52 protein-coding genes and 1 pseudogene (1 of these 53 running past the window's edge) are annotated in these 57,671 nt (G+C 60.8%); 11 read left to right on the top strand and 42 right to left on the bottom strand.

The window, feature by feature from the left end:
* The 3 genes from CAPSK01_RS09655 to CAPSK01_RS09645 all read left to right on the top strand — a co-directional run.
* The coding region annotated (locus tag CAPSK01_RS09655) for a vWA domain-containing protein (protein ID WP_273703426.1) crosses the window boundary (this coding region is incomplete at its 5' end): on the top strand, nt 1-780 show 780 of its 1,124 nt. The annotated region extends 344 nt beyond the left edge of the window.
* Entirely contained in the window at nt 777-1,463 is a 687-nt protein-coding gene (locus CAPSK01_RS22530) for a hypothetical protein (protein WP_273703425.1), read from the top strand. The genes CAPSK01_RS09655 and CAPSK01_RS22530, both read left to right, overlap by 4 nt.
* Before the next feature lie 39 nt (nt 1,464-1,502).
* Nucleotides 1,503-2,699: a toxic anion resistance protein gene (locus CAPSK01_RS09645; RefSeq protein ID WP_273703424.1), complete on the top strand. Its 1,197-nt coding sequence runs from the start codon at nt 1,503-1,505 to the stop codon at nt 2,697-2,699.
* Between the two features lie 101 nt (nt 2,700-2,800).
* Here the strand turns inward: CAPSK01_RS09645 and CAPSK01_RS09640 are convergent, their stop codons facing one another.
* On the bottom strand, nt 2,801-3,274 hold the full coding sequence (locus tag CAPSK01_RS09640) for an Lrp/AsnC family transcriptional regulator (protein WP_034925766.1): 474 nt from the start codon (nt 3,272-3,274) through the stop codon (nt 2,801-2,803).
* A 165-nt stretch (nt 3,275-3,439) separates the two neighbouring features.
* On the opposite strand from CAPSK01_RS09640, the gene leuA reads away from it, so the two are divergent.
* Entirely contained in the window at nt 3,440-5,131 is a 1,692-nt protein-coding gene (gene leuA, locus CAPSK01_RS09635; protein ID WP_273703423.1) for a 2-isopropylmalate synthase, read from the top strand.
* A gap of 143 nt (nt 5,132-5,274) precedes the next feature.
* Here leuA and CAPSK01_RS09630 read toward each other — a convergent pair whose 3' ends face one another.
* The 15 genes from CAPSK01_RS09630 to CAPSK01_RS09560 form a co-directional block, all read right to left on the bottom strand.
* A complete protein-coding gene (locus CAPSK01_RS09630; RefSeq protein ID WP_034925763.1) occupies nt 5,275-7,506 on the bottom strand; it encodes an EAL domain-containing protein in 2,232 nt (743 codons plus the stop codon).
* Between the two features lie 18 nt (nt 7,507-7,524).
* Nucleotides 7,525-8,487, bottom strand: coding sequence for a histidine phosphatase family protein (locus CAPSK01_RS22525; protein WP_273703422.1), 963 nt, complete (start codon nt 8,485-8,487; stop codon nt 7,525-7,527).
* A gap of 245 nt (nt 8,488-8,732) precedes the next feature.
* Nucleotides 8,733-9,827 carry a PQQ-dependent sugar dehydrogenase gene (locus tag CAPSK01_RS09620; protein ID WP_034925760.1) on the bottom strand — a complete coding sequence of 365 codons (1,095 nt, stop codon included), beginning with the start codon at nt 9,825-9,827 and terminating at the stop codon, nt 8,733-8,735.
* A 119-nt stretch (nt 9,828-9,946) separates the two neighbouring features.
* Nucleotides 9,947-11,530: a hypothetical protein gene (locus CAPSK01_RS09615; RefSeq protein ID WP_034925759.1), complete on the bottom strand. Its 1,584-nt coding sequence runs from the start codon at nt 11,528-11,530 to the stop codon at nt 9,947-9,949.
* A 329-nt stretch (nt 11,531-11,859) separates the two neighbouring features.
* Nucleotides 11,860-12,054, bottom strand: a complete 195-nt coding sequence (gene iscX / locus CAPSK01_RS09610) for a Fe-S cluster assembly protein IscX (protein ID WP_034925758.1) — start codon at nt 12,052-12,054, stop codon at nt 11,860-11,862.
* A complete protein-coding gene (fdx, locus tag CAPSK01_RS09605; protein WP_034925757.1) occupies nt 12,051-12,392 on the bottom strand; it encodes an ISC system 2Fe-2S type ferredoxin in 342 nt (113 codons plus the stop codon). Before fdx ends, iscX begins: the two co-directional genes overlap by 4 nt.
* Nucleotides 12,389-14,290 (bottom strand): Fe-S protein assembly chaperone HscA, encoded by a 1,902-nt coding sequence (hscA, locus tag CAPSK01_RS09600; protein WP_034925756.1) that lies wholly within the window; start codon nt 14,288-14,290, stop codon nt 12,389-12,391. The genes fdx and hscA overlap by 4 nt, the downstream gene beginning before the upstream one ends.
* Nucleotides 14,291-14,338: 48 nt before the next feature.
* Nucleotides 14,339-14,866: a Fe-S protein assembly co-chaperone HscB gene (hscB, locus tag CAPSK01_RS09595; RefSeq protein WP_034925755.1), complete on the bottom strand. Its 528-nt coding sequence runs from the start codon at nt 14,864-14,866 to the stop codon at nt 14,339-14,341.
* A 99-nt stretch (nt 14,867-14,965) separates the two neighbouring features.
* A complete protein-coding gene (gene iscA, locus CAPSK01_RS09590) occupies nt 14,966-15,289 on the bottom strand; it encodes an iron-sulfur cluster assembly protein IscA (RefSeq protein WP_034925754.1) in 324 nt (107 codons plus the stop codon).
* Nucleotides 15,290-15,316: 27 nt separating this feature from the next.
* A complete protein-coding gene (iscU, locus tag CAPSK01_RS09585; RefSeq protein ID WP_034925753.1) occupies nt 15,317-15,712 on the bottom strand; it encodes a Fe-S cluster assembly scaffold IscU in 396 nt (131 codons plus the stop codon).
* A 28-nt stretch (nt 15,713-15,740) separates the two neighbouring features.
* Nucleotides 15,741-16,952: an IscS subfamily cysteine desulfurase gene (locus CAPSK01_RS09580; protein ID WP_034925752.1), complete on the bottom strand. Its 1,212-nt coding sequence runs from the start codon at nt 16,950-16,952 to the stop codon at nt 15,741-15,743.
* Nucleotides 16,953-17,010: 58 nt separating this feature from the next.
* Nucleotides 17,011-18,168, bottom strand: coding sequence for a cysteine desulfurase family protein (locus CAPSK01_RS09575; protein WP_034925751.1), 1,158 nt, complete (start codon nt 18,166-18,168; stop codon nt 17,011-17,013).
* 12 nt (nt 18,169-18,180) lie between these two features.
* A complete protein-coding gene (iscR, locus tag CAPSK01_RS09570; protein ID WP_034925750.1) occupies nt 18,181-18,672 on the bottom strand; it encodes a Fe-S cluster assembly transcriptional regulator IscR in 492 nt (163 codons plus the stop codon).
* Nucleotides 18,673-18,732: 60 nt separating this feature from the next.
* Complete coding sequence (gene cysE, locus CAPSK01_RS09565) at nt 18,733-19,485, bottom strand: serine O-acetyltransferase (protein ID WP_034925748.1); 753 nt, start codon at nt 19,483-19,485, stop codon at nt 18,733-18,735.
* Between the two features lie 58 nt (nt 19,486-19,543).
* On the bottom strand, nt 19,544-20,365 hold the full coding sequence (locus CAPSK01_RS09560; protein WP_034925746.1) for an RNA methyltransferase: 822 nt from the start codon (nt 20,363-20,365) through the stop codon (nt 19,544-19,546).
* A 70-nt stretch (nt 20,366-20,435) separates the two neighbouring features.
* Here CAPSK01_RS09560 and CAPSK01_RS09555 point away from each other — a divergent pair, with 70 nt between their 5' ends.
* A complete protein-coding gene (locus tag CAPSK01_RS09555; protein WP_034925744.1) occupies nt 20,436-21,245 on the top strand; it encodes an inositol monophosphatase family protein in 810 nt (269 codons plus the stop codon).
* A gap of 46 nt (nt 21,246-21,291) precedes the next feature.
* On the opposite strand, the gene CAPSK01_RS09550 is transcribed toward CAPSK01_RS09555, so the two are convergent.
* From CAPSK01_RS09550 to CAPSK01_RS22520, 3 genes are read right to left on the bottom strand one after another with little or no spacing between them, the layout of a single operon-like run.
* Nucleotides 21,292-22,104: an endonuclease/exonuclease/phosphatase family protein gene (locus CAPSK01_RS09550; protein WP_034925740.1), complete on the bottom strand. Its 813-nt coding sequence runs from the start codon at nt 22,102-22,104 to the stop codon at nt 21,292-21,294.
* A gap of 31 nt (nt 22,105-22,135) precedes the next feature.
* A complete protein-coding gene (locus CAPSK01_RS09545) occupies nt 22,136-23,590 on the bottom strand; it encodes a hypothetical protein (RefSeq protein WP_273703421.1) in 1,455 nt (484 codons plus the stop codon).
* The gene (locus tag CAPSK01_RS22520) at nt 23,587-24,285 is read right to left on the bottom strand and encodes an SRPBCC family protein (protein ID WP_273703420.1); all 699 of its coding nucleotides are present in this window, start codon (nt 24,283-24,285) and stop codon (nt 23,587-23,589) included. Before CAPSK01_RS22520 ends, CAPSK01_RS09545 begins: the two co-directional genes overlap by 4 nt.
* A gap of 19 nt (nt 24,286-24,304) precedes the next feature.
* On the opposite strand from CAPSK01_RS22520, the gene CAPSK01_RS09535 reads away from it, so the two are divergent.
* Nucleotides 24,305-24,937 (top strand): MBL fold metallo-hydrolase, encoded by a 633-nt coding sequence (locus tag CAPSK01_RS09535; protein ID WP_034925738.1) that lies wholly within the window; start codon nt 24,305-24,307, stop codon nt 24,935-24,937.
* A 42-nt stretch (nt 24,938-24,979) separates the two neighbouring features.
* Here the strand turns inward: CAPSK01_RS09535 and lpdA are convergent, their stop codons facing one another.
* The 10 genes from lpdA to CAPSK01_RS09485 form a co-directional block, all read right to left on the bottom strand.
* Nucleotides 24,980-26,416 carry a dihydrolipoyl dehydrogenase gene (gene lpdA / locus CAPSK01_RS09530; RefSeq protein WP_034925735.1) on the bottom strand — a complete coding sequence of 479 codons (1,437 nt, stop codon included), beginning with the start codon at nt 26,414-26,416 and terminating at the stop codon, nt 24,980-24,982.
* 85 nt (nt 26,417-26,501) lie between these two features.
* Nucleotides 26,502-27,755 (bottom strand): 2-oxoglutarate dehydrogenase complex dihydrolipoyllysine-residue succinyltransferase, encoded by a 1,254-nt coding sequence (gene odhB, locus CAPSK01_RS09525; protein WP_034925733.1) that lies wholly within the window; start codon nt 27,753-27,755, stop codon nt 26,502-26,504.
* Nucleotides 27,756-27,767: 12 nt separating this feature from the next.
* On the bottom strand, nt 27,768-30,608 hold the full coding sequence (locus tag CAPSK01_RS09520; RefSeq protein WP_034925730.1) for a 2-oxoglutarate dehydrogenase E1 component: 2,841 nt from the start codon (nt 30,606-30,608) through the stop codon (nt 27,768-27,770).
* Nucleotides 30,609-30,718: 110 nt separating this feature from the next.
* Nucleotides 30,719-32,014: a citrate synthase gene (gene gltA, locus CAPSK01_RS09515; RefSeq protein WP_034925728.1), complete on the bottom strand. Its 1,296-nt coding sequence runs from the start codon at nt 32,012-32,014 to the stop codon at nt 30,719-30,721.
* A 71-nt stretch (nt 32,015-32,085) separates the two neighbouring features.
* Nucleotides 32,086-32,340, bottom strand: a complete 255-nt coding sequence (locus tag CAPSK01_RS09510; RefSeq protein WP_034925726.1) for a succinate dehydrogenase assembly factor 2 — start codon at nt 32,338-32,340, stop codon at nt 32,086-32,088.
* Nucleotides 32,340-33,053 carry a succinate dehydrogenase iron-sulfur subunit gene (locus tag CAPSK01_RS09505; RefSeq protein WP_034925723.1) on the bottom strand — a complete coding sequence of 238 codons (714 nt, stop codon included), beginning with the start codon at nt 33,051-33,053 and terminating at the stop codon, nt 32,340-32,342. Before CAPSK01_RS09505 ends, CAPSK01_RS09510 begins: the two co-directional genes overlap by 1 nt.
* A gap of 23 nt (nt 33,054-33,076) precedes the next feature.
* Entirely contained in the window at nt 33,077-34,861 is a 1,785-nt protein-coding gene (gene sdhA, locus CAPSK01_RS09500) for a succinate dehydrogenase flavoprotein subunit (protein ID WP_034925721.1), read from the bottom strand.
* Entirely contained in the window at nt 34,862-35,209 is a 348-nt protein-coding gene (gene sdhD / locus CAPSK01_RS09495) for a succinate dehydrogenase, hydrophobic membrane anchor protein (protein ID WP_034925718.1), read from the bottom strand.
* Nucleotides 35,203-35,595 carry a succinate dehydrogenase, cytochrome b556 subunit gene (sdhC, locus tag CAPSK01_RS09490; protein ID WP_034926011.1) on the bottom strand — a complete coding sequence of 131 codons (393 nt, stop codon included), beginning with the start codon at nt 35,593-35,595 and terminating at the stop codon, nt 35,203-35,205. The genes sdhD and sdhC overlap by 7 nt, the downstream gene beginning before the upstream one ends.
* Nucleotides 35,596-35,716: 121 nt before the next feature.
* Entirely contained in the window at nt 35,717-36,454 is a 738-nt protein-coding gene (locus CAPSK01_RS09485; protein ID WP_034925716.1) for a GntR family transcriptional regulator, read from the bottom strand.
* A 217-nt stretch (nt 36,455-36,671) separates the two neighbouring features.
* On the opposite strand from CAPSK01_RS09485, the gene CAPSK01_RS09480 reads away from it, so the two are divergent.
* From CAPSK01_RS09480 to CAPSK01_RS09470, 3 genes are all read left to right on the top strand, one after another.
* Entirely contained in the window at nt 36,672-37,658 is a 987-nt protein-coding gene (locus CAPSK01_RS09480) for a malate dehydrogenase (RefSeq protein WP_034925713.1), read from the top strand.
* A gap of 363 nt (nt 37,659-38,021) precedes the next feature.
* Nucleotides 38,022-38,390 carry a nucleotide pyrophosphohydrolase gene (locus tag CAPSK01_RS09475; RefSeq protein WP_034925710.1) on the top strand — a complete coding sequence of 123 codons (369 nt, stop codon included), beginning with the start codon at nt 38,022-38,024 and terminating at the stop codon, nt 38,388-38,390.
* Between the two features lie 152 nt (nt 38,391-38,542).
* Nucleotides 38,543-39,340 carry a DUF2189 domain-containing protein gene (locus tag CAPSK01_RS09470; RefSeq protein ID WP_034925708.1) on the top strand — a complete coding sequence of 266 codons (798 nt, stop codon included), beginning with the start codon at nt 38,543-38,545 and terminating at the stop codon, nt 39,338-39,340.
* Between the two features lie 20 nt (nt 39,341-39,360).
* Here CAPSK01_RS09470 and CAPSK01_RS09465 read toward each other — a convergent pair whose 3' ends face one another.
* On the bottom strand, nt 39,361-40,221 hold the full coding sequence (locus CAPSK01_RS09465) for an amino acid ABC transporter substrate-binding protein (protein WP_034925705.1): 861 nt from the start codon (nt 40,219-40,221) through the stop codon (nt 39,361-39,363).
* Between the two features lie 180 nt (nt 40,222-40,401).
* Here CAPSK01_RS09465 and CAPSK01_RS09460 point away from each other — a divergent pair, with 180 nt between their 5' ends.
* Nucleotides 40,402-41,394 (top strand): DUF3616 domain-containing protein, encoded by a 993-nt coding sequence (locus tag CAPSK01_RS09460; RefSeq protein WP_273703419.1) that lies wholly within the window; start codon nt 40,402-40,404, stop codon nt 41,392-41,394.
* Between the two features lie 45 nt (nt 41,395-41,439).
* Here the strand turns inward: CAPSK01_RS09460 and CAPSK01_RS09455 are convergent, their stop codons facing one another.
* From CAPSK01_RS09455 to gyrA, 12 genes are all read right to left on the bottom strand, one after another.
* A complete protein-coding gene (locus tag CAPSK01_RS09455) occupies nt 41,440-42,225 on the bottom strand; it encodes a 3'-5' exonuclease (protein ID WP_034925703.1) in 786 nt (261 codons plus the stop codon).
* 4 nt (nt 42,226-42,229) lie between these two features.
* Nucleotides 42,230-43,129 carry a cysteine synthase CysM gene (cysM, locus tag CAPSK01_RS09450; protein WP_034925700.1) on the bottom strand — a complete coding sequence of 300 codons (900 nt, stop codon included), beginning with the start codon at nt 43,127-43,129 and terminating at the stop codon, nt 42,230-42,232.
* Complete coding sequence (gene rfaD, locus CAPSK01_RS09445; protein WP_034925698.1) at nt 43,122-44,126, bottom strand: ADP-glyceromanno-heptose 6-epimerase; 1,005 nt, start codon at nt 44,124-44,126, stop codon at nt 43,122-43,124. Before rfaD ends, cysM begins: the two co-directional genes overlap by 8 nt.
* Before the next feature lie 9 nt (nt 44,127-44,135).
* The gene (gene rfaE1, locus CAPSK01_RS09440) at nt 44,136-45,068 is read right to left on the bottom strand and encodes a D-glycero-beta-D-manno-heptose-7-phosphate kinase (protein ID WP_034926008.1); all 933 of its coding nucleotides are present in this window, start codon (nt 45,066-45,068) and stop codon (nt 44,136-44,138) included.
* An 82-nt stretch (nt 45,069-45,150) separates the two neighbouring features.
* Nucleotides 45,151-46,320 carry a lipopolysaccharide assembly protein LapB gene (lapB, locus tag CAPSK01_RS09435; RefSeq protein ID WP_273703418.1) on the bottom strand — a complete coding sequence of 390 codons (1,170 nt, stop codon included), beginning with the start codon at nt 46,318-46,320 and terminating at the stop codon, nt 45,151-45,153.
* Between the two features lie 131 nt (nt 46,321-46,451).
* The gene (locus CAPSK01_RS09430) at nt 46,452-46,754 is read right to left on the bottom strand and encodes an integration host factor subunit beta (RefSeq protein WP_034925696.1); all 303 of its coding nucleotides are present in this window, start codon (nt 46,752-46,754) and stop codon (nt 46,452-46,454) included.
* A 10-nt stretch (nt 46,755-46,764) separates the two neighbouring features.
* A complete protein-coding gene (gene rpsA / locus CAPSK01_RS09425) occupies nt 46,765-48,462 on the bottom strand; it encodes a 30S ribosomal protein S1 (protein ID WP_034925693.1) in 1,698 nt (565 codons plus the stop codon).
* A 186-nt stretch (nt 48,463-48,648) separates the two neighbouring features.
* A complete protein-coding gene (locus CAPSK01_RS09420; protein WP_034926005.1) occupies nt 48,649-50,595 on the bottom strand; it encodes a bifunctional 3-phosphoshikimate 1-carboxyvinyltransferase/cytidylate kinase in 1,947 nt (648 codons plus the stop codon).
* Nucleotides 50,596-50,597: 2 nt separating this feature from the next.
* Nucleotides 50,598-51,485, bottom strand: a complete 888-nt coding sequence (locus CAPSK01_RS09415) for a prephenate dehydrogenase/arogenate dehydrogenase family protein (protein ID WP_034925691.1) — start codon at nt 51,483-51,485, stop codon at nt 50,598-50,600.
* Nucleotides 51,486-51,510: 25 nt separating this feature from the next.
* Nucleotides 51,511-52,599 (bottom strand): histidinol-phosphate transaminase, encoded by a 1,089-nt coding sequence (hisC, locus tag CAPSK01_RS09410; protein WP_034925688.1) that lies wholly within the window; start codon nt 52,597-52,599, stop codon nt 51,511-51,513.
* Between the two features lie 31 nt (nt 52,600-52,630).
* Nucleotides 52,631-53,722: a prephenate dehydratase gene (pheA, locus tag CAPSK01_RS09405; protein WP_273703417.1), complete on the bottom strand. Its 1,092-nt coding sequence runs from the start codon at nt 53,720-53,722 to the stop codon at nt 52,631-52,633.
* A 69-nt stretch (nt 53,723-53,791) separates the two neighbouring features.
* Nucleotides 53,792-56,413, bottom strand: a complete 2,622-nt coding sequence (gene gyrA / locus CAPSK01_RS09400; RefSeq protein ID WP_034925686.1) for a DNA gyrase subunit A — start codon at nt 56,411-56,413, stop codon at nt 53,792-53,794.
* A 488-nt stretch (nt 56,414-56,901) separates the two neighbouring features.
* On the opposite strand from gyrA, the pseudogene CAPSK01_RS09395 reads away from it, so the two are divergent.
* Nucleotides 56,902-57,671 (top strand): annotated as a pseudogene (locus CAPSK01_RS09395) (hypothetical protein); the annotation flags it as partial.

Genomic DNA, 57,671 nt, shown 5'->3' with positions numbered 1-57,671 from the left:
CAGACCCTGCGCCGGCCGGTCAACAGCGAAGTGGCGGCGTCATTGGCGGGCCGCTTTACCAGCTCCGGCCTGCTCGTGGAACTGCCCTTCTCACCCAACCGGCAATTGGCCGACGGGCTGATCTCGGCCTATCTGAACGAGTTTCGCAAGCCGGTGGCGTCGACCTTCGTGCTCGACGTGAGCGGCAGCATGGGCAAGGAAAAGCGGCTGGAGCGCCTGATCGAGGTGATTCACTATGTGGCGGGCGATGACGCCTCGCTGACCGGGCGCGTCGCCCGCCTGAACGAGCGCGAAAAGGTCTGGCTGCTGCCGTTCTCGACCACGCCAGGCCAGCCCAGGCTGTTCGAAATTCCAGCCGGCAAACGTGCCGGCACGGGTCTTGCCGCCAGCCCCGAGTCAGCCGCCAAGGTCAAGGTCATGACCGCCGTGCGCGACTATGCCGACACCTTGCGGGCCGCTGGCGGCACCGCGCTGTACGACAGCGTGTTGCAAGCCATCCAGATGATGGCCGAACAGAAGAAGCTGCATCCTGATTACCAGTACTCGGTGATCGGTTTCACCGATGGCGAGAACTCCCATGGCCGCAGCTTCCAGGCTTTCCAACAGGATTATGCCCAATTGCCCGAGGATGCCCGGGCAATTCCGGTGTTCATGATCCTTTTCGGTGACGCCAAGGAATCCGAGTTGAAAGCCCTGGTCAAGATCACTGGCGGGCTCGTTTTTGATGCCCGCCATACGCCGCTCTACAGCGTCTTCAAGGACATTCGGGCCTACCAGTGAGTAGCCGATGGCGCGCCTGGACCGACCGCGCCCTGCGTGGTCTGAGCAGTGTGCCCAACGGGTGCGGGCTTGTCCTGGCCGCGCTACCGCTGTTGTTGAAGGGCGCTGGCCTGCTCGGCCCCGAGACCTACCTGCTCGCGCTGGGCGGCTATCTGGCAGGTTTTACCGCAGGCGGACTGCTGTTCGGCTTTCCTGTGCTGGGCAAAAGGCCCTGGGAGGACGAACTGAGCTTTGACGATAGTGGCGATGCTCGGCAGGTGATCGACACGGCTTTGAGCGGCATTCGCAGCCTGGTGAGGCATAATCCCGATCAGCGTCTCTCGAATATCCTGCAGCAGCGAGTGCTGGGCCTCTGTGATCGACTGGAGGGTCTGCTGAGCCAATGGGAAGGCAGCAAGGGGACGCTGTCGCTGGAAGAAGAGTTTCATGCGCGCCATCTGGCCAGCGCCTATTTGCCGCAGGCCTTGAAAACCTATCTGTCGATCCCGAAGGACTTCGCCAGCGAGCGCCTGCTCGAGAATGGCCGCACCGCCCACGACACCCTGGTGTTGGCGCTGGATGACTTGTCCACCAAGGTCGGGCAGTTGGCCGATGATCTGGCCGGCCAGGACGCGCAGGCCTTTCTGGCGCATTCGCGCTTTCTGGATGAAAAGTTTGGTACGCGTAAACAGGCGCTGCGTTAAAGCGCCGGGATTTTCTGCAACCTACAGGAGGATTTGGCCATGCGTATTGACCGACAATCCGGGACTGCCGCTGAACCTGCGTTTCGACTGACCCCGCCCGAGGTGATGGCGGCGGTGCATCAGGACCAGGCGGTGGAATTGGTCACCGTCAAGCCCGAACGCTTGCGCGAAATCGAACACCAGGTGGAGAGCTTTCTTGCTGTGCTGATGTCGGCAGACCTGCATTCGCAGGACTTCAAGGACAAGCTTGATCAAACGTTTGCGCTGGGTCGACAGGAAGTATCGGTATCGGCCGCGCTGCTGCAAGGCCGCCTGCTCGAAAAGAATTTCGTCAGCGCCAAGGATACGCCGGCCTTTCAGGCCATCTCCGAGTTGCGCGGCGAACTCGACAAGCTCAACCCCGGCAACCAGGGCAATCTGCTGGAGCCGAAGCGGCTCCTGGGCCTGATTCCCTGGGGCAATAAACTGCAGTCCTATTTCCGCCGCTACCAGACGGCAGCGACGCAGATCAAGGTCATCATGGGCCAGCTCTATGCTGCGCGCGACGAAGTGCAGAAAGACCTGGTTGCTCTGGAGTCACAGCGCGGCAGGATCTGGGACGGCATGCAGAAAATGGCCGAGGCAATCCGCTTCGCCGAAATGCTGGACACCCGCCTGGCACAGCAAGTCGAGGTGCTCAGGGCCACCGATCCGCTGCGCGCCAAGGCGCTCGAGCAGGAAGTGCAGTTCTACGCCCGCCAGAATCTGCAAGACATGTTGACCCAGCAGGCTGTCAACATCAATGGCTATCTGGCGCTGGACGTGATCAAAAAAACCGGCCGCGAACTGATGAACGGCTGCACCCGTGTGGCCACCACCGGCATGAGCGCCCTGGCAGTGGCGCAAACGGTGGCACGCGCCACGGGCAATCAGGTCGAGGTGATGGACATGCTGCAAGGCGTCAGCGGCACCATCGGTCGCCTGATTCAGCAAACTGGCGAGCAACTCAATGCGCATGTGTCAGAGACCACCCGGTTCGCCGAAAACCCGCTGTTGGGCATTGAAGAGATCAAGCAGATGTTTGCCCAGACCTATCAGGCGATGGACGCGATCGACGACTTCCGCAGCCAGGCGATCACGGTGATGGGCCGCAACAACGAGATCCTGCAAAGCGAACTCGCGCGCAGCAACGAATACCTCGACCGCGTGCGGCGGGAACGCGCCGGGCAGGCGATCAGGGGCGCGGCGGCGAGCTGAGCAGTGCAGGAAAAGAGGGGGGGGGTTCGTCGATGATCGTGTCGATCGTCGCCAGGCGGGTGGCCCGCAACCGGCAGGCGCCTCCCAGGCAATGGTGGACCTCACGGTTTGCCGCCAACCGGCAAGGCGGTCTTGTCCACCACCCGGCGCAACACGAAGCTCGAATGCACGCCGGTCACTCCCGGTATGCCGGTAATGCGATTGAGCAACAGGTCCTGATAGGCATCCATGTCCTTGACCACCACCTTGAGCTGGTAATCGGCGGCCTGGCCGGTAATCAGCAGGCATTCCATGACCTCGGGAATTTCCCGGATGGCCGCTTCGAGGTGACTGAAACGCTCGGGTGTGTGTTGGTCCATCGAAATGTGGATCAGCGCCATCAGTGACAGCCCGAGTGCCCTGGCATCGAGCAGCGCCCGGTAGCCGGTGATCAGACCCGCTTCTTCGAGGGCACGAACGCGACGCAGACAGGGGGATGGCGAAAGGCCGATACGGTCGGCGAGTTCCTGATTGCTGATGCGTCCCTCCTGCTGCAGGACCTGCAGAATCTGTCGGTCAAAGCGATCAAGGACCATGAAATCTCCCGTGAAGAGGATTAACCGCAGAACCTGCTTTTATAACCATATTTTAAGCAACTATCTGCTATATTTGTAGTGTAATGCGCACAAAAACGCAAACACCTGCCGGGCAATCCTGGGTAGCATTCTGTCCTGTCAGCAAACACTCAGGAGCCCACGATCATGTTGAACAACCCTTCACTCAAGTACAGCCCTTTCCCGGCGGTCAAACTCACTGATCGTCAATGGCCGGGTCGAACCCTCAGCGCGGCACCAATCTGGATGAGCACCGATCTGCGTGACGGTAACCAGGCACTTTTCGAGCCGATGAACGCGGAACGCAAGATGCGCCTGTTCCGCACCCTCTGCAAGATCGGCTTCAAGGAAATCGAGGTGGCCTTCCCTTCTGCCTCACAAACCGATTTCGACTTCGTTCGCGAGTTGATCGAAGGCGGCCATGTTCCCGACGATGTCAGCATCGAGGTGCTCACGCAGGCTCGCGAGCACCTGATCCGTCGCAGCATCGAATCGCTCAAAGGAGCGCGGCGGGCAATCGTGCATGTCTATAATGCCACCTCGAAGCCGTTCCGGGAGAATGTCTTTGCGCTGAGCAAGACTGAGGTCGTGGACATGGCGGTCGCCGCCGTACGCCTGATCAGGGAACTCACCGACGCACAACCGCAGACCGAATGGGTGCTCGAATACAGCCCGGAAACCTTCACTGCCACCGAACTCGATTTTGCCCTCGAAATCTGTGACGCGGTGACTGCCGCCTGGGGAGCGACTCCGGAGGACAAGGTGATCCTCAATCTCCCGACAACGGTCGAGGTGACGACACCGAACGTCTACGCGGATCAGATCGAGTGGATGCACCGCCACCTCGCGCGCCGTGACAGCATCATCCTCAGCGTGCATCCGCACAACGACCGCGGCACGGCGGTGGCTGCTGCCGAGTTGGCGATGATGGCCGGCGCCGAGCGCGTCGAGGGTTGCCTTTTCGGCAATGGCGAACGTACCGGCAACGTCGACCTCGTCACCCTGGCGCTCAATCTGTACACACAAGGCGTGCCGCCGGGTCTCGATTTCTCGGACATCAACGCCGTCGCACGTACCGTCGAGCACTGCAACCGCCTGCCGATCCATCCGCGCCACCCCTACGTCGGCGACCTGGTGTTCACGGCTTTTTCCGGATCGCACCAGGATGCGATCCGGAAAGGTTTTGCCGTGCAGCAGCCCGATGCCGCGTGGAGCATTCCCTATCTGCCGATCGACCCGGCCGACGTCGGCCGCAGCTACGATTCGGTGATCCGGGTCAATAGCCAGTCCGGAAAAGGCGGCATTGCCTACCTGCTCGAAGCCGAATACGGCGTCGTGCTGCCGCGTCGCCTGCAGGTCGAGTTTTCGCGGGTGGTACAGGCGCATACCGACAGCCATGGTGGGGAAATGAGCGCCGCCGACATCTGGCAATTGTTCTCCGAAAGCTATCTCGGCGTCGATCATCCGGTGCGCTACATCGAACACCACCTTTTCGAGCATGGTAGCGCCCAGGGCATCCGCCTCAGCGTCGAGATCGACGGCCGGGTGCACCTGCTGGCCGGCGAAGGCAATGGTCCCATCGACGCAGCGGTACAGGCACTGCGCGGCGCCGGTCTGGTCGTGCAGGTGCGCAGCTATGAAGAACGCTCGATGAGCAGCAGCGGCAGCGATGCCAGCGCCTGTGCGTTCATGGAACTGACGCGCGCCGGTAGCGCTGGCGAATGTTACGGCGTGGGCATCGATGCGAACATCGTGACCGCGTCAATCCGGGCCCTGGTGAATGGCGTCAATCGACTGGCCGCGAGCGCTTGCGTCGGCAGCAAAACACGGGCCGCATGAATGGTTCCGGGCGGGGGGCACGCAAGCGGCAACCGGCACGGCCAGTGCGACGCGTGGCAGGCTGATGGTAAAGGTGGTACCGGCATCGGCCACGCTGTCGACCTGGGTGCTGCCCCCGAGCAATTGGTCGAGACAGGAGCATTTCAAGCCTGGTTTCCTTTGTACCGGGCATGCCAGGCAATGAATTCGCTTTCCTGCATGGGGTGGCCGTAGTGGTAGCCCTGGGTCTCGTTGCAACCCAGAGCCATGACCAGCTCCTCCAGTTTCTGGTTTTCGACGCCCTCGGCGATGACCTGTAAACCCAGTTCCCGACCGAGGACGACGATCATGCGGGCGATGCGAGTACCGTTGTCGTCGCGTTCAAGGGCGCAGACGAAGCTGCGGTCGAGCTTGAGACGGTCGGCCGGCAGCTTGTCGAGATACGCCAGGGACGAGTAACCGGTACTGAAGTCATCGATGGCCACCGTCACTCCCAGAGCACGCAGGCGCTTGAGCAGGGCAATGACTGGTTCGAGGCCGCCGAAGGCGACCGATTCGGTGATTTCCAGTTCGAGATCGATGGGTCTGCTCCGGGTCAAGAACAGAGACTCGTTGACCGACTCGACGAAACCCGGTTGGCGAAGCTGTACCGGCGAAATGTTCACCGCCATCCGCAGGTCCGTACAACCGGCGACGCGAAAACGCTGCAGGGCCTGGAGGGCCGTCTGCAGCAGCCAGTGACCCATATCGACAATCAGCCCCGATTGCTCGGCAATGGGAATGAAGCTTTCCGGCGGCACCAGAGTACCGTCCTCGCGGCGCCAGCGCATCAGGGCTTCGACGCCGATGATGCGGCCGGAACTCAGTTCGATCTGAGGCTGATAGGTGAGGAACAATTGCTTCTGCTCGAAAGACAGGCGAAGGTCGTGCAGCAGATGTGCGCGCTCCCGAACTGCGCTGCCCAGTTCCTGAGAGAAGAGCACCGTCTGTCCCAGGCCAGCCGTTTTCGCCTGTTTCAGCGCCAGGTAGCTGTCTCTGATGTACTCGATCCCGGAACGTGGTCCGCTCTCCAATAGCGTGATGCCGACACAGGCGGATACTGGCTGGTGCACTCCCTCGATCACGAAAGGAGTCTGAAAACAGGCCTGGATGGTTTCCCCGTTGACCGCGATTTTCGGACCCATGACCGCGAAGGTATCGCCACCGAGGCGGGCGATGAAGACGTTGGCTGGCAGGTGCTCACCCAAGCGCTGGGCGGTCGCCTTGAGCATGGCATCGCCGTAGTCGTGACCGAGCAAATCATTGGCCAAAGCGAACTGGTCGATGTCGATGATGGCCAGGGCGCAACCGCTCCCCTGTTTCGCCATCATGCGCTGGTCGAGTTCGCAAACCAGGGCCGTGCGGTTGGGCAGACCCAACTGCCGGTCGAAGAAGGCATCACGGCGCAGTTTCATCACCAGTTCGATGTTCTTCGCACAGAGCGCGATGTTCGTGCAAAAGACCTTGAGCAGTTCCTGATCCACGTCACAGATGGACCTAGCCGAATCGATAAAGGCGGCGAAACCCTCTGCAGAGGTCTTGGCGAAGTAGAGCGTGATGTTATCGGGCTCAATGAGGCTGCGGCGCTCGTTCAGCGCTATCATCAGTTGACCGAGAATGCGTGGGTCGTCGATCTCGCACAGGCGCCGCTGGATGAGAGAGCGGAAATGGCCGGCCGCGGCGATGATGCGAAACTCGCGGCGATCATTGACCAAGGGACTGTCCTGGGAGGCAGCACAGCAGACCAGACCCTCCGGCTCGACACCAAGCAAGCCGGCAATCTGGGTAATGACGCCGTCGGCAAAGCTTTGCAATCCCTGCTCGGCGATGAACTGGTTACTGGCGGCGACGATCTTTTCCAGACCCCGGCGGGTGGCATCCAGGCGCAGCAATTGGTCGTAGGAACGAATCGCCGTGGTCAGGGTGATGAACAGCCTGTTCTGGGTCAGTTCGCTCTTGGTCTTGTAGTCGTTGATGTCGTAGCGGGAGATCGTCTCGGCTTCCGGCGCCTGGCCCGGCTGGCCGGTGCGCAAAATGATGCGACAGTTGGCCAGTTTGAGCTCGTTGCGAATGGTATCGACCATACGCAGGCCGGCATCGTCGCTTTCCATGACCACGTCGAGGAGAACCACCGCGATTTTTTCCGTGACCCGCAGAAGAGCCACTGCCTCGGCTGCCGAACTGGCATGAAACAGCCCGAGAGGACGATCGAGAATGATCATGTTGGCAAGAGCGAAGCGGGTCGCCTCATGCACGCCGGGATCGTCGTCCACCACCAGGATTCGCCACGGACAGGCCGCCCCGTCGTTAGCGAGCCCAGGCCCGTCCTCTTCGACGAAGATCAGGTCATCATCCAAAGTATGGTTACCTTCGTTTCAGCGTTTGCCGACCCGTTTGGCCAGTTTGTCGATCAGCTTGCGCAAGGCCCGCTCGTCGACCATGCCCCTGGCTTGCCCGGCCTTCAGCCAGCGCCGTTCGCGGTGGCTCTCTTCCCACTCGTCTTCGGGAACGCTTTCGCTGACTTCCATCGGAAACACCGCCACGTGGCAAACGCCGCCCCATTTCTTGTAATCGTAATGGCCAATCGGTTCGTCGTCGAGGCGACCGCGCACGCCTGCCTCCTCCAGTGCTTCCTTGCCGGCTGAATCACGCAAGGACAATTCCGGTTCCTTGACGCCCTTGGGGATCACCCAGCGAGTACCCTTGCGCGAGGCAATGACCATGATCTCCAGTTGGTCATCGATCCGACGATAGGGAAGCACTGCAGACTGGGTAAAGAAGTAGTCGGGAACGGGGCCCTGCGGCTCATTCTCTATGGCCAGATCGTCCGGCACCTGTCCGGGTCGGGTGACCGAGACCAGAGTAGCGCAGCCTGGCTCAAGCTTCGTCCAGTCTTCGATCATTCCCAGTTGGGCAAGCGCCGAAGTCGGCAGCACCTTGCCATCGTCCGGAACGTCGATCTGGCCTTCGTTCAGATAATCGATCAGTTCTTCAAGCCCCGGATTGTGTCCGACCACCATGACCCGGTGGGCGCTCTTCGGGCAATCGGCCAGCGCCGCCAGCAGATCTTCGACTGGCGCCGCATAGAGACGCTCGTCCCAGCGCACTTTGCTCAACGGGACCCCCATCGCCTTGCAGGCCGCCGCCGTCGTGGCGCGCGCGCGCTCGGCCGTGGAACTGAGGACCGCGTCCGGAACCAGTTTCTGGTGCTTGATCCAGGCCCCCATTTTCTGGCTGCCGAGACGACCTCGTTCGACCAGTGGGCGGTGAAAATCCTCTTGACCGGTGCTCCAGTCCGACTTACCGTGCCGCAATATCAGCAATGTCTTTCTCTTCATGGCGAAACTCTCCCCTCAGTGTTGGTCAACGAGGACCATCCCGGAATCCCGGTGTAGCCGCTCCTCACTGCGTATGATAAACGATTGTTCACGCCGGCGCGGAATCGGCATCCCGTCTTTTTGGCCTCCAATAGGTGGGACGGGTATTTGCGCTGGCGTCTTGCTGGCCAGCGCAGCCGGCTGATTTGCCCCGCCACCAGACCGGTGCCTGGCCTCGGCAACGGGCTTACCGAGGGCTGCCGCTTTCATGGTTTGCGCCAGGTGATGCGGTAGATGGCGCCGGCGTGATCGTCAGCGACCAGCAACGATCCGTCGGGCAGGGTTTGCACGTCGGCCGGGCGGCCCCAGGCAGACTGATTCTGCAGCCAGCCACTGGCGAAGGTCTCGTAGGCGACGGCGCGGCCCTTCTGTACGCGCACCAGACTGATGCGGTAGCCGATCTTGCTCGAACGGTTCCATGATCCGTGTTCGGCAATGAAGATCTGGTTGCTGTACTCGGCGGGAAACATGTTGCCGGTGTAGAAACGGATGCCGAGGCTGGCGACATGAGGACCAAGTTTTTGCGCCGGCGGTTCGAATTCGCTGCATCTGCGTTGCGCGCCAAATTCCGGATCGGCCAGCTCGCCGCCGTGGCAGTAGGGAAAACCAAAATGCATGGCCGGGCGCGGGGCACGATTGAGTTCATCAGGCGGCCTGTCGTCGCCCAGCCAATCGCGGCCGTTGTCGGTGAACCACAGGACGCCGTCCTCCGGACTCCAGTCGAAACCGACACTGTTGCGCACGCCACGTGCAAAGACCTCGCGGCCCGATCCGTCGGCATTCATGCGCAGGATGACGGCATAGGGGTCGCCGGGGGCGCAGATGTTGCACGGCGCACCGACGGGAACGTAGAGCTTTCCGTCCGGCCCGAAAGCGATGAACTTCCAGCCGTGATGGGTATCCTTCGGCAGGGAATCGGTGACGATGACCGGCGCCGGCGGCTGCTCCAGCCGGCGGTCGATATCGTCGTAGCGCAGGATGCGATTCACCGCTGCGACGTACAACGCGCCGTTCTTCCAGGCCAGGCCGGTCGGTAATAGCAGGCCGTCGGCGATACGCAGCACGGTGCGAGCATGATAGGCCGCATCGAAGCGCACCGCATGCACCTTGCCGGCGCGCATCGAGCCGACATAGAGGATGCCGCCGTTGGCATCAACGCCACCGAGCGCCATCTGGCGGGCATTGTCGACACGCGCCCAGAGTTCGATGGCAAAGCCCGGTGGCAGCTTGATGGTTTCCAGCGGCAGAGCCTCGGCCACACTGGCCCATGTCAGCAGGAGGAAGATGAGGAATGGTCTCATGGCAGAAGCAAGTTCTTCAGGACAAGGGTCGGCACGGTCGCCTTGCCTGCCGGAAAATCCACCATGTGGACCGGCAGGTGACTTCCGGGGATTCTCGGTCAACCAGCCGTACCAACCCTTCAGCGCCTCAGATACGACAGCATCTTCGGCAGCACCACGTTATTGCCGAAGCCATCCTCGCCGTAGCCAACCCTGGCCAGGGCGTCCACATCGGCCAGGACGCGCTTGTCGCCAATAAAGGTGACGGTCAGATCGGTGCGGATGTCGAGTTGTCCCGTGGCCTGCAGGCGTGCAACCTCGGCGACGGTGTTTTCGAGGACGCCGCCTGCACGGCGACCGATCTCTTCGGAGATCTCGAGCGGCTGGCGGTAGAGAATCACCTTGCCTTCGCCGGACAGCCGATGCACGATGGCCAGCACGGCGGCAGCGATTGCCGAGGGTTCCAGTGTGCCCTCCTGGTCGGGATGGACGCGAGCGATTTCCGTTGCCAGCCAGCGCCGCTTGCGCGCATTGATGGTTTCGTTGGCGCGGAAGAGGTCGAGCGGCGAGCCGGCGTCGAAGAGCTTGCCGTCCAGATCCATCTGCACCTCGCTGCCGTAATGCGCAACGATGCGCGCCACCAGATTCGATGGCCGCACGTGGAAGCCCCGGTAGCTGGGCACTGGAACCTCCAGCCGCCCCGGCTCGGCATAGCGGCGCAGGATGTTCTGGCTGAGACGCTGGCCGCCGTCGAGAAAATCGCTCGAGAAGGCCATGGCGTAGGCGAACAGGGTGGCCATGATGACGTCGCTATCGACCACCGGCCGTTCGCACAGCAGACCGTCGCCAGTCTGCGGGCTGACGTGCCGCTCGTAGTAATGGGCTAGGTCAGTAGCGATCTTGAGCAGATGATAAATGACGCTGGCGTGACCGCGCAGGATCGACAGATCCGGGTCCAAGGTCTCGATCCAGGTTCTGGAAACGTGGGTATCGTAGAGTGACTGAAGGTTGTGGAAACGGAAGCTGAGCTGGCGCAGACGTTCCTCACTGACCGGATCCGGGAAACAGAGCGCATAGTCCTGCGGTGGCACGCGGGCCGAGGTGCGCAACAGCTCGCTTTCCGCCGCCAGATTGAGGAACTCCGTTGCCAGATAGGTGACGGTGGTGCTCGCGTCGGTGGTGATGCGGTCGTCGCAGTTGCGGGCCAGGCGACCAGACGGCAACTGTTCGGTAAAATTCTCTGGCATCGGGACAATGTCGGCGATCTCGACGCCGAGCAACCGTGCTTCCTCCAGCAGACTGGCAGCGACCGTGGTGACGACGCCGCTCACGAGGCACAAGCGTTCGCCAGTCGCAGCGTGAAAATCGGCGTCCACCGCCAGCAAGCTGTAGGTCGGCAGGCGACGCTGCACGTGGGCGAGTGCCCGACCGATGCGCGCGAAGTTGCGCAGCGCCGCGACGAGGGCCCGCAAACGGCTCCAACGGCGGTTCTGGGAAGCCCCATACTCGTCGAGCAGCTCTTCCATCTGGCCCGATTCGAGCAGCAGCCGACCACTCAGCAGTCGCGTCAGGGCGAGCTCGCCGACGCCTCTGTCAGTCAGGCCGCGGGCGAGTTCGAGCAGTGGCCGGCCACGGGCTCGGATCAGCTCACGAAACTGCTGGTCGTCGATCAGCTGCTCTCCCGTCTTTGCGGCGGAGAAGTCGCGACCGATTGAATCGTTCATGATGTGCTTTTCCTCTGCTGACGCGGGAGTACACGCGAATGGTCGGCATTTTCCGGATTTCGCGCCAATCGGCAAGTCTAATGCTGAGGGCGCCAGATTTCCTCCCTCAGCCCGGAGGAAGCGTAAGCGAGGGAACGGCTACGCCCGGACTTCGTCCACCCTTGACATCTCCGCCCCCTCAAACCGGCAAGGCCACCGCCCGTTTCCACACGAAACGACATAGCGCCTGTTGCAGCAGCCGTCCCGAAAAAATCCGTTTATCGGTTTCTCGCTGCTGGCTCCCGGTGGTCCGCCGAGAACGTTGCCCTGGCCGCCCATGTCGTCGGGTTTCATGTCAACTCGTCGATCCAGGCTTGCTGGATCGCCTCGAGGATTTTCTCGCCACAGTGTCTGGAATCTTCCTCAAAACCTGGCAGGGCGAGCACCCAGTTCATCAGGTCGACGAAGTTGATCTTCAGCGGGTCGACCTCGGGATGCATTTCCACGAGTTCGACGGCGATTTCGTTGATGTCGGTCCATTTCATCGATGGCCCTCCTTGGTCATGTTGATCGAGTAACGCGGGATCTCGATCACCAGCGACGCTGCATTGACGATCACCTGACACGACAGACGTGAATTCGGTTCGAGACCCCAAGCCTTGTCGAGCAGGTCGTCCTCGACTTCATCGGAAGGTTCGAGGTCGGCGAAGCCTTCACGCACGATGACATGGCAGGTGGTGCAGGCACAGGACATTTCGCAGGCATGCTCGATGGCAATGCCGTTTTCGAGCAGGTTCTGGCAGAGCGACTCGCCCGGCCTGGCGTCGATCACGGCGCCGTCAGGACAGAGTTCGATGTGCGGCAGAACGATGACCTGGGTCATACGGTCTCCCCCGTTCTTGCCTCGCCAGCCTCGCTGCCCAGATCGCTGATGTTGCGGCCGGTGAAAGCCTGTCGGATCGATTTGTCCATGCGTCGTGCAGCGAAATCCTGGGTGTCGGCTTCGAGTTCGTCGATTGCCAGCATGATCTGGCGGCGCTTGTCACCGCGTACCGCCGCCTGCAGCTTGCCGATGTCGTGGTCGATGCGAGCCCGTTCGTCGGCGCTCAGCAGATCTCCGTCGCGGGCCAGCGCCGAGCTGACTGCCTCGACCAACCGTTCGGCATCGACCTGCGTTTCCTTGAGCGCACGTTGCAGCGCGTCATCTCTGACGTGCACCAGAGAGTCCTTGAGCATGCCGGCAATTTCGTCGTCGGACAGTCCGTACGAGGGCTTGACGACGATGCTCGCTGCGACGCCAGAAGCCTTTTCACGGGCGGTCACTGCCAGCATGCCATCGGCGTCGACCTGAAAAGTGACGCGGATGCGGGCGGCGCCAGCAACCATCGGTGGAATCCCGCGCAACTCGAAGCGCGCCAGCGAACGGCAATCGCTGACCAGCTCGCGCTCACCCTGTACGACATGCAGGGCGAGCGCTGTCTGGCCGTCGCGAAAGGTCGTGAATTCCTGCGCGCGTGCCGTCGGAATCGTCGAATTGCGGGGAATGATCTTCTCGACCAGACCGCCCATGGTTTCGAGACCCAGCGACAATGGAATGACATCGAGCAGCAGCCAGTCGTCGCCGGCCAGGCCATTGCCGGCCAACAGGTTGGCCTGTTTGGCCGCTCCGATGGCGACGACCTTGTCGGGATCAAGATTGTTCAGCGGGTCCTGGCGGAAAAAATCACCAACGGCGCGCTGCACCTGCGGCATCCGCGTGGCGCCACCGACCATCACCACGCCCTTGACTTCAGCGACCGACAGACCGGCATCGCGCAACGCCTTCTTGACTGGTTGCATGGTCTTGGCCACCAGGGTCTGGGTGATCTCGGCAAAGATTTCGGTGGTCAGCGTCAGATCGACCTGTTCGCCACTATTTAGGCGCGCGTTGATCTGGGCAACGCCGTGAAAGGTCAAATATTCCTTGGCTTCGCGAGCGCGCGTCAGGAGCATCCGGGCATCCTCGACCGACAAGGGTTTGAGCCCGGCGGCTTCAAGGATCCAGCAGAAGATGCGATGGTCGAAATCGTCACCACCCAGTGCCGAGTCGCCACCGGTCGCCAGCACTTCGAAGATGCCGCGCGACAGTCTGAGGATCGAGATATCGAAAGTGCCACCGCCGAGGTCATAGACGGCATAAACGCCTTCGGCGGCGTTGTCGAGACCGTAGGCAATCGCTGCTGCAGTCGGCTCGTTGAGCAGGCGCAGTAGCGGCAGTCCCGCCAGCCTGGCGGCATCCTTGGTGGCCTGCCGCTGTGCATCATCGAAGTAGGCAGGAACGGTGATCACCGCACCGAGCAGTGCGCCCCCCAGCGAAGCTTCGGCACGCAGGCGCAGAGTGCGCAGGATCTCGGCCGAGACTTCGACCGGGCTCTTCAGCCCGGCGGCGGTGTGTAAGCGCAACATTCCGGGAGCATCGTCGAACAGATAGGGCATGCCTTCGCGATGGGCAAGGTCCTGCAAGCCGCGGCCCATGAAGCGCTTGACTGAGACGATGGTGTTACGCGGATCGAGAGCCTGTTTCGCCTGTGCTTCGTAGCCAACCTCGCTGTGTCCGTCAGGCAGGTAGCGCACCACCGAGGGCAGCAGGGGACGCCCGAGTTCGTCACCAAGGATGGCCGCCAGGCCACTGCGTACCGTTGCAACCAATGAGTTGGTGGTACCGAGGTCAATGCCGATCACCAGCCGGTGCTGGTGCGGTGCAGTGGACTCGCCCGGTTCTGCAATCTGTAACAATGCCATGAAGAAGTTCCTGGTGCTTGTGGCTGGTGATTCGGCGCAGTGGGTTGGCTATTCTTCGCAGGCCGCCATCGCATCGTCGATCTCGGCGAGCAGCTTCTCCAGGAACATCAGTCGCCGCACACGGTCGGCGGCTTGTTCCAGGTCATGCCCATCGTCGAGCAGGACGGCGATCTCCTCGTAGCGCTCTCGGATGTCACGCTGCAGACGATGGTGCAAACGCTCGAGTTCGTGGTGTTCGCCGGCGGCGCGCGCTTCGGCAGCCGCCTCGCGCCATTCCATCTGCTCGATCAGGAAATCCGCCGGCATCAGGGTATTGTTGTCGCCCTCGATGTCGTGTGCGGCCAGATGCAGCAGGTATTTCGCCCGCGACAGGGGTTTCTTGAGCGTCTGGTAGGCTTCATTGATCCGAGTCGCCCACTGCAGCGAGAGCCGTCGTTCAGCCTCGCCGGCACTCGCAAATCGGTCGGGATGCACCCTGGACTGGATTTCTCGGTAGCGATGGTCGAGCACCGCTGCGTTGAGCCGAAAGGCGACCGGCAACTCGAAGAGGGTGAAGTGATCGGCGTTGAATTCCATTTTTTCCCGGCAGCACAGCTTCACTCAGTTCGGAGTGGTGCGCGTGGCTTTCACATTCACCAACCAGCCTGTCGCTCCCCTTCCCATTTTGTCTGCGAATTACACGTTGAAACTTTCGCCGCAGCCACAAGCGTCCTTGACGTTCGGGTTGTTGAAGCGGAATCCTTCGTTCAGGCCCTCGCGCGCGTAGTCGAGTTCGGTTCCGTCAAGATAGGGAAGGCTTTTCGGATCGATCAGAACCTTGACGCCGTGCGATTCGAACTCGATGTCATCCGGTCGCGCGTTATCAGCAAATTCGATCTGGTAGGCCATCCCGGAGCAACCGCTAGTGCGCACGCCGAGGCGCAGCCCGATGCCTTTGCCGCGCCTGACCATGAAATTCGCAACGTGGCGGGCGGCCTGTTCAGAAAGCGTCACTGCCATGCAAAAACCTCCTGCTGTACTGGTCTGTCAAGCCGGGACCGGCTCGCCGTGCTTTTTCTTGTAATCAGCCACCGCCGCCTTGATCGCATCCTCGGCGAGAATCGAGCAGTGGATCTTGACCGGTGGCAGCGCCAGTTCGTCGGCGATCTGGGTGTTCTTGATGTCCAGCGCCTGATCAATGGTCTTGCCCTTGACCCACTCGGTCACCAGCGAAGACGAAGCAATCGCCGAACCGCAGCCGTAAGTCTTGAATTTGGCGTCTTCGATGACGCCGCCCTTGCCGACCTTGATCTGCAGCTTCATCACGTCACCGCAAGCGGGTGCACCGACCATGCCGGTGGCCACACCCTCCTCTTCCTTGCCGAACGATCCGACGTTACGGGGATTCTCGTAGTGATCCAGAACCTTGACACTGTACGACATGCTGTTTCTCCTTCAATACATTCATTCATCAATGAGCGGCCCACTGGACCGTACTCAGGTCGACTCCATCCTGCACCATTTCCCACAGCGGCGAGAGTTCGCGCAATCTGCCGATCTTGTCGTGCAGGAGCTTGATCGCGTAGTCGATGTCCTCCACGCTGGTAAAACGGCCAAGCGTGAACCGGATTGAACTGTGCGCAAGTTCGTCATCGCGACCGAGCGCGCGCAGGACGTACGACGGTTCGAGCGAGGCCGAAGTACATGCCGATCCGGACGACACCGCGAGATCCTTGATCGCCATCAGCAACGATTCGCCTTCGACGTAGGCGAAGCTGATATTCAGGTTGTGCGGCACCCGGCGCTCCATGTCGCCATTGACATAGACATGCTCGATGTCCGACAGCCCTTTGAGCAGGCGATCACGCAGCATGCGGATGCGCTCGTTCTCGGCACCCATCTCCAGACGTGCCAGGCGAAAAGCCTCACCCATGCCGACGATCTGGTGCGTTGCCAGGGTCCCGGAGCGGAAACCGCGCTCGTGGCCACCGCCATGCATCTGCGCGTTCAGGCGAACGCGCGGTTTGCGCCGCACGTACAAGGCGCCGATCCCTTTCGGGCCGTAGGTCTTGTGCGCCGAGAAACTCATCAGATCGACCTTGAGCGTCGCGAGATCGATCGCCACTTTGCCGGTCGCCTGCGCCGCATCGACATGGAACATGATTCCCCTGCTACGGCAGATCTCGCCGATCTCGCTGATCGGCTGGATGACGCCGATCTCGTTATTGACGAACATCACCGAGGCAACGATCGTATCCGGGCGCAGTGCCGCCTTGAACACCTCAAGGTCGAGCAGACCGTCGTTCCTGACGTCGAGATAGCTAACTTCAAACCCCTGTCGCTCGAGTTCGCGGCAGGTATCGAGAATGGCTTTGTGCTCGGTCTTGACCGTCACCAGATGCTTGCCCTTGCCGGAGTAGAAATGCGCCGCGCCCTTGAGCGCCAGGTTGTTCGACTCGGTCGCACCGGAGGTCCAGACGATCTCCTTGGGGTCGGCATTGACCAGTCTGGCCACTTCTGCACGCGCTTCTTCGACCGCAGCCTCGGCTTCCCAACCGAAAGAATGTGAGCGCGAAGCGGCGTTGCCGAATTTCTCGAACAGATAAGGAATCATCTTTTCCGCCACGCGTGGATCGACCGGCGTCGTGGCGGAATAATCGAGATAGATAGGCAGTTTCAACATTGCTCTTGCTCCGGGTTGTTCAGGTTCTTGCAGATTTTCAGTTCGCCTTCTGGCACGCTCAAGCAGTCATTGCGGTCAGCCGCTGCAAGCCGGCGACAGTGGCCTGCAGGGTTTTCAGAAAGCCGGCGACCTGTTCTCCGCTATTGCCGCCACCGAGACTGACGCGGACCGCGCCACGGGCCAGCCCGGGATCAACCCCCATCGCCCGCAGCACATGCGATGGCTCGGGATTGGCACTCGAACAGGCCGCGCCGCTGGCGACTGCGTAGCCGGCGCGGTCCAGGTATCCGACCAGCGTTTCGCCATCGAGTTCAGGGAACGAGAAATAAACGGTGTTCGGGAGGCGCTCGGCAGCCTGGCCAAAGAGTGTCGCGCCGAGGCCGGTGAGGCCAGCTTCAAGCCGCCTGCGCATTTCAAGCAGCGGCTTCGCCAGCGTAGCTTGGCGCTCTGCAGCCAGGGTACAGGCGACGCCGAAACCGACGATTGCCGCTACATTCTCGGTCCCCGAACGTAGTCCGCGTTCGTGGCCACCACCGGCAATCAGCGGCTCCAGTTCGACGCGCTTGTCGAGCACCAGCGCCGCTGCACCCTTGGGGCCGCCGATCTTGTGTGCCGACAAGGTCAGCGCATGCACGCCAGCGGCATTGAGACGACGAAAATCGACGGCCAGCTTGCCCACCGCCTGCACCGCATCGGTGTGAAACCAGGCGCCGGCCATGCGCGCGTACTCGGCGAGTGATTCGAGATCCTGCAACACGCCGGTCTCGTTGTTGGCCAGCATCACCGAAACGATCTTCGGCTTTCGGGCCATGATCGCCGCGAAGTTGCCGATATCGACCCGGCCGCTGGCGTCGACCGTCAGCTTCTCGAGTGTCCAGCCATGTTTGCACAATTGCTCGGCAGGTTTGATCACACAAGGGTGCTCAATCGCGCTGACGGCCAGCAGACCAGGCTTCAAACAAACTGCGGCACCCTTGATGAACAGATTGTTGGCTTCCGAACCGCCACTGGTAAACACCACTTCGCTTGCATGCGCACCGACTGCCGCAGCGACCTGGTCACGCGCCTCGTCAATCGCCCGCCGTGCCGCACGCCCATATTCGTGCCGGCTCGAGGCATTGCCGAACCGCCCCGAAAGATAGGGCAGCATCGCCTCGAGTACCGCCGGGTCGGGCGGGGTACTGGCATTGTGGTCGAGATACACGGGCGCGAACATGGCGGTCAACGCTCAGCTTTCAAGGGCAACGGCCTTGGCGCGTGCCCGCGGCCTGCTCCGGCGCGCATCATGGACAACGGCGGCCTTGCCGCCGGTTCTCTGGAGTTGTTGATTGACGAGCTCGGCTAGCGTCACCGAACTGAGAAACTCGTACATCTTGTCGTTGAGCGTCGACCATAACTCGTGCGTCATGCAGCGCTCATCGTCGTGACAGTTCTCGCGGCCACCGCATTGCGTCGCATCGAGTGGTTCATCGACGGCACGGATGATGTCGGTAACCGTCATCTCGCTGGTTGGTCGCGCCAGACAGTAGCCACCACCGGGGCCGCGCACGCTTTCGACGAGGCCATAGCGGCGTAGCTTGCCAAACAGTTGCTCCAGATAGGAAAGGGAAATCTTCTGGCGATCGCTGATTCCGGCCAGAGACACCGGACCTTCGCTGCAGCGCAGCGCCAGGTCGATCATCGCAGTAACTGCGAAACGTCCTTTGGTAGTTAGTCGCATGGCTCCTCCACGGATATTAGTAGTTGATCAGGTTATTAGACTATAGTGACAACTCAGCAATTAGTCAACTATTTTACTCAAGTATTGAGGGTCGAAATGGTCAGTCGTGACCAGCTCGTCCTTGAGCTCGACGCCGGCCTCGTCGAGTTTCCTGAGCAGCAGTTCAAAACGCCGGTCAACCTCGACCGCATGGTCGAGAAGTCCATGAATCGCCTTGGCCAGCGGGTCATCCTGATCACCAGCCAGGGCATAGGCCGAGAAACCCAGCTGCCCGGCCATCTGCTCACGCTTCTCGGCCTGCACGCTGTCGATGATGCGCGCCGGATTGCCCACCGCAGTGGCTCCTGGCGGTACGTTCTTGATTACCACCGCATTCGAACCGACCTTGGCCGACGCACCGATGGTGATCGGTCCGAGCACCTTGGCGCCGGCACCGATGACCACTCCATTTTCCAGCGTCGGATGCCGCCGGCCCTTGTTCCATGAAGTCCCGCCGAGGGTGACGCCGTGGTAGAGCGTGACATCGTCGCCAATGATGGCGGTCTCGCCGATCACCACTCCCATCCCGTGATCGATGAACAGACGCCGCCCGATCGTCGCACCGGGATGGATTTCAATACCGGTGAAGAAACGACCGAGGTGCGAGACCGCGCGACCCAGCCAGCGCAGTTGATGCCTCCACAACCAGTGCGCCAGACGATGTGAGGCCATCGCATGCACACCGGGATAACAGGTCAGCACCTCCCAGAAAGTACGGGCAGCAGGGTCACGATCGAATACCGATTGAATGTCTTCTCGCAGGTGGCTGAACATGAAAGAAAATCCTTCAGCGAAAATCCTTGTGGGAAGTAGTTCATTATACAATACCCAACTATTCTGATCCACTATCATCTACGGTGTCGCTTGTACCGCTGCTCATCCTGCCATCTTTGGCGACCGGCCTTTCGACCGCGTCAAGCAGTCCGCGCAGAATGTTGATCTCGTCGCGTTCGAGCTCGACACGTCCGAACAGGCGACGCAGCTTGGGAAGCAGCCGCCGTGGTCGCAGCGGGTCGAGAAAACCGCTGCTCACCATGACCCGTTCAAGATGCTCGAAAAACCGCTGCACATCCTGGTGGCTCGCCGGTGGCGAAGCAAATGGCACCGCTTTGCTGAGTACCGGTGGATAGCCGTCGAAAGCCGCCAGGCGCAACTCATAACACAGCAGTTGCACCGCTGCAGCCAGATTGAGTGAGGTGTACTCTGGGTTCGCGGGGATGAAGACCGTACGCTGACAGCGCTGTACCTCGGCATTCGACAGCCCGGCAGTCTCGTTGCCAAACAATAGTGCCACCTCGCCCTCGTCGGCCCTGGCGAGAATCTCTGCCGCGGCCGAGCGCGCCGGCAGTGGCGGTGGCCCGAGGTTGCGCTGCCGCGCCGAGATTGCGCAGGTAAATACACAATCGGCCAGCGCTGCATCAATGCTCGTATACACCTCCGCCGTCACGAGAAGGCCCCCGGCCCCGGCGGCACGGGCCAGCGCCTGGTCATCGGGAAAGTGCTTCGGATTGACCAGCAGCAGGCGCGACAGACCCATCGTCTTCATTGCGCGCGCGGCGGCACCGATGTTGCCGGGATGGCTGGTATGCGACAGGACGACGCGAACCCGGTCGAGCAGCGAGTTCGAAGATTGAGACCTGGCAGGCCGGTTCATATTAGAATCGGGATTCTCCCACAGCAATCGGGCCGCACACGCCGCCCGCCGGGTTCTTCAAAAGTCATCCATGCATCCAGCGCTCAACATCCTCATCAAGGCGGCTCGCCGCGCCAGCCAGATCATCAATCGTGCCTCACTGGATCTCGAGCACCTGCAGGTCGCCACCAAACGTCAGAGCGATTTCGTCACGGAAGTGGATAAAGCCGCCGAAGTGGCGATTATCGAAGTGCTGCGCGAAGCGTATCCAGAATACGGCATTCTAGCAGAAGAGTCCGGTCAGACCGCCGGTAGCACCGGCACCAGCGAGTATCAGTGGATCATCGACCCGCTTGACGGCACCACCAATTTCATCCACGGTCTTCCACAATACGCGGTCTCGATTGCGCTCGCTCATCGCGGTCAGATCACCCAGTCGGTGGTATATGACACGGTCAGGAACGAGATGTTCACTGCCAGCAAGGGCGCTGGCGCCTTCCTCAACGAACGCCGCATCCGTGTCAGCAAGTGCCTCAGACTCGAAGATGCGTTGATTGGCACCGGCTTCCCTTACCGCATCTACGATCACATCGACGCTTACCTGGCGATCTTCAAGGAACTGGCGCGAAAAACTGCCGGCCTCCGCCGCCCCGGCGCTGCTTCCCTCGATCTGGCCTACGTGGCCTGCGGACGTTTCGACGGCTTCTGGGAATTCGGCCTGTCGCCCTGGGACATCGCCGGTGGCGCGCTGTTGATTTCCGAAGCCGGCGGCCTGATCAGTGATCTCGCAGGCAACGAAAGCTACCTGCAAACCGGCAACCTGGTCGCTGGTACGCCGAAGATCTTTGCCCAATTGTTGCAGGTGATCGACAATCATCGGACGGCGGGGTTGACGGCGTGAATAGTGAATAGGCCGAAGAACCGTTGACGGCGGTGATGGCCTGCCGTCAGAGTTCGAGTTCCGCAATCAGCGGCGCGTGATCCGAGCAGCGAGCCCAGGACAGTCCCTTGGGGACCTGCATTTCGAGTATCTGGAAGCCGCGCACGTAGATGCGATCCAGTGTCAGCCAAGGGGCAAAACTCGGAAAGGTGCGTGCCACGCCAGCCTGCGTATCACTGGCGGTGCGCCAGGGCAGCAACCAGTCGAGAACGCCGCGGTCGGGGATTGCCGACGCGGCTGCCTCGCCCACTTCATCGACACCCAACCGGTCGCGCAGCAGACTATCGACTCGCTGTTGCCAGTCGTTGAAGTCGCCGGCAATGATCAGCGGCGCCTTGGCGGGTACTTCGCGCTGCACGAAATCCGCCAGAAAAGTGGCCTGCCGCAGGCGGCTGCGCTTGATCAGGCCGAAATGGACGCAGATCAGGTGCACCTCACGGCCCTTGCCCCGGCCGAAGCGCACCACGGCGTGCAGCAGGCCGCGCTTTTCAAGGATATGGTCGGAGATGTCGTGGTTGGTGAAGTCGACAATCCGATGGCGCGAGAGGATGGCATTCCCGTGATGGCCATGCGGATAAACCGCATTCATGCCGTAGGCGCGGTGTGCGTAAGCGCCAGTGGCCAGAAAATCGAGCTGGGTACCCGATAATGGGTAGCCAGGCTGACGGACCAGCCGTTCATTGCGGTCCTGCACCTCCTGCAGGAAAACGATGTCGGCATCGATGGCGTCGAGCGCCATGCGTACGTCGTGGATGCGTGGCCGCCCGCGGATACCGGTGACGCCCTTGTGGATGTTGTAGGTAGCAACCCGGAGCCTCATGGCAGGGTCTGGCAGGTGGCTGGCTGAGGCTTCACGGCAAACGTTCGAAGTAGCGATCGATCAGGGTCGGATCGTCGAAATGGCGGCGCCCGACGAAAGCCGTCGCATGCCGCCCCCATTGCCGCATCTGCCCGGCGCTGATCACCCCCATCGGCCAGAAGTAGAAGCGTTCGCGCCGCTCGCTGCCGGCAATCAGCCCATCCGGAGTAAAAGCGCTGCGGTTGCCGCCGTCAGGTAAGGGTAGCGCACGCAGCTCGTCGTCGTCGCGCAGCACGAGTGCGACGCTGCGATCCTGTCTCGCAACGTCGATTTCAACCCGCTGCAGATAGTGCGTGCCAGCTGCGAGTTTCAGCACGACGCGCTCGTGCGTCGCCGGCGAGCGGAGCGTTTGGGGGGAAAACAGGTTTTCATCGATGCTCTCGGTTTGCGGTCGCGCCCGTACCTGCTGGGTCGGTATGAACAGATGATAGCAGCCACAGGGATGAATCGTGTCATAGACCAGGGGAGTGCCGTCCTCGGCCAGGGTGACGCGCCACATCAGGCCATCGAGCCGCCCGGCCAGGACGTCGTAGGCATGCACCGGTGGGCGTGCCGGAAACCATGCAGTGTATATCAGTTGTAGCGACCAGCGCCCACTGAAGCGTGCGTGGCTGGTGCGCACGTACAGCACCGGCTGGTCGAGGGCAACACCGATCCGCAGCCGGCCATCAGAATCGATCCGCCAGACCAGTGCGCCGGGGTAATCGGCGTCGCTCGCCGTGGCAATGTCGAGTTGCGGGGCGTGGCGAAGGATCAGGCTGTTCAGTGTCTGTCGGGAGAGCACTGGCAGGCCAAGTTCGGGCAACTCAAGCAGCGCTGGCATGGCGGTCAGGGATTCACTGACGGTGTAGCGCCGACGCATGGCGGCAAACGGGTCAGTCGCGGCCTGTGCGGCAAACTCCGCCAGCGTGTCGCGCTGCCAGTTCCGGATGCCGGCAGCGAAAGCGTAGCGTGTCAGCGGATAGAGACCCAGCGCACGCATCCCGGTCGAGTAGTCGTCGGGCACCTGGACTGCTTCGAGCAACGCCGGCAGCTCGTGCTGATCGGCCCATGCCAGCAGTTGCCGGCAAGCGGTCAGCGCGTCGGCCAAGGCAGTAGCGTCGTGACTGGCATTGCCAAGTTCGATGCGCCGCGCGGCGGCATCCAGCACCGCCAGCGCAGCGCTCCAGGCCTGTGCCTGCGGCGCGGTCAAGTCGCTCTGCGCTGCCATCTGGGCGAGAACACGATCGACCCGCCGGTAGGGAAAACCTGGTACACGCGGCGCTTGTGCATCACGTGTGCCTGCCTCGTCGATCAGTCGGTCGCTTACCTGGAAAAGTCGCGCGCAATCCCCTAAGGCGTCGTCCTGCTGCAGACGCTGCGCGACCGGCGCGTATCCATAGGGGTCCGGACTTGCACAGCCGGCGAGCAGGCCGCAGCACAGAGCGATGGCGAGACCGTTCGTCATTCGGCAGGCTCCGCAGCGACCAGTAGCGCCTGTCGCCTCTCGATCTCGCGCAGCATCGCCTCGAACTGCGCGCGCATCGTGGCTCGCACGGCGGCAATGCCGAACAGCGGGCCGATCACCGGGGGGAGCGGCCGCGTCAGTTCGAACTGCGCGTCGTAGTCCAGCCGCACCCCGGCACGTTGCGCCAAGCGGATTGCGCTCAGCGTGTAACGGCCGCTGAAGCTGCGCAGCGTCGGCTCACCCGCGTCCAGGGGATTCGCATCCATGCGCGCCAGCACCATCGTATAGGGAAGGTGCTGAACCGCCAGGCGGACCCGTACCGGCAGGTCGATAAAGAATACCGAGAACACGCCGACCTGCTCGATAATGAGCTGGTTTCCTGCACGCGCGAGAACGCGTGCGCGCGTCACTCCAGGAATGAACTCGCGCAGGCGCTCATAGTCGGTCAGCGCTTCCCAAACCACGCGCTGATCGGCGACCAACTGCGCGCTGGCTCGCACGCTGTAGATTTCACCGTCGAGCGACACCTCGATGCGGGCCGTTGCGCCACCGGCTGCATCGCTCTGCGCCAGGGCATCGGACGCAATCATCAGTGACATCAGAGCCACCAGCACGCCCTGCGAGAAGCTGCGTGCGGCTGGACGCAGCGGTGCAGCGAGTGGTCGTCTGGTATACTGCACAGTCTTGGCAGACATTCCCCTACGACCGTCGAACATGAAATATCAGATCATCCCGGTGACCCCTTTCGAGCAGAACTGCAGCCTGCTCTGGTGCGAGCAAACCAGGCGCGGTGCCGTCGTCGATCCGGGTGGTGATGTATCGCGCATCCTGCGCGCAGTTTCGGCCAACGGCGTCGAGCTGGAGAAGATTCTCGTCACGCACGGTCATATCGACCACGCTGGCGCCGTAGCTGATCTGGCGGATCGTTTGTCCCTGCCGATCGAAGGACCGCAGCGCGAAGACCAGTTCTGGATTGACGGCATGCCGGTACAGAGCAGGATGTTCGGCTTTGCCAACGTGCGGGCCTTTACGCCTGACCGCTGGCTCGTCCAGGGCGACAAGGTATCGTTCGGCAAGGTCGAAATGGACGTCCTGCATTGTCCTGGCCATACGCCTGGGCACGTGGTTTTCTTCAACCAACCGGGCCGCTTGGCGATCGTTGGCGACGTACTGTTCCAGGGCTCGATTGGCCGTACCGATTTTCCGAAAGGCGATTTCAATACGCTGATTTCTTCGATCCGCAATCGGCTCTGGCCGCTCGGTGACGATGTCGTCTTCATTCCTGGTCACGGACCGATGTCCACTTTCGGAGCCGAGAGACGCAGCAATCCTTTCTGCGGAGACTAACGATCAGTTCTCCGGACGCTGGACCATCCTCTCGTTCAGTTCCTAGAAGTGCAGCGGCCGCTTGTCGCAAGCCAGTGCAGCTTCGTGGACCACCTCCGACAATGTCGGATGCGCATGGCAAATGCGCGCCAGATCCTCGGCGGCAGCGCCGAACTCCATCGCCACGACACCCTCCGAGATCAGCTCGGAAGCATTCGCGCCGATGATATGGACACCGAGGATGCGGTCGGTCGTGGCGCAGGCAAGCATCTTGACGAAGCCGCTCGGGTCGCCCATGCCAAGCGCACGACCGTTCGCGGCAAACGGAATCTTGCCGGCTTTGTAGGCGACACCTTCAGCCTTCAATTGCTGTTCGGTCTTGCCCACCCAGGCGATCTCCGGACTGGTGTAAATCACCCATGGGACAGTCTCGTGATTACAATGCCCGGACTGACCAGCCATGATCTCGGCGACCATGACACCCTCCTCCATTGCCTTGTGCGCCAGCATCGGGCCGGCGACGACATCACCCACTGCCCACACGCCGGGAAGATTGGTACGGCATTGGGCATCGACTTCGATCTGGCCTCGCTCGGTCAGTTTTAGACCCACCTTGTCGGCATCCAGGCCATCCGTGTTGGGGATGCGTCCGATCGAGACAATCAGTCGATCGGCATCGAGTTTCTGCTCGCTGCCGTCCCTGCCGGTATAGTCGATCGAAACCCCTTTCTGGGAAATCTTGACATCACCGATTTCGATTCCGGTAATGATCTTCAGACCCTGTTTGGCAAAAATCTTGGCGGCTTCCTTGGCCACGTCAATATCGGTGACCGAAAGAAATTCCGGTAGCGCTTCAAGGATGGTCACTTCGGCACCCAGGCGACGCCAGACACTGCCCATCTCAAGGCCGATGACGCCAGCACCGATGACCGCGAGCCTCTTCGGAACAGCATTGAGGTCGAGCGCACCGATGTTATCGCAAACAATCTCGTTATCGACCGGTACTCCGGGCAGATGACGGGCCTTGGAACCGGTAGCCACGATTATCTGCCTAGCCTCGACCAGGGTGTCACCTACCCTGATCTGCCAGAGCCCGCTTTCAGCCGAGTCCTTGCGCCCGACAAATGCACCGTGCCCATTGAGCAGGGTAACCTTGTTTTTCTTGAAGAGGCCCTTGATGCCGCTGGTCAGCTGTTTGACGATACCATCCTTGCGACCGATCATCCTGGCCACATCGATGGCCGGCGTACCGACACAGATCCCCTGATCAGCAAAGCTGTGCCCGCTCTCCTCAAAGAGGTGCGAGGTATGCAGCAGCGCTTTCGAAGGAATGCAACCAACGTTCAGGCAGGTACCGCCAAGACGCGGTTCTCCCTTGGGATCGGCATAGGCATTCGATTCACAGCAGGCGACATTGAAACCAAGCTGTGCGGCCCGAATGGCGGCAATGTAGCCACCCGGGCCACCACCGATAACGAGAATGTCAAATTGTTTGGACATGATTGATTCCCTTTCTAATGGTCATGACTTCTCAAGACACTCCCGATTCATGATCCGTGATGATCCGTGCCTCGGTGGCGAGAGGTTAAACGCCGAGCAGCAGGCGTGTTGGATCCTCCAGTGCTTCCTTCATGGTCACCAGACCGAGTACCGCCTCGCGACCGTCGATAATGCGATGATCGTATGACATTGCCAGATAGTTGATCGGACGGATCACTACTTGGCCATTTTCGACCACTGGCCGGTCCTTGGTCGCATGAATGCCGAGGATGGCCGACTGGGGCGGATTGATGATCGGTGTCGACAACATCGAACCGAAGACACCGCCATTGGAAATCGAGAAGGTTCCGCCAGTCAGATCTTCCATCGACAGCTTGCCGTCCTTGGCCTTGCTGCCGAACTCGCCGATTTTCTTCTCGATGTCGGCAATAGTCATCTGGTCAGCGTCGCGCAGGATCGGCACCACCAGACCGCGCGGACTGCCCACGGCAATACCGATATCCATGTAGCCATGGTATACGATGTCGTTGCCATCGACTGAGGCGTTGATCACCGGGAATTTTTGCAGCGCAGCGACGGCGGCCTTGACGAAGAAGCCCATGAAGCCCAGGCGAACGCCGTGTACCTTTTCGAAGCGATCACCATATTGCTTGCGTAGCGCCATGATCGGGCCCATGTTCACCTCATTGAAGGTGGTCAGGATCGCATTGGTCGCCTGCGACTGCAACAGGCGCTCGGCAACTCGGGCACGCAGACGTGACATCGGTACGCGCTGCTCAGGCCGATCGCCAAGCGGCACCGTCACGCTCGGTGCCGGTGCCAGACCCGAAACCGGGCTGGCCATCGGCACAGCGACCGGGCCTGCAGCCGCTGCCGCTTTCACCACCGGCGCCTGGGCGGCCAGGGCATCCCCCTTGGTTACCCGGCCGCCACGACCCGTACCCGCGACACTGCTGGTGGCAATCCCTTTCTCTTCCAGGATCTTGCGTGCCGCCGGCAAAGCGACACCAGTAGCTGTCACCGGAGCCGTCGCCACGGCCTCAGTCTTGGCCGGTACCACCCTGGTCGCGGGCGTTGCCACCGCGACTGCGCCAGCCTGAGCAGCCGTATCGATGCGCGCAATCACCTCTCCCGCAACCACAGTCTCCCCGTCAGTCTTGACAATTTCAACCAGCACACCACCATCCGGTGCCGGCAGCTCAAGGACGACCTTGTCGGTCTCGATGTCGATCAGGTTTTCATCCCTCGTGACGGCTTCGCCGGCCTTCTTGTGCCAGGTGACCAAGGTCGCTTCGGCAACTGACTCGGAAAGCTGTGGAACTTTGACGTCGATGATCATGTTCTCTCCGTTCTAGGGCAATTTGTAGTACTCGATCTCACCGAAGGCGGAGTCGATCAGAGCCTTTTGTTGGGCGTTGTGCTTGCTTTGGTAGCCAACCGCCGGGGACGCGGAGGCTGGACGGGAAACCAGCAACAAATGCTGCTTGTCGCTGAGCGAGCGCGACAGGTGCTGACGCGAGGCAATCCAGTACCAGGCACCCTGATTGCGCGGCTCATCCTGACACCAGACAACCTCCGTGGCTTTCGGGTACTTGGCCAGTTCTTCCTGGAAAGACTCTTGCGGAAAGGGATAGAGTTGCTCGAGTCGGGCAATCGCAACATGCGAGATCTTCCGCTCGTGCCGTGCAGCCGCCAGTTCGTAGTAGATCTTGCCGGAGCAGAAGATCACTCGGGTAACCTTCTTGGCAATGATCGGTTCGACTTCTCCGATCACGCGCTGGAATTCTCCTTCGCTCAACTCCTCCAGCGTCGAGGTCGCATCCTTGTGGCGAAGCAGCGATTTCGGCGAGAAAACGATCAACGGTTTGCGCTGGCTACGCAGTGCTTGCCGGCGCAGCATGTGAAAGACCTGCGCTGGTGTCGATGGCTGGCAAACTTCCATGTTCATCTCGGCACAGAGCTGCATGTAACGCTCGATGCGTGCCGAAGAATGCTCCGGACCCTGTCCTTCGTAACCATGGGGCAGCAGCAGAACCAAGCCACTGGCCCGCCCCCACTTGGCTTCTCCGGCAGCGATGAACTGGTCGATGACCACTTGCGCACCGTTGGCGAAGTCCCCGAATTGCGCCTCCCAGACCACCAACTCGTGCGGATTGGCCGTCGAGTAGCCATACTCGAAGGCCAGCACCGCCTCCTCCGAGAGCACCGAGTCGAAGCATTGGAAACCACCCTGCCGTTCCTGCAAGTTGGCCAGCGGGTAATAGGTTCCATGATCCCAGTGCTCACGATTCTGGTCGTGCAGCGCGGCGTGTCGGTGAAAGAAAGTGCTGCGGCCAACGTCTTCGCCGGAAATACGAACGCCGTAGCCAGAAACCAGCAGCGAGGCGTAGGCCAGATTCTCGGCCATTCCCCAGTCGACCGGGAGCTTGCCTTCGCCCATCTGGCGACGGTCCTCGATGATCTTCTGAACGCGGCTGTGCAACGTGAAGTTCGGCGGAATGGTCGCCAATCGCCCGGACAGGCGCTGCAGTTCGCCGACCGGCACCTTGGTATCACAATTTTCGATGTATTTCGGCGAGACGAACGGTGTCCAGTCGATGGTCATCGGGTGCTTGTAACCGGCGAGGACCGGGTTATACAACAGTTCGCCACGATCGAGGTGGGCACGGTAATCCGCGATGATCTCGTCCGGGCCCTCGGCGTGCAGCACGCCTTCGGCAACCAGCTTGTCCGCGTAGAGCTTGCGCGTGCCGGGATGCTGCTGGATCTTCTTGTACATCAGCGGCTGTGTGACCATGGGCTCATCCTGCTCGTTGTGACCGAGCTTGCGGTAGCAGACGATGTCGACCACGACATCCTTCTTGAAGGTCTTGCGGAATTCAACGGCCAGGCTGGTGACCAGCGCCACCGCCTCCGGGTCATCCCCATTGACATGAAAGATGGGCGCTTCGGCCATCTTGAAGATGTCGGTGCAGTACAGCGACGAACGATAATCGCGCGGGTCGGAGGTGGTGAAGCCAATCTGGTTATTGACGACGATATGAACCGTACCGCCGACACCGTAACCGCGCGTCTGCGCGAAGTTGAGCATTTCCTGGTTAACGCCCTGGCCAGCAACGGCCGCATCCCCATGGATGAGCACCGCGAGCACCTTGTCATTGCCGCTCTCGCCGCGACGACGCTGACGCGAGTACACCGAACCGACGACGACCGGGTTCACGATTTCAAGATGCGACGGGTTGAACGCCAGCGTCAGATGGCAGGGGCCGCCCGGAGTGGACACGTCGGACGAGTAACCCATGTGGTACTTGACATCACCCGCGCTCAGATCCTGCGCCTTCCGGCCTTCGAATTCGTCAAACAACATCGACGGGGCCTTGCCCAGCGTATTGACCAGCACGTTGAGGCGACCGCGGTGGGCCATACCGACGACGATCTCATCGACCCCCCCGGCACCGGCGACACGAATCAGTTCATCCATGGCCACGATCGTCGATTCGCCTCCTTCGAGCGAGAAGCGTTTCTGCCCGACATAACGGGTATGCAGATAACGCTCGAGCGTCTCGGCTGCAGTCAGACGTTCAAGCATCCGTTTTCTCTGCTCGGCGGTATAGTTCGGCTTCGAATGGATGCGCTCGAGGCGATCCTGAATCCAGCGCTTCTCGGCCACCGTACTGATATACATATACTCGACGCCAATCGATCCGCAATAGGTCGCTTTCAAGGCATCGTAGATCTGGCCAAAGGTGGCATGGTCCGGCGTTCCCTTGAACGATCCGGCATTGAACACCGTATTCAGGTCGGCATCGGAAAGGCCATAATAGGCGGGATCGAGTTGTGGCACGTCCGGACGCGGCGTTCGTTTCAGTGGGTCCAGGTTGGCCCAGCGGTCGCCAATGAAACGATACGAGGTGATCATCTGGAGAACGCTGACCTGTTTCCTGTCATCTACTGGCGTGACTGCCGCAGCGCGGTAGCCCCCCTTTCTGGCCAGTTCGGCAAACGCATTGATCACGGGCAAATGCGGAACATCGCGGGCCACGTAACCCGGCAATTGCGCCAGCTTGTCGAAATACTCGCGCCATTGCTCGGAGACAGAGCCAGGATTGTCGAGATAGTTTTCGTACAACTCCTCGACAAAGGGTGCGTTGCCGCCAAAGAGTAGGGAGTTACCAAAAAGCTGATTCATCATGGCAGTTACCTGTCGTCACCGTTCTGGTTCGAATTGAGAAAACCTGTGGCGGGGAGACCACAGCATGAAAAAGGGCGGCTACTGCCGGCCGCCCCTTTGAATCGATCAGCCTAGCGCTGGTCGACGGCAATGACGTCGCGCCTGGTTGGGCCGACATAGAGCTGGCGTGGACGCCCGATCTTGTACTCCGGATCGTTGATCATCTCTTCCCATTGTGTCATCCACCCGACCGTACGTGCCAGTGCGAAGATGCAGGTGAACATGGTGGTCGGAATGCCGAGCGCCTTTTGCACGATCCCCGAGTAGAAATCGACGTTGGGATAGAGCTTCTTCTCGATGAAGTAGTCGTCCTCGAGAGCGATCTTCTCAAGTTCCAGCGCCAGCTTGAACAAACGATCGTTCTCCAGACCGAGTTCCTGCAGCACATCGCTGCAGACCTTGCGCATCAGCTTGGCGCGCGGATCAAAATTCTTGTAGACACGGTGACCAAAGCCCATCAGCTTGAATTCGTCGTTCTTGTCCTTGGCGCGGGCAATGTAGCGGCCAACTCGCGAGACATCGTGGATTTCCTCGAGCATCTGCAGGCAGGCCTCGTTGGCACCGCCGTGTGCCGGGCCCCAGAGGCAGGCGATCCCCGCCGAGATGCAGGCATACGGGTTGGCACCGGAAGATCCCGACAGACGAACCGTCGAAGTCGATGCATTCTGCTCGTGATCGGCATGCAAGGTGAAAATGGTGTCCAGGGCGTGCACCAGCACCGGATTCGGCTTGTACTCCTCGCAGGGCGTGCCGAACATCATGTGCATGAAGTTGGCGGTGTAATCGAGGTCGTTGCGCGGGTAAATGAACGGCTCGCCGACGTGATACTTGTAGGCCATGGCAATGATTGTCGGGAGTTTGGCGACGATCCGGTTGAAACTGATGTTCTGGTGTTCAAGATCGGAGAAATTCTCGGCTTCATGGTAAAACGCCGACAAGGCGCCCACGACCCCCACCAGGACGGCCATCGGATGCGCATCACGACGGAAGCCCTGGTAAAACTTCACCAGCTGCTCGTGCACCATCGTGTGTACCTTGATGTTCTTCTCGAAGTTGGTTTTCTGAATAGCCGTCGGCAGTTCGCCGTTCCACAACAGATAGGCCACCTCGAGGAAGTTGCATTGCTCGGCCAGTTGCTCGATCGGATAACCCCGATAGAGGAGTTCGCCCTTGTCGCCATCGATGAACGTGATCTTCGACCGGCAACTTGCTGTCGACAAGTAGCCGGAATCGTAGGTGAAATGACCGGTCTTGCCCAGCAGGGTACGAATGTCGATACAATCATTGCCATGCGTAGGCGTCATGATTGGAAATTCGACGGGCGCCTGCCCCTCGATGGTCAAAGTTGCTTTACGTTCGATCGTCATTTATTTATCCCCGTTCAGGTGTTGAGGTCACAGCTACGAACAGGAAACCGCCAGACTGTATGGCGACTTCCTTACTTAACTCTTACGTTGCGCAACAACGCCACGACTTCGGCCTGGACCGCATCTGTGCACTCGCGGCTACCATTGATCAGCGGCCAGAGTTCCAGGTCCTCCATGTCAGCCAGAGTGACAAATGCGTCCACCTGTTCGGGGTCCAGCGTCGGGAAGATCCGGTCAAGAAACTCCCCGAGCAAGAGGTCCATTTCCAGCATTGCACGTCGCGTGCAACGCCAGCGCAGGCGGTTGAGGTTTTCTCTGTCCCCCATCAGACCGCACGACGAACCATCAATTCCTTGATCTTGCCAATCGCCCGCGTCGGATTCAGACCTTTCGGGCAGACATCGACACAGTTCATGATGCTATGGCAGCGGAACAGACGATAGGGATCCTCAAGATCATCGAGGCGCTCGTTGGTCGCCTGGTCACGGGTATCGGCGATGAAACGGTAGGCGTTCAGCAGACCGGCAGGACCGACAAACTTGTCCGGGTTCCACCAGAAAGAGGGGCACGAGGTCGAACAGCAGGCACACAGGATGCACTCGTATAGACCATTGAGTTCTTCACGTTCTTCTGGCGACTGGAGTCGCTCGCGTTCAGGACGGGGACCCTCATTGATCAGGTAAGGCTTGATCGAGTGATACTGTTTGAAGAATTGGGTCATGTCGACGATCAGGTCGCGAATCACCGGCAGGCCCGGCAGCGGTCGCAAGACGACCGGCTGCTTGAGATCCTTGATCTCGGTCAGGCAGGCCAGGCCGTTCTTGCCATTGATGTTCATCGCATCCGATCCGCAAATGCCTTCTCGACACGAGCGACGATAGGACAGCGTGTCATCCTTCGCCTTCAGCCGGGTCAGGATGTCGAGCAACTTGCGGTCGATGGAAAAATCGACTTCGACCGAGATATCCTGCATGTAGGGCGCGGCGTCCTTGTCGGGATCGTAGCGGTAAATTTTGAACTGCATGGTACTGGTGGTCATGACATTGACTCCTTGGCGCACGATCAATAGGAACGCGTCTTCAGCGCGATGGATTCGACAGACAGAGGCTTCATGATCACCGGCTTGTAATCGAGACGATTACCGTCGCGGTGCCATAGTGTGTGCTTGTGCCAGTGGATGTCGTCGCGCCCGTTCGGATTCGCTGCAGTATCCGGCGCATCGTCACGGACATGGGCACCACGCGACTCCTTGCGCGCCTCCGCCGAAATCATCGTCGCCTTGGCCACTTCGATCAGATTGTCCAGTTCCAGGGCCTCAACTCGTGCCGTATTCCACACCTGGGACTTGTCCTTGATCTCGGTTCGCGCGACCGCCTTCTCGATATCGAGGATCTTCGCGACCCCCTCGGCCAGCATCTCCTTGAAGCGGAAAACGCCACAGTGTTTTTGCATCGTACGCTGCAGTTCGAGACGCGTCGCATTGACGTCGGCCCCGCCGGTCTGCGTGTCGAGACGGTGCAGACGTGCCATCGTGCGATCCGCGAAATTCTCCGGCAGTTCCTTGAGACCGATGGCCCCGGACTTGAGATCGTCGATGACCGAATCGCCGGATGATTTGCCGAATACCAGCAGGTCCAGCAGTGAGTTGGTTCCCAGCCGGTTGGCGCCGTGCACCGAAGCACAGGCGACCTCACCGGCGGCGTAGAAGCCCTTGACCGGCGTCCCGTCATCGGCGACGACCTGGCCCTTGTAGTTGGTCGGCACACCTCCCATCTGGTAATGACAGGTCGGCACCACCGGGATCGGCGCCTTGATCGGATCGATGCCGGCAAACTGGATTGAAATCTCGCGAATTCCCGGCAGGCGCTTCATGATCGTCGCCGGATCGAGGTGGGTGATGTCGAGCAGCACAAAATCCTTGTTTGGCCCGCAACCTCGGCCCTCATTGATTTCCGTCACCATGGCACGCGACACCACGTCGCGAGAAGCCAGATCCTTGGCATTCGGCGCATAACGCTCCATGAAGCGTTCATTGGTCGAATTACGCAGGATGCCACCTTCGCCGCGCACTCCCTCGGTAATCAGCACGCCCGCGCCAGCGACGCCGGTCGGGTGGAACTGCCAGAACTCCATGTCCTCCAGTGCAATGCCGGCGCGCGCCGCCATGCCCAGACCGTCACCGGTGTTGATGAAGGCGTTGGTCGATGAATAGAAAATCCGGCCAGCACCTCCGGTGGCAAAGACGGTGGCCTTGGTGTGGAAAGCGACGACTTCACCCGTTTCCATTTCAAGGGCGATGACGCCAAGCACCTGCCCGGAATCATCACGGATCAGGTCGAGCGCCATCCATTCGACGAAGAACTGCGTATTGGCGCGTACGTTGCGCTGATAGAGCGCGTGCAGCATGGCGTGACCCGTGCGGTCTGCCGCGGCGCAGGCGCGGCGAACCGGTTTCTCGCCAAAGTTCGACATATGTCCGCCGAAGGGACGCTGGTAGATCTTGCCCTCATCGGTGCGGTCGAAAGGCATGCCGAAGTGCTCGAGTTCGACGACGACCTCGGGTGCCATGCGGCACATGTATTCGATCGCATCCTGGTCACCAAGCCAGTCAGAGCCCTTGACGGTATCGTACATGTGCCAGTGCCAGTGATCCTCCTCGGAATTGCCGAGCGAGGCCGATACCCCTCCTTGCGCCGCCACGGTGTGCGAACGGGTGGGAAAGACCTTTGACAACACGGCTGTCTTCAGACCAGCCTCGGAAAGCTGGATCGCCGCCCGCAGGCCGGAACCGCCGGCCCCAACGATGACCGCATCGAACTTACGTACCGGAACGATTAGCTTGCTCACTTACATTCTCCACAGGATCTGAACCGCCCAGCCGGCATATCCGACCAGCACCGTAGCTGTCGCAATCATCATCAGCAGACGCAAGCCATCGGGCTTGACGTAATCCATCCAGATGTCCCTGACACCAATCCAGGCATGGTAGAAGACACTGACAAAGAACAGAAATGTGGCGAATTTCATGAAGCCGTTGGCGAAGATGGCGCGCCAGGCCTCGAAGGAATCGGGCCCGACGGCACCGACCACGACCAGGAAAATGACCGTGTAAACCGCCATGATGATTGCTGTGGCACGCTGGATGAGCCAGTCCTTGAGGCCATAGTGAGCCCCGACGAGAATACGATTTACCATAGCACTTTAGCTCCGACGATCAGGGTCAGCGCAATGCTGACCGCGAAAACGACCTTGCTCGACAGACGTGCCGCCTCAAGTTCGATCCCTTTGTGCAGATCGAGCAGCAGATAGCGGATGCCGGCGCAGAAGTGGTGCATGTAGAACCAGATCAGACCGAGCAGAACAATTTTGACCAGGGGATGGGCGACGACCCCCCTGACGCTGGCGAAGGTTTCCGAAGAGGTGAGACTGCTCTGGAACAGCCAGAGCAGAAATGGCAACAGCAGGAACAGTCCTGCCCCGCTGATGCGGTGAATGATTGAAAGGATACCCGGAAGGGGTAGCCTGATAGTGGGCAAATCCAAATTCTTTGGACGCTTCTTCTTGATCGCCATCTCTGCCATGAACGTCATCCCTCATATGATTAGCTGGCCGAATGTACGCCACCCGACCCCCTTCGAAACCACGCTGGATTATAAACCATCCAGGCGTGCCTGACTCACCCAAAAAGCCTGTTCCGAGTCCTCAGCCCAGTTCATTGTGATAATGATAGTTGCGTGTCGAATAGAAACCCCGCCGCCATTCGACGGGCTTGTGGCCATAGGTGAAAGTCACCCTCTCGACCAGCAGCAGCGGACTTCCCTCGGCTACCTGCAGCCACTCGGCACTGACCCGGTCAGCCGCAACGGCGCGCAGCCGTTCGTCGGCACGGATCATGCGGACGCCATAACGCGTCTCGAACAGGCTGTACAGCGACTCGCCTGATCTGAGCACCTCAAGTGACAGATCGGGAAAGAGTTCGCTCGGGAGATAGATCTCGTCGAAGACCACCGGCTCGTCCCCCAATTTCAACAGGCGACGAAGAATCGTAATGGGCGCACCCGTCTCGATGGCCAGAATGCGCGCGACATCGGCACCGGCCTTGGCGCGCCAGCATTCGAGCGGGATGCTCTGGGAGATCTGCAACTCTCCTTGATTGGGGAGCAGGCGAAGAAAGCGGAAAAACGAACCTGGATCCTTGTGAGTGGCGACGAAAGTCCCCTTGCCTTGCTGGCGTACCAGGAGATTCTCGGCAGCCATTTCATCAATGGCCTTGCGCACCGTCCCCTGGCTCACGCCGAAACGGCTGGCCAGTTCGGACTCACTCGGGATGGAGTCCCCCGGACCCCACTCACCCGACTCCAGATTGTGCAGGATCAGTTCCTTGATCTGCCGATACAACGGACTGAATGTGGGAGGATGCAATGACGATGACCGGCTCATGGACAGTCATTTCAGCATAATTTGACGCTCGCGTCCATCCCGCTCAAACCATTCATATCTTATATAAGACATAAGATAGATTTGACACCTGCGGATCATAGATCTTATGATCCGTCCGATTTGCCGCCCCCGCAGCAAACGGCTTGCGGGGGCAACGCCGATCGTTTTCTGCTCACGCTGCCTACTTTACGTCATCACTAACAACAGGAGCCGCATCATGTCCAAAGTCCCCATGCGCGTCGCGGTCACCGGCGCCGCCGGTCAAATTGGTTATAGCCTGCTTTTCCGGATTGCCTCCGGCGAAATGCTCGGCAAGGATCAACCGGTCATCCTCCAACTACTCGACCTGCCGCAAGCTCAAAAAGCCTGCCAGGGCGTGATGATGGAACTCGAAGACTGTGCCTTCCCGCTACTCGCCGGCATGCTCGCTACCGACGATCCGACCCTTGCTTTCAAGGATGCAGATGTCTGCCTGCTGGTTGGCGCACGTCCACGTGGTCCGGGAATGGAGCGCGCCGACCTGCTGACGGCCAATGGGGCGATCTTTACCGTGCAGGGCAAGGCCATTGCCGAGCAGGCCAGCGAGGACGTCCGCGTTCTCGTTGTTGGCAACCCCTGCAATACCAATGCCCTGATTGCTGGTGCCGCCGCCAGGAAAGTCGGCCGCACCAATCCGGATAACTACCATGGCATGCTGCGCCTCGATCACAACCGTGCCCTCTCGCAACTCGCCGCAAAAACCGGCCGACCGGTAGCGAGCTTCAAACAGCTCGTCGTGTGGGGCAATCATTCGCCAACGATGTACGCCGATTACCGCAATTGCACCTCTGACGGCGACAACGTCAAGGCGCTGATCAATGACCCGGTGTGGAACAATGATGTGTTCCTGCCGACCGTCGGCAAGCGCGGTGCCGCGATCATCGACGCGCGTGGTCTCTCCTCGGCCGCTTCTGCAGCCAACGCGGCCATCGACCACATGCGCGACTGGGTACTCGGTTCCGACGAATGGGTGACCATGGGCGTTCCTTCCGATGGCTCCTATGACATCCCGGCCGGTATCGTTTTCGGTTTCCCGTGCGAATGCAAAGGCGGTTCGTTCAAGATCATCCAAGGAATCGAAATCGACGCGTACTCGCGCGAGAAGATGAACAAGACACTCAAGGAACTGACCGACGAAGCGGATGCTGTCAAGGACATGCTCTAAGCAGGTCATCAGCAGTCGCTGCGAACTTTCAGCCGCGGGAGTCCGCGGCTTTTTTTTCCCCAGAAGTACTTGCCAATCCAGTATGAGCCTGAAGTCTAGAGCGTACCGCAACGAGGCGGGTCCGCCAACGTGCGGACGCTATCGGGCTTAAGGGGCGTTGGATTTCTTTTCCTTCCCTACTTATTTTCCTTCTAGAATGACTGTTTCGCAAAACCTGCAAACAACCCTCATGCGCTACTCCACAGAGAACCTCTTCACAGGCGTGAAACCGTTTCCTCTGTTACGGGGAGTTGCCCGCATGCACGCAGACAACCCGCATGCGCCTACTGGAGGAAGCAAAACCGCGCTTCTTCACCTGAAGCCATGAGTCTGCCGACGCTGACCGCGGCAATCCTCGAATTTCGCGATCAACGCAACTGGGCGCAGTTCCACAGTTTGCGCAACTTGATCGTCTCGCTGAATCTTGAAGCCAGCGAGTTGCTCGAACTGACGCAGTGGAAGAGTGACACCGAGATGGCTGCAATCGCAGGCAGCGCCAGCGTGCAGGAAGCCCTGCGCGACGAATGTGCCGACGTCCTGATTTACCTGTTGTTGATTGCCGAAAATGCCGGCATCGACCTTGAAGAAGCCGCACGCGCCAAACTCGTGAAGAACGCGATCAAGTATCCGATTGCACGCAGTTACGGATCGAACCGGAAGTATTCAGATCAAACAGGGCTTGAACATGCTTAGAAAATCGAGTGATTCTCTCACGGTCATGACACCTCCATTGAACACCCGCAAGGAGGAGCAATCATGAACCAATATTTTTCTCCGACATCCGTCGGTAAGTTCTCCCTGGCGATCTGCAACCGGTACTCGGCCGAGAATGGCCAACCCTGCCGATGAGCAACACACCAGACCCGACCGGGAGCCGCTTCCCGACCATCCGCCAGACCCAGGCCAGCGCCGTTCTCGGCTGGGTGCAGGCAGGCTGGAATGACTACCGCCAGAGTGGGTTTGCCAGCCTGTTCTACGGGGTCTGTTTTGCCTTCGGCGGCTGGTTGCTGCAGGCAGTTTTTGCTCATGCCTTCGCACTTTTCGCGGGGCTGACGACCGGCTTCCTGCTATTTGGCCCCTTTCTGACATTCGGGCTCTACGATCTGAGTCGACGTATCGAAATTGGCGAACCACCCCGATTGGCCCCGACCCTCGTCGCCTGGCGCTCGAATCTGGCCAATATCGGGGTGTTTGCCGCACTGCTGGCGGTGGTCCTGCTGATCTGGGCACGCGCGTCAATCATTGTCTTTGCGCTTTTCTTCGCCGGTGGATTGCCCAGCTTCGCTGATGTCGTGCGCACCGTCCTGACGTTCGAACAACTCGACTTTGCATTCGCCTACTTTGCCGTCGGGGGGTTCTTCGCCTGCTTCGTCTTCGCGATCAGCGTCATCGCCCTGCCCATGATGCTCGACCGCAAGACCGATGCGGTTACAGCGGCGCTTGCCAGCCTCTTCGCCTGCGCTCGCAACCCCGGCCCGATGCTGCTCTGGGCCACCTGCATCGCGATCCTCGCCGCCATCGGTTTCACAACGCTGTTTCTCGGGCTGATTGTGACCATGCCCCTGGTCGGGCATGCGAGCTGGCACGTCTACCGCGAAGTCGTGGCTGACGAGGAGAAGAACGAGCAGATCGACCCGCGCTGAACGGTCACAGCCTGACCCGGCTACTCCGGCAAACCGTTCAGAAAGTACAGACTCTCCAGCCGCGGCCCCGGTCTGCCGAGCATGCCGAACCAGCGATCATGGATCGCGTAGATCTCGCGGTTGCGGCTGAGGCGAGCAAGTTCACGGTTCACTGCCAGGCGGAAGGCTGCATCATTGCGGCGCATCATCAAGGCATAAGGCTCGTAGGAAAAGGTCTCGGGACCGATCGACCAGTCATTCTGGCTGCCTGAATCGAGGGCGAGTCCGATCAGCAACGATCGGTCCGAGGCGTAGGCCTCGACCTTTCCCTGCAGCATCGCCGCGATCCCCTGCGAGTGATCGCCGACCTTGACCAGCTCGGCAGCGACCTTGTACTGCAGCAGTGCCGCGGCAATCGTCCGCTCGCTGGTCGTTCCGGCGGCGACGGCAACCCGCTTGCCGGCCAGGTCTTCGAAGCGCCGGATTCCGGCGGCCCGGCGCGACAGATAAGTGCCGCCGTCGATGAAGGTCAGCAGACTGAAATCGACTTCCTCCATCCTTGCCAGCGTACTGGTGGTTGAACCACATTCGAGGTCGATCGCGCCCGACTTCAATTTGGCGATCCGCGTTTCCGGCGTCACCGGGATCCACTGCAGATGCAGCTCGTCGAGCTCCAGTTGCTTGACGATTGCCGCCGCCACCCTGGTACACAGGTCGACCGAATAGCCCCAGGGCTGATTGTCATCGCCAGTGTAAGAGAAGGGTACCGAGTTCTCCCGGTAACCGAGAGCAATGGTCTTTGACGCCTTGATCTTGTCGAGCGTCCCCGCTGCCTGCGCCGGTACGACCAAGCCCAGGAGCACAGTCGTTGCCACCCACAGAACCCAATGATGCAACTGCATGCAATTCCTCCCAGTGGTGATGACGAAGATCGCCTTCTCGAATGATCAAAGCCGTGAAGCCGTGATTCTGATCGATGGACGGCGATTTGAAAATCGTTATTACCCGGGTTCTGCGGCACACACCCTGCCCCTATAACAGGACTATACTGTGGCCCCGTGCCTGCCAGAAGATCGCTGCTCATGAACAACTACCCGATATCTGTCACCGCCCTGCTTCTGAACACGCTCCTGGTGGTTGCACCCGTCCATGCAGAAGAGACGCGCTACCTTGGCCTCTGCGATGCTTCCGCTGCCGTCGCGCTCGGCGCAAGGCACTTCGTCGTCGCGGACGACGATCGTCATGTCCTGACCATCTACCAACGCGGCAAACCCGAAGCCGTGGCCTGCGTCGAGCTGCTCGGCAACAGCGGCGAGTGCCTGCCCAAGGCCAAGGCCAAGGCCACGAAATCGGACATCGAGGGTGCCGCGCGCATCGGCGACAGGATATACTGGATTTCCTCGCACGCCCGCAATCAGGACGGCGAGATCAAGGTGCAGCGGCGGCAGTTCTTTGCCACCGACGTGCTCGCAAGTGCTCCCTCACCAACGGTCAGCGCAGCCACCCCGCCCTACACCCGGCTTGTCGAGGACATCGCCGCCGAACCAAGGTTTGCAGTCCTCGGCTCGGCCAGCAAGCAGGCGATCGATCCCGAAATGCCGGGCGGCCTGAACATCGAAGGTCTCGCCGCGACCCCGGATGGGCAACTCCTGATCGGCTTCCGCAATCCCTTGTCCGCACGCAAGGAAGCGCTGCTGCTGCCACTGAGAAATCCGGCGGCAGTGATCGATCAGGCAGCCAAGCCGGTCTTTGGCGATCTGATTGCGCTCGATCTCGGCGAGCGAGGGATTCGCAGCATCGATTTCGTCAATTCCCGTTTCGCGATCATCGCCGGCCCCTTGGGTGACAAGAAGAGCGGCAAGGGTTTCGCCCTCTATACCTGGTCGGGCAAGGCAGCCGATTCGCCGCAGCGGGTCAAGAAGATCGACTTCTCTGGCATGCACCCGGAAGCGCTCTTCGCGGCGGCCGGGAAAAACGAGATCTATGTGCTCAGCGACGACGGCAACCAGTGCAAGGACACCAAGCCAGGCGAGAAATCATTTCGTGGCTTTTCCTTGACTTTGCCTGATCTCTGAGCAGGCCCGCTGATAGCGAAAAGCTGGCGCCAGCGGACGGCCACGCTACTGCCAGGCGGCCAGGAATTCCCGCCAGTGCGGTTTGTCGATCCGCGCCAGTTCAGCACGTATGAAGGCCATCTCGTTTTCGTATCCGGCACGCGCAATCTCACCGCGCATGCGGCGAAAGCACACGGAAACCAGGTAGGTGTTGAGTGCGTCGGTCTCGCAGTAATCGCGGATTTCAGCGTTTCGGCCCGCCTGCCATGCGCCCCACACCTTGCTGCCATCCATGCCGAGCTTGCCGGGAAAGCCGATCAGCCTGGCCAGCTCGTCGAGCGGCACGCTGGCGCGCGGCTGATACATCGCCAGCAGGTCCATCAGGTCCAGGTGGCGCGTGTGATAGCGGCTGATGTAGTTGTTCCATTTGAATTCACGGCTGTCGGAGTAGTCGCCGTCACCGAGGTCCCAATATCGCGGCGCGACCACCCCGTGCATCAGGCCGCGATAGTGCAACACCGGCAGGTCAAAACCACTGCCGTTCCAGGACACGATCTGCGGCGTGAACTTTTCGATGCCGTCGAAGAAGCGTTGAATGATTTCGGCTTCGCCCTGCTCGGGTTCAGCCAGCGACCACACACGAAAATCCTTGCCGACCCTGAGAACGCAGGAGATCACCGCGACGCGTTGCAGGTGCAGCGGCAGGAAGTCGTTGCCGCTGCTAGCGCGGCGCTGCTGAAAGGCGAGTTCGGCGACCTCGTCGTCGGAAAGCGCCGCGTCGAGGCCATGCAGGCGGCGCAAGCCCCCGACGTCCGGAATGGTTTCAATGTCAAAGGCGAGAACCGGCTTCATGCGTTCAAGCGGGAAAGACCCCGGTCGACAGATAGCGGTCCCCACGATCGCAAACGATGCTGACGATCATCGCATTCTCGACTTCGCTGGCGACCCGCAAGGCGACGACCAACGCGCCACCCGACGAGATGCCGGCGAAAATCCCTTCTTCGCGTGCCAGGCGGCGGGTCATTTCTTCTGCCTCGCCCTGCCCGACCGATTCGACGCGATCGACACGCGAGCGGTCGAAGATCTTCGGCAGATAGGCTTCCGGCCACTTGCGGATGCCGGGGATCTGCGAACCGTCCTCGGGCTGGCAGCCGACGATGCAGATGCCGGGGTTCTGTTCCTTGAGGTAGCGTGACACCCCCATGATCGTTCCGGTGGTGCCCATGCTGCTCACGAAATGGGTGATTCGCCCCGCAGTCTGGCGCCACAGCTCGGGACCGGTACCTTCGTAGTGTGCCAGCGGGTTGTCCGGGTTGGCAAACTGATCAAGGATGATGCCGCGGCCTTCGTTGCGCAGGCTCTCGGCAACGTCACGCGCCAATTCCATGCCGCCATCCCTGGGCACCAGCACCAGTTCGGCGCCAAAAGCGCGCATCGTCTGCCGGCGTTCGATGCTCTGATTTTCCGGCATCACCAGAATCATCCGATAGCCGCGCACCGCCGCCGCCATGGCCAGGGCGATGCCGGTATTGCCCGAAGTGGCCTCGATCAGGGTGTCCCCCGGTTTGATGTCGCCACGCTGTTCGGCGCGTGCAATCATCGACAGCGCCGGCCGATCCTTGACCGAGCCGGCCGGATTGTTGCCTTCCAGCTTGGCCAGAACGAGATTACCGCGAGCGTCGTTGGCGGTGCCCGGTATACGCTGCAGACGCACCAGCGGCGTTTCGCCGACGTACTCTTCAAGGGTCTTATGCATGCTCGTTCAGCCAGTTAACGTATTGCGCAACGCCTTCCTCGACACTGGCAAACGGGGCCTCATAACCCGCCTTGCGCAGCCTGGTGAGGTCGGCTTCGGTGAAACTCTGGTACTTGCCCTTGAGATCCGCCGGAAACGGGATGTATTCGATCAGCCCTTGCTGCACCAGTTCGGCGAGCGGCAGCGCTGCCTCGCCAAACAAGGCCCGGCAACCATTGACGCTGGCCATCGCCAGGTCGTTGAAAGGCTGTGCGCGACCGCTGCCGACGTTGAAAATCCCCGATTTCTCCGGATGATCGAGGAAAAACAGGTTGACGTGCGTGACATCGCCGACATGCACGAAATCGCGTCGCTGTTCGCCATCGGCATAGCCATCGCAGCCTTCGAAAAGCTTGACCTTACCCTGACTGCGGAACTGCTGAAAATGATGGAAGGCGACCGAGGCCATGCGCCCCTTGTGCGACTCGCGCGGACCATAGACGTTGAAATAGCGGAAGCCGACGACCTGCGAGTGGGACGGACCGGCGACGGCAAGGCGTTGCCGGACCACCTGGTCGAACAGGAACTTCGAATAGCCGTAGACGTTCAGCGGTGCCTCGTGCGCTCGCTCTTCCCGGAAAACGCTGCCGCCGCCGTAAGTTGCCGCGCTCGATGCGTAGAGCAGCGGTACTTCCTGATCAAGACACCAGTCGAGAAGATCCAGCGAGTAACGGTAATTGTTCTCCATCATGTAGCGGCCATCGCTCTCCAGGGTATCGGAACATGCCCCCTGGTGGAGAATGGCATCGATGTCACCGTCAAAGTCGCCGGCCAGCAAGCGGCTGAGGAATTTCTGTTTGTCGATGTAATCGGCGATGTCGCAATCGACGAGGTTACGAAACTTGTCGGCCCGGCTCAGATTGTCGACGGCAATGATCCTGCGCATGCCGCGCTCGTTGAGCGCCTTGACGAGATTGGAACCAATGAAGCCGGCTGCGCCGGTAACGATGGTATACATGGATTGACCTCACTTGAGTGCCGCAGCCAGTTCACGATGGCTGACCACCGCCGTACCGAGCTTGCCAACGACGACGCCGGCCGCAACATTTGCCACCCGGACGGCCTCCGGCCAGGCCGTGCCGCACGCGAGCATCACGGCCAGGGTAGCGATGACCGTATCGCCGGCACCAGACACATCGAAGACCTCCCTAGCCACGGCCTGCTCGTAGATCGCCCCGCCAGCATGGAAGAGCGACATCCCTTCCTCGCTGCGGGTCACCAGCAGCGCTTCGAGTCCCAAATCGCAGCGCAATGCTTCGGCCTTGTACGCCAGTTCGCCGTCGTCGTGCCAGCGACCGACCACGGTGCGTAACTCGTTGCGGTTCGGCGTGACGATGGTCGCGCCCGCATACTTGGAGAAATCGTCGCCCTTGGGATCGACCAGAACCTTCTTGCCGGCCGTGCGCGCCAATCGGATCATCTCGCCGATGTGCGCCAGGCCGCCCTTGCCATAATCGGAGAGGATCACCGCGTCGCATGTCGGCAGGCGCGCCGCGAACTCGGCGAGCTTGGTGCGCAACACCTCATGTGAAGGGGCCGTTTCAAAATCGATGCGCAGCAGTTGCTGTTGCCGGCCAATCACGCGCAGCTTGACCGTCGTGCTGATCGCAGCGTCGAGATGCAGGCTGGCCTCGATGCCACTTGCGGCCAGCAGTCTCTGCAGGCAGCGCCCGGCTTCGTCGTCGCCAACCACCGACAGCAGGGCGACCTGCGCACCCAGGGCAGCGACGTTGCGAGCGACGTTGGCGGCCCCGCCGGGACGCTCTTCGCTGCGGTCCACCTTGACCACCGGCACCGGTGCCTCGGGAGAGATGCGAGAGACCTCGCCAAACCAGTAGCGATCAAGCATCACATCGCCGACGATCAGCAGCTTGGCGGTCGCGAAATCAGGGACGTGCATCGCCGCGGCTTCCGGAACGGCAGGATCTGCTCATGAGGCGAATACACCTCATATCGCGTATGGCGACTGGCAAGCTGAACTCCTAAGGTGTGAGGTCAAATTCTTCGGTGCGCTTTGGCGAATAGGTCTCCCAACCGCCACAGGCCGGACAGCGCCAATAGAACTGACGCGCCTTGAAACCGCAATTATCGCATCGATAGCGCGCCAGGCGGCGTGTGTAGACCTGCACGATCCCTTTTGCCAGATCGAGATCGGGGCGGCTCTCGGGCGGCGCAATCAGCAATCTGGCCTCCAGCAACTTGTCGAAACCGAGCAGGGTCGGATTGCGCTTCAACTCATCGCGAACCAGTTTGTACGCTGCATCCGGCCCGTCACTCTCGAGCACCAGTTGAAAAACCACGTCGAGCAGGTCCAGCGAAGGGTAGTGCTCAAGATAGCCGCGCAACAGTTGCAGGCCTCTTTCGCGGCGATCGAGCTTGCGAAAGGCGTCGAGCAGGCGTTGCGCCACCAGCGCCAGGTAGGTAGGATCCTGCTGTTCGATGCGTTGCCAGGATTCGATTGCTGCCAGCGGCTGATCCTGCTGGAGCAGGATGTCACCTTGGAGCAGGCTGGCGCGAACACATTTGCGGTTGCGCTCGAGCGCCGTCTGCAGGTGGCTGACCGCCAGATCACGGCGCGAGCGAATCAGCTCGGCAGCAGCCAGCTCGCAATGGTACTCGGCGATTTCCTTGTGTGACGCGTAGTCCGGCAGTTCCGAAGCGATCGTGATCGCCTTCCCCCAGTCCTTTTCGAGCTGATAGATCTCGAGCAGGTTGCGCTTCGCTTCTTCGGCCAGAGGTGAATCGCGCAGCTTGTCGAAAATTTCTTCGGCGCGATCGAGCAAGCCGGCCTTGAGATAGTCCTGTCCGAGTTCCGCCAGCGCCTGCAGTTTTAAATCCTGTTTCAGATCCTCACGTTCGATGAGGTTCTGGTGCATGCGGATGGCGCGTTCGGTCTCGCCGCGACGACGGAACAGGCTGCCCAGCGCAAAGTGCAGCTCGATAGTCTGGGGATCGATCTTGACGGCTTCGACAAAGGCCTCGATGGCACGGTCGGGCTGCTCGTTGAGCAAGAAGTTGAGTCCCTGAAAATACGAACGCGGCAGCGTTCGCGACTCCTTCACGAGATGCCGGATATCGATGCGCGCCGCTGCCCAGCCGAGCCCGAAGAACAAAGGGAAAAGCAGGAGCTGCCAGTATTCGAATTCAATCATGTGTCACCTGATTCTTGATGGCAAACGCGAACATGACAAAGCCCACGATAACGCACGCATTGATCAGCCTCCCACAAAAAAACGGGCGGCAACTCTCGTTACCGCCCGTCATTCGCCACGGTCTTAGCAACTCAGATCGAGTCTACCGCGTCCAGAGCGCCGTCGACGCGTTCCCGCAACTCCTTCCCGGCCTTGAAGTGCGGTACCCATTTTTCTGGAACCTCGACCTTGTCGCCGGACTTGGGATTCCGACCGACCCGCGGTGGCCGGTAATTCAGAGAGAAACTCCCAAAGCCACGAATCTCGATGCGATCACCCTGGGCCAGGGCCTCCTCCATGGCAGCGAGAATCATCTTCACCGACAGGTCCGCATCCTTGGCGACCAGTTGCGGAAAGCGCTCGGCCAGCTGGGCGATAAGATCCGACTTGGTCATTTGCTAAACCCTAGTTCGGGTTGTTGAGCTTGGCTTTGAGCAGGGCCCCGAGATTCGTGGTGCCTGAACTGGCGTTGCTGTCAGCCGAAAACTTCTGCATGGCTTCCTGCTGCTCAGCCTGCTCCCGGGCCTTGATCGACAGGCTGATGGAACGTGTCTTGCGATCCACGTTGATGATCATCGCTTCCACCTTGTCACCTTCCTTGTACACCTTGGTCAGGTCATCAATGCGGTCTCGCGATACTTCCGAAGCGCGCAGATAGGCTTCGATGTCGCCATCGAGCGTCACTACTGCACCACGGGCATCGACCGATTTGACGACGCCACGCGCGATGCTGTTCTTGTCGTGAGTCGCGATATAGCTGGTATAGGGATCGCCATCAAGCTGTTTGATGCCCAGCGAAATCCGCTCCTTGTCAGTATCGATGGCCAGCACCACAGCATCGACCTCATCGCCCTTCTTGAAGTTGCGGATCGCTTCTTCTCCCGGCAGCGACCATGAAAGGTCGGACAGATGTACCAGACCGTCGATGCCACCGGGCAGACCAATGAAGACGCCAAAGTCGGTGATCGACTTGATGGCGCCCCGAACCCGGTCGCCCTTCTTGTAGTTCATCGAGAAGTCGTCCCACGGGTTGGCCGCACACTGCTTCATCCCCAGGGAAATTCGGCGCCGATCCTCATCGATCTCGAGGATCATCACTTCGACTTCATCGCCGAGTTGAACGACTTTCGACGGATGCACGTTTTTGTTGGTCCAGTCCATCTCGGAGACATGCACCAGTCCCTCAATGCCCTGTTCGATCTCGACAAAGGCGCCGTAGTCGGTGAGGTTGGTGACTTTCCCGAACAGCCGGGTGGTCGGTGGGTAGCGGCGCGAGATGCCGACCCAGGGATCTTCGCCCAACTGCTTGAGACCGAGCGAAACGCGGTTCTTTTCCTGGTCGAACTTGAGGATCTTGGCCTGCACCTCGTCGCCCACTGCAAGCACTTCGGAGGGGTGGCGAACCCGGCGCCAGGCCAGGTCAGTGATATGCAGCAGGCCATCGATGCCGCCCAGGTCAACGAAAGCGCCGTAATCGGTGATGTTCTTGACCACCCCTTTAACGATGCTGCCTTCCTTGAGTGCCGCCAACAGTGCATCGCGCTCTTCGCCCACACTGGCTTCGAGGACGGCACGGCGGGAAACGACGACATTGTTGCGCTTGCGGTCGAGCTTGATGACCTTGAATTCGTAGGTCTTGCCTTCGTACGGGGTGGTGTCCTTGACCGGACGCATGTCCACCAGCGAACCCGGCAGGAAGGCGCGGACGCTGTTGGTCATGACCGTCAGCCCGCCCTTGACCTTGCCGGTGATGGTGCCGGTCACCAGGCTGCCGTCATTGAGCGCCTGTTCGAGAGCATTCCATGCTGCGACACGTTTGGCACGGTCGCGCGACAGACGGGTTTCACCGAAACCGTTTTCGAGCTGCTCGATGGCGACTTGGACAAAATCCCCGACCTTGACCTCGATTTCGCCATTGTCACTCAGGAATTCTTCAATTTCAATATAGCTCTCGGACTTGAGACCGGCATTGACAACCACAAAATTCTGGTCAATGCGCACGACTTCCGCGGTGATGACCTCCCCGGGACGCATTTCCTGACGACCGAGGCTCTCTTCGAAGAGTTCGGCAAAACTTTCTTGCATGATGGGATGAGCTGACATATGAGTTGAGTTACCTAACCGCAGCATTGCGGGGTGAATGAATGAACGATCACCAGTTCCGGCTTGACAGTCTTACAAGGCGGAGGCAAGGGCATGGCACCGGCAGATCTGGTGCGGCAGAACCTGCCGGGCCAACGGAACGACACGTCGAACTGGTGACACCTCAGGAAAACGACGGTTGCCGTTTCACCTTTTCTGCGGACCCTTGCCGATCCAGTCCAGGACCTGTGCCACCGCTGAGTCGATGGTGTGGTCCGTGGTGTCGAGTAGCTCGGCGTCCGCACCCTGCTGCATCGGAGCGACGCTACGTTGGCTATCCCGTTCGTCGCGCTCGCGCAGATCCAGCAAGAGGTCTTCAATACTAGCAGCCATTCCTTTTTCGATCAACTGCTTATGCCGGCGCATGGCGCGCATCTCGACGCTTGCAGTGAGAAATACCTTGGTCATCGCATCCGGAAAAACGACCGACCCCATGTCGCGCCCGTCGGCAACGAGTCCGGGTGACCGGCGAAAAGCCCGCTGCCGGAACAGCAGGGCAGCGCGTACGGCAGGCAGCGCAGCCACTCGCGAAGCACCGACAGAGATCTCCTCGCTACGGATGGCGTCGGAAACTTCCTCGCCAGCCAGAAGGATTGCATGGTCGCCAAACTCGACGTCAAGACCGGCAGCAATCGCTGCGACAGCGTCTTCATCGTCCCAGGCCGTTCCAGCACGCCGTGCGGCCAGGGCGGTCAAGCGATAGAGAGCGCCGGAATCGAGGTAGTGCCAGCCCAGCGCCTGCGCGACGCGGGTGGCGATGGTGCCTTTGCCTGAAGCCGAGGTGCCGTCAATGGCGATCACCGGCACCGCCTGGCCGACCTCGGCGAAGCGTGCGAAATAGTCCGGAAAGGTCTTGGCCACCGTCTGCGGGTCATTGATCCGCAGTGGCGTTCCCAGTGCCGCCAGCGAGCAGGCCATGGCCATCCGGTGGTCATCATAGGTGTCGATCGCCACCGCGTGCAGACCGCCAACTGGCGGATCAATGCGGAGGTAGTCCGCGCCCTCTTCGACGCTTGCACCGAGCTTGCGCAGCTCGGTTGCCATCGCGGCGATGCGGTCGGTTTCCTTGACTCGCCAGCTGGCAATATGGCGCAAGGTGGTCGGCCCGTCGGCAAACAAGGCCGTGGTGGCCAGCGTCATCGCCGCATCGGGAATGTGATTGCAATCGAGGTCGATACCCCGCAGCCTGCCGGCCAACGGCGCCGCCGCCTCGATCCAGTGGGCCCCTGCACTGATCTGTGCGCCCATCGCGGAGAGGGCATCGGCAAAGCGGACATCCCCCTGGATCGAATCCGGGCCAATCCCCTCGACACGCAACGGCCCACCGCCGATCGCGCCGAGCGCGAGGAAGTAGGACGCCGACGAGGCATCGCCTTCGACCTGGACGAGCCCTGGCGAACGATAGGCGCTGCTCGCAGGCACGGTAAAGCGCCGCCAGCCGTCGCGTCGCACCTCGACGCCAAAGCGCGCCATGCTCGCCAGCGTGATGTCGATGTAGGGTCTGGAAATCAGCTCGCCGACCACTTCCACCGTCGTTTCGACCCCGCGCAGCGGCAAGGCCATCAACAGACCGGTGAGAAACTGGCTGGACACGTCGCCACGGACCTGCACCACATCATTCGGGCAGGGCCTCGGCGGATGGATCAGCAGGGGCGGAAAGCCCTCGACACCCAGGTAGCTGATCTCGGCGCCGAGCTGGCGCAAGGCATCGACCAGATCGCCAATCGGTCGTTCGTGCATCCGCGGCACGCCGCTCAGGCGGTAGTCACCCCTGGCGAGCGCCAGGACTGCAGTCAGCGGCCGGAAAGCCGTGCCGGCGTTGCCGAGAAAAAGGTCGGCCGCACGGACCGGGAAATCTCCTGCCACACCCGTGATACAAAGCGTCTTGCCCTCCCCCGGCGCGACGCCAACGCCGAGTACCCGCAGCGCTGCGAGCATGCGCGCGGTGTCATCGGAGAGCAGCAGGTCACCAAGCTCGGTCCTGCCCGTGGCCAGCGCTGCCAGCAGCAGCAGCCGGTTGGAGAGGCTCTTCGAACCGGGCAGGTGTACCGTACCGCGCGCCGCGCACAACTGCGGCAGATCGAGATGGTCGATGCTCACTTGTTCGCCTGACCTGCCGCCCACTCGCGACGAGCGTTCCTGGCGATGTCGAAGGTCGCTTCGAGGCTGGCACCGTCGCCACGCTGCAGCGCCTCCCGCAATTCGTCGAGTTCTTCCCGGTAGCGGTCGAGTTCGTCGAGCAAAGCGGTGCGATTGGCCAGACAGATATCGCGCCACATCTCCGGGTGGCTGGCAGCAATGCGCGTGAAGTCGCGAAAACCGCTGGCGGCAAAGCCGAACAGCAACTCCCGGTTGTCGCGCCGGGTCAGCTCATGCACCAGTGCAAAGGACAAGAGGTGCGGCAGATGGCTGACGGCAGCGAAAATCCGATCATGCTCGGCCGCCGTCAGTTCCCTGACCAGGCCGCCGCAGCACGCCCATGCCGAACGTACGCGCGCGATGTCCTCGGGACGGTTTTCCGGCAGTGGTGTCAGGACGACCTGCTTGTGACGATAGAGATCGGCGCGCGCGGCCAGCGCACCGCTATTTTCGGCACCGGCAATGGGGTGCGCGGGGACGAATTGACCGAGCCGGGCGGCAAAATGGACGCGCGCTGCGGCAATCACGTTTCCCTTGGTACTGCCCGCGTCGGTAACCAGCGTCTGGCGCCCCAGGCAGGGGGCAATGCGGGCCATGATCTCGGCGGTCTTGCCGACCGGCGTCGCGATCAGTACCAAGTCGGCATTGGAAACCTCCTGCCCGACATTGAATCCGGCACGGTCCACGATACCCAGCTCCAGCGCCTGCGTCAGCGAGCCGATCCGACGCCCGAAACCGACGATCTCTGCGGCCTCTCCGGCAGCCTTGAGTGCCAGCGCGAAGGATCCCCCGATCAGACCGACGCCAAAGACAACGACCTTGCCGAACAGCGGCGCGCTGCTCACGGCAGGGCTCCGGGGCAGCCGCTACTCACAGCGACCCCTCCAGGGCGGCCAGGAAGCGAGTATTTTCGCTTTCGGTGCCGATCGTGACGCGCAGCCATTCCGGCATCCCGTAGCTGGCGATCGGGCGAACGATGATCCCCTGCTTGAGCAGCTTCTGGTTGACCAGATGCGCATCCGCTGCCCGGAAAGTCAAGAAGTTGCCATGCGATGGAATGTGGGTACAGCCCAGGCGTTTCAGTCCGCCAACAATCTGCGCCATTCCCGAACGGTTGAGCGCATAGCTGCTGGCGACGAACTGATGGTCATCGAGCGCTGCGATGGCTGCGGCCAGTGCGAGGTTGTTGCAATTGAAGGGCTGGCGAACGCGATTCATGAGGTCGGCGATCTCGGCCGAGCAGAGCGCATAACCGATGCGCAGACCCGCCAGACCGTAGATCTTCGAAAAGGTGCGGGTGATCACCAGATTCGGAAAGGCCGCCAGCCAGGCGGTTGTATCGACCCGCTCGGCGGGAGGCAGGTATTCGTTGTAGGCTTCGTCGAGCACCACCACGACCTCTGCCGGCAGCGACTGTAGAAACGCCCGCAGCTGCGCATACGGCACAAAGGTGCCGGTCGGATTGTTGGGGTTGGCGATCCAGAGCAGCCGTGTATCGGGCCGGATTGCAGCGCGCATGGCATCGAGGTCATGGCCGTAATCCCTGGCCGCAACGGCAATGCCCTCGCCACCGGCCGCCAGCGTTGCCAGCGGGTAAACGGCAAAGGCATACTGCGCGAAGACTGCCGAGCGCCCCGGCGCCAGAAAAACCCGGGCAATGATATCGAGCAAGTCATTCGAGCCATTGCCGAGAACGATGCACTCCCTTCCCAGGCCGGTCCGTTCAGCCAGGGACTGTTTCAACGCGAAGTCATCCGGATAACGCGCCAGGCCGGTGATCGCCTCGGTCACTGCCACGCGCGCCTTGGGGCTCATGCCGAGCGGATTCTCGTTGGAAGCCAGCTTGACGATCTGTTCGACGGCAAGGCCCATCTCGCGCGCCAGTTGGGTGATCGGTTTGCCCGGCTGGTAGGGAGAAATGGCCCGGATGTAGGGTAATGATTGCTCGTAGAGTGTCATCTGCAGTCCTCGCATCGAAAAGTCGAAAAGCCTAGTAGACCGCGACCGGGTATGAACCCAGCAGCTTCAGATAAGGCGCACGCCGAGCCAGTTCGGTGAGTGCGCTACGCACTGCCACATCGTCGCGGTGGCCCTCGACATCGACGAAAAAGACATACGCCCACAGCGTATGACGTGCTGGACGTGACTCCAGCCGGGTCAGCGAAACACCGGCATCGGAAAACGGGGCCAGCAGCTTGCTGAGCGCGCCGGTCTGGTTGTGCGCCGACATGATCAGCGAGGTCTTGTCACGCCCCGATGGCCCGGCGTCGTGGCGACCGAGAACGACGAAGCGGGTGGTATTGTTCGGTTCATCCTCGATGTTGCTGGCCAGTTCAGGCAGTCGATAACGCTCGGCAGCCGCCTGACCGGCGATTGCCGCCGCCCCGGCTTCGGTCGCGGCGAGTTGCGCGGCCTGCGCGTTGCTGCCGACCGGGATGCGCTGCACATTCGGCAGCGAGCGATTCAGCCACTCGTGACATTGCGCCAGCGACTGCGCGTGTGAATAGACCTTCACCACTTCACCCAGAGAGCGCTCGTTCGACAGCAGATGCTGGTGAATGCGCAGCACCACTTCGCCGCAGACCTTGAGCGGCGTCGTCAGCAGCAGGTCGAGGGTGCGTCCGACGGCACCCTCGGTCGAGTTTTCGATTGGCACCACAGCGTAGTCGGCATGACAGGATTCGACTTCGCGAAAGACATCGTCGATCGAAATCTGGGGCATCGGGCGTGCGGCATGACCAAAATGCTTGATCGCTGCGCTTTCCGAGAAGGTGCCGAGCGGTCCCAGGAAGGCGATGCCCAGCGGCTGTTCGAGCGACAGGCAGGCCGACATCACTTCCCGGAAAAACCAGGTCACGCTCTCGTTCGACAGCGGCCCTGGGTTGATCTCCTGAATCCGCTGCAGCACCTGCGCTTCACGCTCGGGCCGATAAATGAAGCCGGCCTCACCATGGCGCGCCTTGATCTCCCCGACCTGCTGCGCATAGCGGGCACGCCGGTTCAACAAGTCCAGCAGTTGCCTGTCAAGGCCGTCGATCTGCTGACGAACGACCGCCAGTTCGCTCTGCAGGTCGCCGCTCACCAAGCGTATCCCGTGTGCAGTCGCAGCCGGTCGGTCAGGCAAGGCAGGCGGTCGAACATGCCGACCACCCTAGCCCTGCTCCGGATCGGTCACGGGCAGCTCGACCGCGGCAGTGTCCTCGTCATCCGCCGGGGGTTCAACCCCTTCGACGTCGTCTTCGCTTTCGACGACCTTTTCCAGACCGGCGAGCTTCTCGCCGGCGTCGAGCGCGATCAGCGTCACTCCCTGGGTCGCGCGTCCAAGTTCGCGAATCTCGCGCACGCGCGTGCGGATCAACACGCCACCGGTGGTGATCAGCATGATCTCGTCTTCGTCACGCACCAGGCGGGCAGCGACGACCTTGCCGTTGCGTTCGCTGGCGGCAATTGCCTTGACCCCCTGCGTGCCGCGACCGGAATGGCGGAAATCGGCGAGAACCGTGCGTTTGCCAAAACCGTTCTCGGTGGCCACCAGCACCGTCTGCTGATCGTTGTCGGCAACCAGCAGCGACAACACCTGTTGCTGGTCCGCAAGCCGCATTCCCCGCACGCCGCGTGCCGTACGCCCCATCGGGCGAACCTCCTCCTCGTCGAACCACACCGCTTTGCCGACGTCGGAAACCAGCACCACATCCTGCAGACCATTGGTGATCTCGGCGCCGATCAGGACGTCATCCTCGTCGAGGGCGACGGCGATGATGCCGGCCTTGCGCGGGTTGGAGAAATCCGACAGCGGCGTCTTCTTGACCGTGCCGTTGGCGGTGCACATGAAGATGTAGCGATCGTCGGCGAACTCCTTGACCGGCAGGATGGCACTGATTTTCTCGCCCTCCTCGAAGGGAAACAGGTTGACGATCGGCTTGCCGCGGCTACTGCGCGTCCCTTGCGGCACCTCATAGACTTTCAGCCAGTAGACGCGCCCCCGGTTGGTGAAGCAGAGAATGAAATCGTGCGTATTGGCCACAAACAGATGGTCGACGAAATCGTCCGCCTTCATCGCTGCCGCCTGCTTGCCCCGTCCACCCCGCCGCTGTGCGCGATAGTCGGCGAGTGGCTGCGCCTTGATGTAACCGGTATGCGAAAGCGTCACCACCATGTCGGCCGGGGTGATGAAATCCTCGATGCCGAGATCCTGGGTGTGGGTGACGATCTCCGAACGGCGCTTGTCGGAGAACTGGGCACGGATGCCGGTCAATTCGTCGACGATCATCTCGGTGATGCGCTCGGGTCGCGCCAGGATGTCCATCAGGTCGGCAATGCGTTCGAGCAGTTCGCCGTAATCGGCAACGATCTTGTCGCGTTCGAGGCCGGTCAAGCGCTGCAGGCGCAGTTCGAGGATCGCCTGCGCCTGGGCTTCCGAGAGCAGGTAGCCGTTCTCCGCCAGGCCGAATTCGCGACCCAGTCCTTCCGGGCGGGTCGCATCGAGCGCCGCCCGCCGCAGCATCTCGGCCACCGTCGGCGAGGTCCAGTGCCTGGCCATCAGCCCGCGGCGCGCATCGGCCGGCGTCGGCGCAGCCTTGATCAGGGCAATGATCTCGTCGACATTGTCGAGCGCCACCGCCAGGCCTTCCTGGATGTGCGCCCGCTCGCGTGCCTTGCGCAATTCGAAAACGGTTCGCCGGGTCAACACCTCGCGCCGGTGCCAGAGAAAACATTCGAGCATCTGTTTGAGGTTGAGCAGGCGCGGCTGCCCATCGACCAGGGCGACCATGTTCATGCCGAAGGTGTCCTGCAGTTGCGTCTGCTTGTACAGGCAGTTGAGCACCACTTCAGTCACTTCGCCACGCTTCAGCTCGATCACCACGCGCATGCCCGATTTGTCGGACTCGTCGCGCAGATCGGAAATGCCTTCGATCTTCTTCTCGTTGACCAGCTCGCCGAGCCTTTCGAGCAGCGTTCGCTTGTTCACCTGGTAAGGTAGTTCGTCGATGATGATCGCCTGACGATTGTTGCCCTTCTCCATGTCCTCGAAGTGCACCTTGCCGCGCATGATGACGCGTCCTCGCCCGGTGCGATAGCCCTCGCGGACACCGGCAAGGCCGTAGATGATGCCGGCGGTCGGAAAGTCGGGCGCCGGCAGCAGATCGATCAGCTCGTCGACGCCGATCTCGGCATTGTCAAGCAACGCGAGACAGGCATCGATCACTTCGCCGAGGTTGTGCGGCGGAATGTTGGTCGCCATGCCGACCGCAATCCCCGACGAGCCGTTGATCAGCAGGTTCGGAATGCGTGCAGGCATGACCAGCGGCTCGTCCTCCGAACCGTCGTAGTTGGGTCCGAAATCGACGGTTTCCTTGTCGATGTCGGCAAGCAATTCGTGCCCGATACGCGCCATGCGCACTTCGGTGTAACGCATCGCGGCAGCATTGTCGCCGTCGACCGAACCGAAGTTGCCCTGCCCGTCGACCAGCATGTAGCGCAGCGAGAAATCCTGCGCCATGCGCACGATGGTGTCGTAGACCGCCGTGTCGCCATGCGGATGGTACTTGCCGATGACATCGCCGACGATCCGCGCCGATTTCTTGTACGGCTTGTTCCAGTCATTCGACAACTCATGCATGGCATAAAGCACACGCCGATGCACCGGCTTGAGGCCATCACGTGCGTCGGGCAGCGCGCGCCCGACAATCACGCTCATTGCATAATCGAGATACGATCGGCGCATCTCGTCTTCGAGGCTGATCGGGAGGGTTTCTTTGGCGAAAGCTTCCATCTTCTATCCGCTGGCGACGTGACTTCGGCAGGAATGTCGTCGTCTTGTTGAAGCCCGCTATTCTAACACGCTCCCGATTTCCCCGGACCCGGCAGGAGAGGGTATCGGGTGTGAATAATTGACCGCAGTTGATCAGGAACATATACTCTCGCGGACAGTTCTGGGTTTCCTTTCTTCTCATATGCTCGGGATGGTCTGGAGGGCCGCTGGCAGTGCCGCCTCGTTGGTCTGACGACTTCCGGAACATTCCTGGTGGGTGGTCGATGCTCCCTGGCGGCGCGAACGCCGCCACTCGCCGACCGACGTGTGTACCCTCGCAGGTTGACGGGCGGGTTTGAACTCGCGTAATGACGAAGTATCAACTTCGCTGCGCCTGCCACGACCCCTCTCTTGATTAACACGTTTTTAGCAAGCCGTTGGCATCGCAAGGGCACCGTGCCATGGCACGGGAGGTAATCGCCAATGCTGTGGATAGTTTAGAGGTAGAAATGCTCGCAAGCACCATTCCTTCACCACCCAACAGCCTCGACAAGCCAGGCACGATCAGGGTTTTCGATTTTGCCCTGGTCGGTATCCAATTGGTGTTGCTTCTGCTTCTCTTGCGCCAATTCCAGATCGAATCCGCGGCCTTCCTGCGGCTCGCCGCCCTTGCCTTCGGCGGCTTTGCCATTCATGCCTGGCTGCCTCTGCGCTACCGTTTGCCATTCTTTCTACTCTTGAGTTTCGCGGGTATCGGGGTCGTCATGGGCTTCGAGAACGGCGCCTGGATGATCGGGATAGGGTTGCTCCTGATAGGCATCTGCCATATCCCGGTTTCCTTTACGTTGAGGGGCGCCTTGCTGCTGCTCGTGGGAGCGCTTCTGGCGGCACAACGCGCAAAGCTCCTGCCGTTTCCCTGGTCGGAAGCAATCTGGCCGATTCTCGGCTCGATGTTCATGTTCCGGCTGATCGTGTACTTCTATGACCTGCGCCACGAAAAGGTACCGGGGACGCCAGTCCAGGCTCTGGCCTATTTCTTCATGCTGCCAAATGCCTGTTTCCCCCTTTTCCCCGTGGTTGACTACAAGGCATTTCGCCGCAGCCATTTCGACGATGATGCCTACCGTGTCTATCAGGTCGGCATCGACTGGATGGTCCGCGGTGTCATCCATCTGATCCTGTATCGGGTGATCTACTATTACTTCACGATGGCGCCCTCCGAGGTCAACACCCCGGCCGACCTGTTGAATTACCTCGTATCGAACTTCCTGCTCTACCT

The organism is Candidatus Accumulibacter vicinus (genome assembly GCF_000584955.1).
GTDB lineage: Bacteria > Pseudomonadota > Gammaproteobacteria > Burkholderiales > Rhodocyclaceae > Accumulibacter > Accumulibacter vicinus.
This window is presented reverse-complemented; position numbering and strand designations above follow the sequence as displayed.

Coding starts and splice junctions, on each gene's coding strand:
- lapB (WP_273703418.1), bottom strand. CDS start 46,320: ATGATTGAATTCGAATACTGGCAGCTCCTGCTTTTCCCTTTGTTCTTC.
- rfaD (WP_034925698.1), bottom strand. CDS start 44,126: ATGTATACCATCGTTACCGGCGCAGCCGGCTTCATTGGTTCCAATCTC.
- cysE (WP_034925748.1), bottom strand. CDS start 19,485: ATGTTCAGCCACCTGCGAGAAGACATTCAATCGGTATTCGATCGTGAC.
- hisC (WP_034925688.1), bottom strand. CDS start 52,599: ATGACACTCTACGAGCAATCATTACCCTACATCCGGGCCATTTCTCCC.
- lpdA (WP_034925735.1), bottom strand. CDS start 26,416: ATGTCCAAACAATTTGACATTCTCGTTATCGGTGGTGGCCCGGGTGGC.
- fdx (WP_034925757.1), bottom strand. CDS start 12,392: ATGACCCAGGTCATCGTTCTGCCGCACATCGAACTCTGTCCTGACGGC.
- CAPSK01_RS09560 (WP_034925746.1), bottom strand. CDS start 20,365: ATGAACCGGCCTGCCAGGTCTCAATCTTCGAACTCGCTGCTCGACCGG.
- CAPSK01_RS09555 (WP_034925744.1), top strand. CDS start 20,436: ATGCATCCAGCGCTCAACATCCTCATCAAGGCGGCTCGCCGCGCCAGC.
- CAPSK01_RS09645 (WP_273703424.1), top strand. CDS start 1,503: ATGCGTATTGACCGACAATCCGGGACTGCCGCTGAACCTGCGTTTCGA.
- CAPSK01_RS09615 (WP_034925759.1), bottom strand. CDS start 11,530: ATGAACGATTCAATCGGTCGCGACTTCTCCGCCGCAAAGACGGGAGAG.
- CAPSK01_RS09465 (WP_034925705.1), bottom strand. CDS start 40,221: ATGCAGTTGCATCATTGGGTTCTGTGGGTGGCAACGACTGTGCTCCTG.
- CAPSK01_RS09475 (WP_034925710.1), top strand. CDS start 38,022: ATGAGTCTGCCGACGCTGACCGCGGCAATCCTCGAATTTCGCGATCAA.
- CAPSK01_RS09535 (WP_034925738.1), top strand. CDS start 24,305: ATGAAATATCAGATCATCCCGGTGACCCCTTTCGAGCAGAACTGCAGC.
- CAPSK01_RS09430 (WP_034925696.1), bottom strand. CDS start 46,754: ATGACCAAGTCGGATCTTATCGCCCAGCTGGCCGAGCGCTTTCCGCAA.
- CAPSK01_RS22525 (WP_273703422.1), bottom strand. CDS start 8,487: ATGAAGAGAAAGACATTGCTGATATTGCGGCACGGTAAGTCGGACTGG.
- iscR (WP_034925750.1), bottom strand. CDS start 18,672: ATGCGACTAACTACCAAAGGACGTTTCGCAGTTACTGCGATGATCGAC.
- CAPSK01_RS09520 (WP_034925730.1), bottom strand. CDS start 30,608: ATGATGAATCAGCTTTTTGGTAACTCCCTACTCTTTGGCGGCAACGCA.
- hscA (WP_034925756.1), bottom strand. CDS start 14,290: ATGGCATTGTTACAGATTGCAGAACCGGGCGAGTCCACTGCACCGCAC.
- CAPSK01_RS09580 (WP_034925752.1), bottom strand. CDS start 16,952: ATGTTGAAACTGCCTATCTATCTCGATTATTCCGCCACGACGCCGGTC.
- CAPSK01_RS09460 (WP_273703419.1), top strand. CDS start 40,402: ATGAACAACTACCCGATATCTGTCACCGCCCTGCTTCTGAACACGCTC.
- iscA (WP_034925754.1), bottom strand. CDS start 15,289: ATGGCAGTGACGCTTTCTGAACAGGCCGCCCGCCACGTTGCGAATTTC.
- CAPSK01_RS09620 (WP_034925760.1), bottom strand. CDS start 9,827: ATGAGACCATTCCTCATCTTCCTCCTGCTGACATGGGCCAGTGTGGCC.
- gyrA (WP_034925686.1), bottom strand. CDS start 56,413: ATGGAAGCTTTCGCCAAAGAAACCCTCCCGATCAGCCTCGAAGACGAG.
- CAPSK01_RS09545 (WP_273703421.1), bottom strand. CDS start 23,590: ATGACGAACGGTCTCGCCATCGCTCTGTGCTGCGGCCTGCTCGCCGGC.
- CAPSK01_RS09550 (WP_034925740.1), bottom strand. CDS start 22,104: ATGAGGCTCCGGGTTGCTACCTACAACATCCACAAGGGCGTCACCGGT.
- CAPSK01_RS09485 (WP_034925716.1), bottom strand. CDS start 36,454: ATGAGCCGGTCATCGTCATTGCATCCTCCCACATTCAGTCCGTTGTAT.
- CAPSK01_RS09510 (WP_034925726.1), bottom strand. CDS start 32,340: ATGGGGGACAGAGAAAACCTCAACCGCCTGCGCTGGCGTTGCACGCGA.
- CAPSK01_RS09575 (WP_034925751.1), bottom strand. CDS start 18,168: ATGTTCGCGCCCGTGTATCTCGACCACAATGCCAGTACCCCGCCCGAC.
- rpsA (WP_034925693.1), bottom strand. CDS start 48,462: ATGTCAGCTCATCCCATCATGCAAGAAAGTTTTGCCGAACTCTTCGAA.
- CAPSK01_RS09505 (WP_034925723.1), bottom strand. CDS start 33,053: ATGACCACCAGTACCATGCAGTTCAAAATTTACCGCTACGATCCCGAC.
- CAPSK01_RS09470 (WP_034925708.1), top strand. CDS start 38,543: ATGAGCAACACACCAGACCCGACCGGGAGCCGCTTCCCGACCATCCGC.
- cysM (WP_034925700.1), bottom strand. CDS start 43,129: ATGCATAAGACCCTTGAAGAGTACGTCGGCGAAACGCCGCTGGTGCGT.
- hscB (WP_034925755.1), bottom strand. CDS start 14,866: ATGGAATTCAACGCCGATCACTTCACCCTCTTCGAGTTGCCGGTCGCC.
- CAPSK01_RS09640 (WP_034925766.1), bottom strand. CDS start 3,274: ATGGTCCTTGATCGCTTTGACCGACAGATTCTGCAGGTCCTGCAGCAG.
- CAPSK01_RS09480 (WP_034925713.1), top strand. CDS start 36,672: ATGTCCAAAGTCCCCATGCGCGTCGCGGTCACCGGCGCCGCCGGTCAA.
- sdhD (WP_034925718.1), bottom strand. CDS start 35,209: ATGGTAAATCGTATTCTCGTCGGGGCTCACTATGGCCTCAAGGACTGG.
- iscX (WP_034925758.1), bottom strand. CDS start 12,054: ATGAAATGGACCGACATCAACGAAATCGCCGTCGAACTCGTGGAAATG.
- CAPSK01_RS22520 (WP_273703420.1), bottom strand. CDS start 24,285: ATGTCTGCCAAGACTGTGCAGTATACCAGACGACCACTCGCTGCACCG.
- rfaE1 (WP_034926008.1), bottom strand. CDS start 45,068: ATGCACGTCCCTGATTTCGCGACCGCCAAGCTGCTGATCGTCGGCGAT.
- leuA (WP_273703423.1), top strand. CDS start 3,440: ATGTTGAACAACCCTTCACTCAAGTACAGCCCTTTCCCGGCGGTCAAA.
- iscU (WP_034925753.1), bottom strand. CDS start 15,712: ATGTCGTACAGTGTCAAGGTTCTGGATCACTACGAGAATCCCCGTAAC.
- sdhC (WP_034926011.1), bottom strand. CDS start 35,595: ATGGCAGAGATGGCGATCAAGAAGAAGCGTCCAAAGAATTTGGATTTG.
- odhB (WP_034925733.1), bottom strand. CDS start 27,755: ATGATCATCGACGTCAAAGTTCCACAGCTTTCCGAGTCAGTTGCCGAA.
- gltA (WP_034925728.1), bottom strand. CDS start 32,014: ATGACGATCGAACGTAAAGCAACTTTGACCATCGAGGGGCAGGCGCCC.
- CAPSK01_RS09455 (WP_034925703.1), bottom strand. CDS start 42,225: ATGAAGCCGGTTCTCGCCTTTGACATTGAAACCATTCCGGACGTCGGG.